Below are 57,671 nucleotides of genomic sequence, written 5' to 3'. Positions count from 1 at the left end.
GCATCAATGGCTGGTTGCAGCCACGGATATGAGGCAAGGTAGTATTGTTCGTCGAAGATATCGTAATTCATAGTTTGCTGTTTAAAATAAAGTGCGATCGTACTTTTTCATAGCACAATCGCCCACAACAAATTAAAAGTCATCAATCACCAGCATTAGCTGATGACCAATGACCAATGACCAATGACCAATGACTATCCAATCAAGAAAGTACCGTTACCGTTAGATTCTTGGAAACTCAAATTCAAACTTGCTCCTCCTTCAATCACGCCCAGCACATCTCCAAAACGTTGGATTGACAAATTGCTACCAATGGGAGTCAGGCTGTAGCCGTTTAAAGAAGTTCCTTGCAGTTGGATAAAATCGCTTTCTATGTCGAAGTTGCGAATGGTAGCTTGACCGTTACCCAAATACAGCGGTGTCGCGGAGGGATTCTGGGCTGCGGCAGGAACTCCGAGTACAAATGTATTGGTTCCCGGAGCACCAATCAAGACATCGAATTCATTGGTGCCAAAGCTTTCATACTGGCGGTTGCCTTGGGGATCTATACCTACTTCTACTCCCACAAGTTCGACATCGCCCACGCCAACACCAGTTAAAACATCATTGGTACGGGTACCGACAAAAGTCGCGTCGCGGGCAGGCTCAAATTGTCCAAAATTGAAGAAGTGTTCCCGGCCGGTTCTCAAGTTTCCAGAGTTAACAAACGGCACAATGTCGGGGTTTTCTTTTAAGTATTCCGGTTCAAAAAATGAAGTTCCAAACCGACCTTCTTTGGCCCCGAATTGAACGAAATGCTGGTAGCCTGATTTGAAAGTTCCGTTTTGAATAAACGGTTGGAGTTCAGAGTTGTTGGCTAAATAAAAGCTTTCGTTGTATTCGGGTGATACTTGGGTGCGGCGCTGTCCTTCATCGTAACCGAACTGGATAAAGTGATCGAGGCCGGTCGCAAAAGGCGCGTTTGGGTTGACTGTACGGACGAAGGGTGCGAGGTCTGGATTCCCAGCAAGGTAAGCATTTTCGTCAAAATAACGCGATACTTTAGTTAGACCGCCTTCTCGCCCAAATTTTTCAAAGTGTTCTCTTCCAGATGAGATGACTCCTGCGTCAATGGCTGGTTTGACCCAAGGATATGAGGCGAGGTAGAATTGTTCGTCGAAAATTGCGTAGTTAGCCATGTTTTCCCCTTAAGGTTTTGATGAGTTTGAGAGTTTATAGCAATTAGCTTTCCATGAACTCGATCGCCGATCAGGAATTTACACAAAATAGACTTTATTAAATTGTTTTAAGTTCCTGGTGAAATTTCAACTTTTTTTAACTCAGCAATTATCCGAAAGCTACATTCTGCCTTCAGAATTTGTGCGTTTTTTCCATTAGTTAATTTCTCATCGCAAGTTTAATCAATTCTACAAAACTTGGAACTTTTTTCAGGATTGATTTCTCAATAGTTGTTTAATTTTTAATTATTTTTATCCAATCAATTAATCAGATACATATTAAAATAAATTTGTCAAGTAAATTTTTGTAAATAAAATATGGAGTATTTGCTCAAGGAATTTATAAAAAAATGTAACGAAAAGTTGGCCTAAATTTGTCGAATTGTGTCATGTGCAGGCTCAAATCGCCTAATGGCAAGCGTTTTCTGGTAAAAATGCTTATGGGATAAAAAAATTCCCGATTCCCGAAAACAGCATCTTAAAGGAGCCTAACCGGATGTTCACTCACGTCAAGCCCACCATTCGCCACGTTGTGCCGGAAAACTTGCAGGGGCGATCGCTCATGAAGGTGGTCTATGTCGTACTGGAACCGCAGTATCAAAGCGCCCTGTCGGCAGCGGTTCGATCGATAAATCAGAAAAATCCGAATCTGGCAATAGAAATCAGCGGCTACCTGATCGAGGAACTCCGCAGCCCGGAAAATTACGAGGCCTTCAAGCGGGATGTGGCAGATGCCAATGTATTTATTGCTTCTCTAATTTTCATCGAAGATTTGGCAGAAAAAGTGGTAGCGGCGGTGGAACCGCTGCGCGACAGCTTGGATGTCGCCGTCGTCTTCCCGTCGATGCCAGGGGTGATGCGACTCAATAAAATGGGCAGTTTCTCGATGGCACAGTTGGGACAAAGCAAAAGTGCGATCGGCGAATTCATGAAAAAACGGAAGGAAAAATCCGGGAGTTCCTTCCAAGACGGAATGCTGAAACTGCTGCAAACTTTGCCGAAAGTGCTGAAATATTTGCCCATCGACAAAGCCCAAGATGCCCGCAACTTCATGCTGAGTTTCCAGTATTGGCTGGGCGGTTCCCAAGAAAACTTGGAAAACTTCTTGCTGATGCTGTCACATAAATATGTATTCAAAGGCCAGGAACAGCTAACTTTTCAAGAGCCCGTTGTCTACCCGGACATGGGGATTTGGCATCCTTTAGCACCATCGATGTTTGAGGATGTAAAAGGATATCTCACCTGGTACAATTCCCGCAAAGATATTTCTGCAGACCTCAAAGACCCCCTTGCACTTTGCATCGGTTTAGTGTTGCAGCGCACTCACTTAGTCACCGGAGATGACGCGCACTACGTAGCAATAGTGCAGGAATTGGAGGCAATGGGCGCGCGGGTTTTACCGATTTTTGCCGGTGGTTTGGACTTCTCGAAGCCTGTTGAAACTTTTTTCTTGGAAGTTGGGGCGAAAGGTGTGACGCCGCTGCCGATCGTTGATGCGGTGGTTTCTCTGACTGGTTTTGCTTTGGTGGGCGGCCCGGCGAAACAAGATCACCCGAAGGCGATCGAGACTTTGAAAAAGCTAAACTGCCCTTACATGGTGGCTTTGCCGCTGGTTTTCCAAACAACGGAAGAGTGGGAAAATAGCGATTTAGGCTTGCACCCGATTCAAGTTGCTTTGCAAATTGCCATTCCCGAGTTGGATGGCGCGATCGAACCGATTATTTTGTCGGGAAGAGATGGCGCAACTGGCAAGGCGATCGCCCTACAAGACCGGATCGAAGCAATTTCCCAGCGCGCCATGAAGTGGGCAATGCTGCGCCGCAAACCAAAATTAGATAAAAAAGTTGCCATCACAGTTTTCAGTTTCCCGCCGGACAAAGGCAACGTCGGAACTGCCGCTTATTTGGACGTTTTCGGCTCGATTTACCAAGTATTGAAAGCCTTAAAAGGCAACGGTTACGACTTGCCAGAATTGCCGGAGTCCGCCGAAAAACTGATGCAAGAAGTCATCCACGACGCAACAGCCCAATACCAAAGCCCGGAATTAAATGTTGCTTACCGGATGTCGGTAGCTGAATACGAAGAATTCACTCCTTACTCGGAACGCTTGCAAGAAAATTGGGGCCCGCCTCCGGGACATTTGAACAGCGACGGACAAAATTTGCTGATTTTCGGCAAACATTTCGGCAATGTGTTTATCGGAGTGCAACCTACTTTTGGATACGAAGGCGATCCGATGCGGTTGTTATTCTCTCGTTCCGCCAGCCCGCACCACGGTTTTGCTGCTTACTATACATATTTGGAGCGCATTTGGGGTGCGGATGCGGTGCTGCACTTTGGCACTCACGGTTCGCTAGAATTCATGCCCGGTAAGCAGATGGGAATGTCTGGGGAATGTTATCCCGACAGTTTGATCGGCAAAATTCCCAATATCTATTATTACGCCGCCAACAATCCCAGCGAGGCAACAATTGCTAAGCGCCGCAGTTATGCTGAAACAATCAGCTATCTGACTCCTCCGGCTGAAAATGCTGGTTTGTACAAAGGTTTGCAGGAACTCAGCGAGTTAATTGCTTCTTATCAAACTTTGAAAGAGACTGGGCGCGGTGTGCCGATTGTTGATGCGATCGTCGAAAAATGCCGTTTGGTGAATTTGGACAAGGATATCGCCCTACCTCCGGAACAAGAAAGAGGGGTTGCTGCGGGAATGACTGCGGAGGAACGCGACAATTTAGTTGGCTTGGTTTACCGCAAGTTGATGGAGATTGAGTCGCGGTTGTTACCTTGCGGTTTGCACGTTATCGGTAAGCCGCCGACTGCTGAAGAGGCGATCGCAACTTTGGTGAATATCGCCAATTTAGACCGCGAAGAAGATGGACTCATCAGCTTGCCGCGGATTATTGCTAACAGTCTCGGACGCGATATCGGCGAAATTTACACCAATAGCGACAAAGGCATTTTAACTGATGTCGAATTGCTGCAAAACATCACCTTGGCCTGTCGGGATGCCGTTGGCGCTTTGGTGAAGGAACAAACCGACGCTGAGGGCCGAGTTTCCCTTGTTTCTAAGTTGAATTTCTTCAACATGGGCAAGAAAACACCTTGGATTGAAGCCTTGCACGCCGCAGGTTACAAAAAAATCGATCCAGAACCGATTAAACCGCTGTTTGAGTATCTGGAATTCTGCTTGCAGCAAGTTTGTGCCGACAACGAATTAGGCGCTTTGTTGCGCGCGTTAGAAGGCGAGTATGTTCTGCCTGGCCCCGGTGGCGATCCGATTCGCAACCCGGATGTTTTGCCGACTGGCAAGAATATGCACGCTTTGGACCCGCAGTCAATCCCTACAACGGGGGCGGTTAAGTCTGCTAAGCTTGTAGTCGATCGGCTGTTAGAAAGACAGCGCGTTGATAACGGCGGAAATTACCCAGAAACGATCGCCGTTGTGTTGTGGGGAACCGACAACATCAAGACTTACGGCGAATCCCTCGCCCAAGTAATGTGGATGGTGGGAGTGAAGCCAGTTCCCGACGCATTGGGCCGGGTCAACAAACTCGAATTGCTTTCTTTAGAAGAGTTGGGACGCCCTCGGATCGACGTAGTAATTAACTGTTCTGGCGTATTCCGCGACTTGTTCATCAACCAAATGAACCTGTTAGATAAAGCCGTGAAAATGGCAGCGGAAGCCGACGAACCCTTAGAAATGAACTTCGTCCGCAAACACGCCCTGAAGCAAGCGGAAGAAATGGGAATCAACCTGCGACAAGCAGCAACCCGGGTATTTTCTAATGCCTCTGGTTCCTATTCATCTAACATCAACTTGGCGGTGGAAAACAGCACTTGGGAAAGCGAAGCCGAGTTGCAGGAAATGTACTTAACTCGCAAATCCTTCGCCTTTTCTTCCGACAATCCGGGAACAATGGAACAAGACCGGAAAATTTTTGAATCATCCTTGAAAACTGCGGAAGTCACCTTCCAGAACTTGGATTCTGCGGAGATTTCCCTAACTGACGTGTCGCACTATTTCGACTCCGATCCGACTAAATTGATCGGCAGTTTGCGCGCAGATGGGAAGAAACCAGCATCCTTTGTTGCTGATACAACCACAGCGAACGCGCAGGTGCGGACGCTATCAGAAACCGTGCGTTTAGATTCGCGCACAAAGCTGCTGAATCCGAAGTGGTACGAGGGGATGTTGTCGCACGGTTATGAAGGCGTGCGGGAGATTTCTAAGCGTCTGGTGAATACGACTGGATGGAGTGCGACGGCGGGCGCTGTGGATAATTGGGTGTATGAGGATGTCAACACTACGTTTATCCAAGATGAGGAGATGCAAAAGCGTTTGCTGAATCTGAATCCTCATTCTTTCCGCAAGATTGTCAGCACTTTGTTGGAAGTGAATGGCCGGGGTTATTGGGAGACTTCGGAGAACAATTTGGACAGGTTGCGTGAACTTTATCAGGAGGTGGAAGACCGGATTGAGGGGGTAGAATAGGATAGTTTGGGGCAGGCTTTTGGGCCTGCCCATCTTCCCAACTATAAAAGAGGCACTATGAAAGCGCTAATCTAACGAGCCTAAAAGCCTGATTAGGTAAAGCTTTTCGGTCTACTGCAGCACTTAAAGTACAGAACATGGGTTATAATATAGGTAGGCGTCTTGCCTAACTCGTAATTATCAATCAAAGCGGTAACTACATATGTCTAGAAAGAAATTATCTAAGGAGAGTAATAACCCTGACCAATTAGAGCTATTTGATTTATCTAAGTTTGATGTTAAAAATAATTCAACCTCGGTTGAAGTGGTACAATCTACCCCTCAAACAGATACCGAATCCTACATGAAAGCCGTAGATGAGTCTATAAATGATACTAATACATCAGTTTCCTCGAATGAGATAGATAAAAATAAAATTTCAGAATCTGGTAATACAACAGAAGCTGCTTTCAATAGATTGCCCGATGAAATTTTAGAATTAATTATACCGGAAACTTATGAGGAAACCCTACAACAAGAAGTTAATCAACAAAAAATATCTCAAAACTTAGCCCTTATGGCACAGTTTATTACGCCTGTTATCGAATTTGAAGAAAAGATTATTCAAGTAGTCAGTCAAATAAAACTATCGGGTTATCTATTATTTTTGTACGGTATTTCAGGAGTGGGAAAATCAACTTTCATAAGTTCCTTGGAATGGCGTTCACATATTCCTATTAAAAAAATCCACTCCATTAATGCTAGAAAATTACCTTCTGATAATTCTGATGTCAAACTTAAAGAATTATTAAAACGTATTAATGAAGTAACAGAAACTTTTTTTCAAGAAACTAATAATCGACCAGAACAAGAAAAGTTTTGCATAGTCATTGATTATTTAGAAAATTTACAAGACGAAGATGAAAAAAATGTTAGAGCTTTTTTTCGTGATTTAAATGGACTATTTCGTGAATATCCTATTCTAATTATTTGGCCAGTAACAGATAAGCAAGATTTAGAAACTATGCAAGATTTTGCCAAAAGTTTTTCTAGTACAATGTTTCATCAAAAAATACCTACTCTTGAGTTTACCGGACCACCCATAGAAGAATATCCAACTATTGCTAAGAACACAATTGCATTTTTTAACCAAGGAAGAACTTGTTACGATTTTCAATTAAATGATGAGGATTTTAATAACATTATTAAGAATAAATATGAAGAAAAACCAAAAGATAGACTTATTATCAGGGAATATTTAAGAGAAATAAGAGATCTTTCGCGAGATAGAACACAATATACACAACAGTTGATGCAGACTGTCCCTAAACCGACAGAAGTTTGGTTTATATTTTCTTACCCTGAAGCAGAAAGTGTTGTAGCTCAATTTGCTAAACAGTCTGATAACATTAACGAAATGTGGAACGCAAATTACAATGCGCTTTTCACTTATATTAAGGAAAATAATCAAAGAAAAGCTGATTGGAAACCTGGTCGTCTTACTCTCGCACTTAATGGCATATTAACAACAAAAATTATGTACTTGCCAACAAATGCTTTAGTGAGTTGCATCGCTGCCTATTCTAAAGAAGCAAAAATTCCTATTTCTAAAGAAGACTTTCTTCAAGAATATGGTGTTCTTAATCATTGGTTTGCCAAAAGAAATGCTAAAAATACATTATCTACTACTCCTTTATATTTGCAATTATTAAGTCGCCCTATCACCGCTGGAAAACGTAAAAGTGGTACTGTAGAAAAGGGATTAACAAATGCTACAATACCTTTTCAGAAAATCAATAAAGATATAGTCAATAACAAAATCAGCGATAGCCTGTTAAATAAAAGCCTATATTTAGCTCTACAAGATTTATATCAAGAATCAAATTTATCATTTAGCTGTGAGAAACCCCACCCAAATTTACCAAATATTAGACCTGATATATTAGTAAATGCTAAAAATGAGAAATATATTGCCCTAGAGTTTTGTTATACCGTTAATGATACTCCTGGCCATTTAGCAGGCTACGTTTTAAGCAAATTGAATACCTACATGAAGCAATTAGAACAAAGTTTTGGCTTTGAGAGTAATTTTCGATGAGTATTTCGACTACAGAGAAACGTGGCTTAGATAAGAGAGGACAGCGATCGCCCTTTTCTTCCCAAAGTACGATCGCCCTTATCTTCCCCAAAGTACGATCGCCCTTATTTTACCCAAGTACGATCGCCCTTATCTTCCCCAAAGTGCGATCGCCCTTATTTTCCTATCAGCCGATCGTACTCTGCGTGCGTGCGTACCAATCCAAAACCACAAAATACCTATTTCAATTTCTACACCCAACGCCAGATAAGTCTATCCAGCCCTTACATACCAATACTTACCAACCTTCTTAAAATGCAGAGAAGGATGAGACGGATCTGCCTTCAGCAACTCATAACACTGATCTGCTGTAGCTTGTACATTTGATGGCAAAGCATTGTAACAATCCCAAAATTTTCGAGTAGTGTAGTGCATTAAATCTCTCGATAGTTACCACTTTCAAAATCAGCGATCGCTTCTGCTGCTAAAGCATCCAGTTTACCCTCAGCAATATCTTTCTCTAGCTGGACATCCCATCGTTTGTAATCCAAATTTAGAAACCACTCTAACAACTCTCCTATCTGGTTCGGCGGAAGTTGGAGAATCGCATTTTCTATCTGTTCAATAGTCAACATAGGGTGTCTTAAGTTACACGAAATTTAGTTAATTTTTTTTGCTTGCTCTATATTATCTCTCAATTGGGAATTATGGGAAAAGCGATCGCCCTTTTCTTCGCACAGTACGATCGCCCTTTTCTGTCCAAAGTGCGATCGCTCCTCTTTCTTAAGCCTCAAATGGGTTAATTAGTGTGAGCTCAGCAATCCACCGAAAATCCCTTACATTTCTTGTCACCAAAGTTCTGTCATGTACCAAAGCTGTTGCCGCAATAATAGCATCCCCAAGTGTCATTCTCCTCATCTGTCGCAACAGCACTGCGCGATCGAGTATAGCGTTAGAAATTGGTAGAACCTCCACCACCGCAAAGAATTCCTCAAAGTACAATCTATACTCTTCAGTTAGCCGATGATCACCCAAGAGTTCAACGTAACTTATTGCCGATACAACTATGTCATTTTCGCCAAGAAAATGCCTAATCTGCGAGTTTTCTGGCTGGGAAGCGTAGATAATAATATCACTGTCTAGCAGCATTCATTATTCATCCCTACCTGGAAGTGGACGGTCTTGACGCAAATCTCGCTGCCATTCCACTGGATCGCTAATATCAGCAAAGACATTATTTGCTGCAAGTTTTTCCAATATTTCAACTATTCTCTGACGGCGAAACTCCCCACTTAAAGTCGATCGCTCTTCTTGTAAAGTAACGTAAACTCTGACAGGGCGATCGCCTTGTCTGGGAACCTCATTAGCCCATTCTAAAACGTTTCCCTTCAATATAGCCTCAAATATTCGCTGCATCGCTAATATCAAATATTCTTTATCTCTACTCTTCTAACCCTTTTGAGCATTAAAGCTACTTGTTGGATTATACCAGATAGTCTGAAATTTTGCTCCTGCGGCCCTGATTTTTCCTGCATGGCGATCGCCCTCAACTTCCCCTGCATGGAAATTTAGTTTTGAGGAAGGTTGGCAGTAACTTTAATGCTATCACCTACGCTTCAAGCTCAGCACACTGAGAAAAAAGCTCGACAAAACCATCTGCAAACCGACAGTCAGGCAAGTGAGCGAGGGAATAACCAAACGCAGAGTTTTAGAAGGGTCGAGAGAACCGAAAGCTGTTTTGCTCCAGATAGTTAATGATAAGAACGAGCCAACTATTCCGATTAAAATCAGCGTGACTCCGACAATCAATCCTGTCTCTAGGGTGACATAGCGAAATATTTTGTTGAGTTTGGGGTCTTCGGGCAGAAATTTCTCGCTGATGGCGAAAATTTTGGTGAAAAAAGCGAAAGTTACTGCTTGAAAACCGATGATAATTGCGATCGCAGCATACAGCAGCGTGTGTACATCAAAGCTAATACTACCAATCTTTTGAGTACCAGGTAATAGCCAGATGCCCACAATTAGACCCCAAATTATCAGCGCCACACCCGGATACAAAAACAGCCACCGAGGACTGTAAAGTAGCAAAAAGCGGAGGTGCCGCCAGCCATCTCGCCAAGTTCGCAAGTGCGGCGGCCGGCTGCGACCGTCGGGAGAAAGTACGGTGGGGACTTCAGCGATTCGCAGCTTGTACAGAGAAGCTTTGACGACCATTTCGCTAGCAAATTCCATCCCCGTTGTTTGCAAGTCTAGTTTCAAAATAGAGTCTCTCCTGAAACCCCGCAATCCGCAGTGAAAATCGCCGACTGGACTCGCGAAAAATAGCTGCCCAACCCATGTCAGCACCGGATTTCCTAAATATTTGTGCAGCGGCGGCATGGCCCCCGGTTTGATGCCCCCTTGAAAGCGGTTTCCCATTACTAAGTCGAAACCTTCTCGCAATTTGTTGACAAAAAAGCCGAGGTTGGAAAAATTGTAGCTGTCGTCAGCGTCGCCCATGATAATATAAACTCCGCGCGCTGCCATGATGCCTCCCATCAGGGCGCTGCCGTAGCCTTTGGCTGCCACTGGCACGACTCTCGCTCCCATTCTGGTCGCGATAGCTTGAGAACCGTCAGTGCTGCCGTTGTCTGCTATGATGACCTCGCCGGTAATATCAAGTTCGCGCAGGGACTTCTGGGCTTTCTGTATGCAGATTTCTAAAGTTTCTGCTTCGTTCAGACAAGGCATGAGTATCGATAGTTCTAGAGTATATTCTCCGCTTGGGTTAATCTGCTCTGCCATATATTTGTTCCACTCTCGATCGCGATCGACCATACTTGATTTTCCCGTATCTCTGCTTAAAATATTAGTGCTGAATAAAACCCAACAAAACTTAATTAAAGTTTTTTAGGTTTTTGGTAACGGCAATTTTTGATTGTACTATAGGTTACTAAACTTATGAATAGAAGCGTTTTTCTGTTATTGCTTGCTGCTATTTTGTGTGGCGTCGCAGGTCAATTCAGTCTGAAGGCAGGAGCTAAAATCTTAGGACCCATTGGCGCTGCTAATTTAATGGAAAAAATTCTAGCAATGGCTACCCAGCCGTTGATTGTCGGTGGTCTTTCTTTGTATGCAATTTCTTCCATCGGCTTTATTGTAGTTTTGTCGCGGGCAAACCTTAGCATAGTCTCGCCTTTACTGTCAATTAGTTACCTGTTTACTGTTTTAGGCGGCAAACTTATATTTCACGAGCCTTTGCCGCCGCTGCGGTTGGTAGGCGTGGCGCTAATTATGACGGGAGTAATTTTTGTACTCAGAGGTCAAGTAGGGGGAGTGACTGGGGGCAACTAGCGATCGCTTTTAATATTGACGCTTGAGTGCTGAATTGATAACTTAGGTCAAAGGCTGTATTAGAGCCTTCTGTTACGAAAGGATGTTGCTGTATGTCTAATATTCCTGAGTCTGTGAATCCCAATCAATTATTGAGCGCTCGCACCGCAGTTATTGGTACCATGCACCAAAAAGAACGGGTGATGGCTCCCGTTTTGGAACGAGAATTGGGTGTAAAAATTCTAGTACCTGCGGAGCTTGACACAGATACTTTCGGCACCTTCACCAGAGAAGTTAAACGCTTAGGAACACAAATAGAAGCTGCTCGCCATAAAGCACAAAAAGCCCTAGAAATTGCGGGCGAAACTCTTGCCTTTGCCAGCGAAGGTACTTTCGGCCCTCACCCAATGATGCCGTATCTGCCAGCTAACAGAGAAATAGTAATTTTATTAGATCGAGCCAACAATCTAGAACTCATCGGCGACTCTTTGTCTGTTGAAACTAACTACAGTCACGAGTTAGTTTCCAGTATAGAAGAAGCAGATGATTTTGCTAAAAAAGCTGGATTTCCCGAACACGCGCTGGTGGTTATAGTTGGCGACGCTGCACTCGGTAACGGCGAAATTGTCAAGGGCATTAGGACAGAAAAACAACTTTTTGACGCTGTGACAGCAGGCTTAAAAAAATCGTCAACCGGCCGAGTTCATATCGAAACAGATATGCGGGCGATGTACAATCCAACTCGGATGAAAAACATCGAAAATGCAACTCTCGATTTAGTTAAAAAATTTAAGCAATTCTGCCCGGAGTGCGGTTGGCCGGGATTCGATATTGCTGAGATGAAAATCGGATTGCCCTGCGAACTTTGCTATTTTCCGACTCAGCTAGCGCGATCGGCAATCTATAAATGCAAAAAGTGCGGTTATACTAAAGAAAAACTATTTCCCGACGGTCGAGAGACTGCCGCTCCTTCCCTGTGTCAATATTGCAACCCTTAGAAAAATAATTGCACAAAAATAGTAAAGTTTGTCACAATATTATTGATAGTTCCCTAATTAAATTCACTAATGATAGCCATAGAAACAGAACGAAACTGGAAACCCGTTATTAAAGAATTCGAGGCTGTAGTTGGCAAAAAAGGCGTCGTACAGCGCCGCGAAGAATTGATTGTCTACGAGTGCGACGGACTCGCCAGCTACCGCCAGCGCCCCGCCGTGGCGGTATTGCCTCGAACTACCGAGGAAGTGGCGCAATTGGTCAAAATATGCGATCGTAACTCAATTCCCTGGGTTGCTAGAGGCGCAGGAACCGGCCTTTCCGGCGGCGCTTTGCCTGTAGAAAACTGCGTGCTGATTGTTACTGCCTTGATGCGAAAAATCCTGAAAGTAGACTTAGAAAATCAGCAAGTAGTCGTGCAACCGGGAGTAATTAATAACTGGGTAACGCAAGCAGTTAGCGGCGCCGGTTTCTACTACGCGCCCGATCCTTCCAGCCAAATTGTTTGTTCGATTGGCGGCAACGTTGCCGAAAATTCTGGCGGGGTTCACTGCCTAAAATACGGAGTCACAACAAATCACGTTTTAGGATTAAAATTGGTACTTCCCGACGGTTCAATTGTCGATGTCGGTGGCGAAATTTGCGAAATGCCCGGTTACGATTTAACTGGTGTATTTGTTGGTTCTGAAGGCACTTTAGGAATCGCCACAGAAGTTACTCTCCGAATTCTCAAAGCGCCGGAATCGATTTGCGTGCTCCTAGCGGATTTTTCCAGTATAGAAGCAGCGGGCGAATCGGTTTCCGATATTATCAGCGCTGGCATTATTCCCGGCGGCATGGAAATTATGGACAACATCAGCATCAATGCTGTGGAAGATGTGGTGGCAACTGGATGTTATCCCCGCGATGCGGCGGCAATTCTCCTCGTAGAAATCGACGGTTTAGAAGTGGAAGTTGCCACAAACAAACAGCGGATTGCCGATATTTGCAAGCATAACGGAGCACGAAATATCACCACAGCAACCGACCCGGAAACGCGCCTAAAAATTTGGAAAGGGCGGAAAGCTGCTTTTGCGGCTGCGGGTCATCTCAGCCCGGATTATTACGTGCAAGACGGCGTAATTCCGCGAACGCAAATGGCTTATGTTTTGAAAGAAATTGAGGGTTTGAGCGAGAAATACGGTTATCGGATTGCTAATGTATTTCATGCGGGAGACGGGAATTTGCACCCGCTGATTCTGTACGATAACTCGGTAAAAGGTGCGCTGGAAAAGGTGGAAGAATTGGGCGGAGAAATTCTCAGGCTTTGCGTGAAAGTTGGGGGAAGTCTTTCGGGGGAACACGGCATCGGTGCTGACAAGAAGTGTTTTATGCCGGATATGTTTTCCGAGATAGATTTGGAGACGATGCAGTGGGTGCGTCAGGTGTTTAATCCGAAAGGTTTGGCGAATCCTGGGAAGATGTTTCCGACGCCGAAGACTTGCGGGGAAGCGGCGAGGGCTAAGGTTGAAACTTTTAAGAAGTTGGAGGGTGCAGAGGTTTTTTAATTAGTTATTTATGGGGGTAAGGTGAGCAGAAAAGCACCTGATAATTGTCTCTACAATGGTGAAGCACAGCCTCTAAGTATGCGTTCCCAGCCAGAGTCCGGTAACGAGAAAAAACAATTTTTCTCGTTTTTTAGGAGTGCGAGCGTCCCGCTCGCTTGTTTGCCTCTATATCAAGTTGGTAAGGTGCAGATTGCACATTCCGCGCTAAGGTGCGATCGGAATTCTGATAGTAAATTCCGTGCCTTTGCCCAATTCCGAAGTACAATATAATTCGCCTTTGTGCCTTTCTACAATAATTTGATAGCTAATTGACAAGCCCATTCCCGTGCCTTTGCCAATGGGCTTGGTAGTAAAAAATGTATCGAATATCTGCTGTTTGACTTGCTCAGTTATTCCCGGGCCGTTGTCGGCAATTTTAATTTCTACAAGATTGCCGACAACTTCAGTACCAATCCTAATTTGGCTGAGATTTTTTAGCATTTCTTGACAACTTTGCCTACTGTTAGCATCTTCTAAAGCATCGATCGCATTGCTGAGAATATTCATAAAAACTTGATTGATCGGCCCAGCAAAACACTCAACAGTCGGCAATTCTCCGTATTGTTTTACAATTTGAATTTGCGGCTTTTCTCCGTTCCCTTTCAAACGGTGATTTAAAATTAACAGCGTGCTGTCAATACCTTCGTGGAGGTTAACGGGTTTCATCTGTGAATCGTCATGCCGCGAAAAGTTCCGCAGCGACTGCACAATCTGGCAAATCCGCTCGACACCAACGCTCATTGAAGACAGTATTTTAGGTAAATCTTCAGCTAAAAAATCGAGTTCATTCTTTTCTCTTTGCTCTTGAATTTCGGCGACTGGATTAGGATAGTGCTGTTGATAAAGTTCCAGGTGATCAAACAAGTCTTGAGTATAATTTGTGAGATGAGCGAGATTGCCGTAAATGAAGCTGACTGGGTTGTTAATTTCGTGAGCGACGCCGGCAAGTAGCAATCCCAAACTAGACATTTTTTCGCTTTGAACTAATTGGGAATTAGTAGCTTTGAGTTGGTTAAGTGTCGCTGCTAGTTGAGCGGCCCGTTCTCTGCTTTGTGCTTCGGAGTTATGCAAGGCTTCTTCGGCTTGCTTGCGCTCAGTGATGTCTCTCTGTACGCCAATAAAATGAGTTAATTTCCCCATTCGATCGCGCACAGGAGATATTGAGAAACAATTCCAGAAAGCTGTTCCGTCTTTGCGGTAATTCTTTAATATTACCTTGCATTCACTTTCTGTTTGCAAGGCTTGGCGAATTATTTCTACTGCCGCCGGATCGGTATCGCTTCCGTGCAAAAATCGGCCGTTTTTTCCGATAATTTCCTGCCGCCGATAACCTGTCATGCTTTCAAATGCCGGATTGCAATAAATAATTGGATTTTCGGGGTCAGTGGCGTCAGAAATCGTAACTCCAGTGCTAGTAGCTGCTATAGCTCGATCGTACAACCAAAGCATTTCTTCTGCGCGCTTGCGATCGGTAATGTCCCGTAGCGTAGCTAAATAAGCCATTTCTCCATCCCATTCCGTTTCCACCACCCGCATTTCTACTACAGCATTTGCTTTTTGCTTGCGAATAGCTTCAACTTCTGTTTGCACGACGCGAGTTCCTGGTGCTTCTGTTTTCCCCACTTGGGGAATAATATCCGTCGCCATCTCAAGGTCGCAAGCTGAAACTTCTACTACTAAATTGCCAAAAAATGCTTGCCCTAAAAGTTCGTCTGCTTTGCAATTAAACAGTGCTTCTGCTGACGGGTTGGCAAAACAGACAAGTCCTCGCTTGTTAACAATTGCGATGCCGTCGGCATTTTTTTCGATCACATTCCGAAACCGAGATTCGCTAGCTTTCAAATCCTGCTTTAGCTGTTCCATTGCTCGCTCCATCTGCTGCAATTCGCACAGACTAAGACTATAAGCTTCGGAAATGTTAGCCTCTGTCGAATTCTCTGCTCTTTTTTTGGGAATCTGTTGGTAGTCTGTTCTCTGGGTCATATTGTGAGCAGTTTTTTTATGATTTCTGCTAATATTACTGAGCTTATTTTCTGGATCGGCTTCTTGAAAAAACATATTTCAACCCTACCAAATTATTTTCTAGATTAAGGTGTTGCGAGCGCCCAAATTTCCGGGAAATTTAGGGAGAGAGCAATTTACACCCGATGCTAGCACATGACTTTTAGAATTCATCATAAAACATCGTTAAAATTCAACAGCGATCGCTATAGATTTATCTATTAAGTTTTATTAAGTAACTTCAACAACATTGACACTTACGTAGCGACACGAACTGTGCAAGCTGGATATGGCTTCAATCCCCCTTGCACTCATAAAATAACCAGTTCCACGCGCAAGTTCTACATATTTAGAAGCCACTGGTCAGTATAAAATATTATATAAGTTTGATAAAAAATATGGTCGAAAATAAGCGAACTCATCTTTGTTTATTAAAAATAATCATAATTAGCCATTACCAAATCATCTTCCTGCAGGCAGATGTGATATAGAATATAACCTATCTATTTTTGCGATCGCAACTTCAAACCAATGGCACGTCTAGCACTTTTGAGCACATCCAATAAAACCGGACTAATCGACTTAGCGCGCAGTCTAGTAGAAGAATTTGAATTTGACATAATTAGTAGTGGCGGGACAGCAACTGCCCTCAAAGAAGCAGGCATCCCAGTGACCAAAGTTGCGGAATATACTGGTTCTCCCGAAATTTTGGGAGGGCGAGTCAAAACACTTCACCCACGAATCCACGGTGGCATTTTAGCACGCCGCGATATACCGGAAGACCTCGCAGATTTAACCGCAAATCAAATTCGGGCGATCGATCTAGTTGTAGTCAATTTGTATCCATTTGAAGAGACAATTTCTAAACCAGGAGTTACTCTGGCAGACGCAATTGAGCAGATAGATATCGGCGGGCCAGCCATGTTGAGAGCTTCTGCCAAAAACCACGCTCATTTGACAGTTTTGTGCGACCCAGACCAGTACAATACTTATTTAAAAGAACTGCGGGAAAATGGTGGCGAAGCATCCTTAGAGTTTCGGCAAAGATGCGCCCTAGAAACCTTTAAACATACAGCCAACTACGATCGCGCGATCGCAAATTATCTCAGCAGCCAATCCGCTGAAGAATCTTCGCTACCCGACCAGTTTAATTTATCAGGAAAAGAGTTGCAAACTCTGCGCTACGGGGAAAACCCACATCAAGCCGCCACCTGGTATCAAAGCGGAAGTACACCGACAGGCTGGACGACTAGCACCATCCTGCAAGGCAAAGAATTAAGCTACAATAATTTAGTAGATTTAGAAGCAGCAAGGCGGCTAATCGTAGAATTCCCGGACACACCCGCTGCCGCTATTCTGAAGCATACAAATCCTTGCGGTACAGCCTTGGGATCAACTATTTCTGAAGCTTATCAAAAAGCCTTCGACACCGATTCAGTCTCAGCTTTCGGCGGAATTGTCGCCCTCAATCGCCCGATTGATGCTGCTACCGCAACGGCGTTAACTCAAACATTTTTAGAATGTATCGTCGCGCCGGGGTGCGAACCAGAAGCAGAAGAAATTATCAAGAAAAAGGCGAAAGTTCGAGTATTAATTTTGCCAGATTTGACTCAAGGGCCGCCACAAACCGTTAAAATTATTGCAGGCGGTTTGCTGGTGCAAGACTCAGATAATATAGTAGAAGAAACTAGCAAATGGCGGGTTGTTACTGAGAAACAGCCGACGGCGGGAGAGTTGGAAGAATTGCTGTTTGCTTGGAAAGTAGCGAAACACGTCAAATCAAATGCGATCGTTGTGACGCGCGATCGCACTACAATCGGTGTCGGCGCCGGACAAATGAATCGCGTCGGCTCAGTTAAACTAGCATTAGAACAAGCAGGAGAGAAGAGCAAAGGAGCGATTTTGGCAAGCGATGGTTTCTTCCCCTTCGACGATTCAGTCAAAACTGCGGCTGAGGCGGGAATAATTGCGATCGTCCAACCCGGCGGAAGTATGCGCGATCAAGATTCCATTCAAGCCGCCAACCAACTCGGAATCACAATGGTTTTCACTGATATCCGCCACTTCTTGCATTAATTAAGTTCGTAGTGTAGTAATGACATCTTAGGTCTCTCTCACGGCCAAACAAGATGCCTGTTCCACAAAGAGTCAATTCTATTGTGGGATGGGCTTCTAGCCAGCCCTAAAGCAATGATTGAATTTTGGTTCTTCGTTCTTCCATCCATCCATCCGTTACATCCGTTACAGAATCCGTTGCCGAACTTTCTTCTTCTATAACTAACGGCTATGACTAGCACAATTCAACAGCAAATTAAACCCCAAGACGTAAAAGTCAAAATCCTGCTCACTGGCGGACATCAATGCACCGTCACGCTCAAATCTGATACACCATTATTGCACAGCCTGATCAAAACATTAGTCGATCGCACCCAACAAACACCCGGTTTTTCCACCTTATTTCAAATCCCTATAGACGGAGGTCGTTCCGCCCTTTCTTTTCCCGGCGAAAACCTAGTCGGATTAGTCACCGAACCCCCAATTTACTTGCAGGAACTGCAACCGCAGCAGCCTGCAACTCCCGTAGAAATTCCCGCCACAGAAATTCCCGCCCCTGCGCCGCCTGTAAATGACGATTTAATATCTCGCTACGCCCAAATAGACAACTTTTTAACCCCCGCCGAAAAGAACAAACTCATTAAATATGTCTTAGCAAAAGAATCAGAATTTGTGAGTACCAGCACCTCAACCAATGCCGAAGATTACCGCCGTTCGATGGTACTCCACTCGTTCCCAGAATTTTCGGAACTGATGGTTAATCGCATCAAAGCAATTCTCCCCGACGTGCTGAAAAGTTTAAATATTCCGTCATTTCCCCTGGGTGAGATAGAAGCTCAGCTAACCATGCACAATGACAACAACTTTTATAAACTTCACAACGACAGTGGATCGCCAGATACCGCCAGCCGATTTTTTACTTACGTTTACTATTTCTATCGAGAACCCAAGGGTTTTTCAGGTGGGGAGTTGCAGATTTATGACAGCAAAATCGAGAACAATTTTTATGTGGCGGACAAGACATTCAGAACCGTTGAGCCTCGCAATAACAGCATCGTATTTTTTCTAAGTCGCTATATGCACGAAGTTTTGCAAGTTAGCTGTCCCTCAAAAGCTTTTGCTGATAGCCGCTTTACTATTAACGGCTGGGTACGCCAAGCAAATTGAGGTTAATTCATAGTCCTGGACGCACTAATCACCTAATTTTGTCATTCTGAGTAAAGCGAAAAATCTCAAATTATTGCCACACCGTTACAATGCGTAAGTCGGGATATGTGAGCTTCTTTACTTCCCAAAGCCTACCCTCAGAATGACAGAATTACCTTACTCAAAACTATTTCATTCTTACTCCTGTGCTCCAGCACTTTTGAGCAATTTCACCACACTGGAAGAACCCTTAAACTCAGCCAGCATTAAAGCTGTATAATTTCCCGGATTTTTGTGGTTTAGTTCTGCACCAGCATCTATTAAAATCTTTACTGCATCAGCATAACCCCGATGTGCGGCCCACATTAAAGCAGTTGCGCCCGAATCATCTAGCAAGTTGACATCGGCACCTTTTTCGACTAATAATTGGACGATCGCAATATGACCGCGATCGCACGCCTTCATTAAAGCCGTTTTCCCCAAATCCGCCGGGACATTGGGATCGGCACCGCCGTCAAGCAAAGCCTTCACCGTCTCGGTATGTCCGTGAAACGCAGCCAGCGTCAAAGCCGTCTCCCCAAAGTTTTTAGCATTCAGAAAATCAGCCCGATTTGAGTTTACTTTTTGCAGTAAAGCCGATACGATCACACTATGACCGTGAACAGCAGCCACCAGTAAAGGCGTATCGCCCAACCGATTTCTCGAACCGACGCTAGCACCTCGGTTTAAGAGCAATTCCACCACATCTTCGCAGCCTTCAATCACGGCAAGATTCAAAGCAGTTTCATCATCTTTATCCTTAGCGTTGATATCCGCGCCAGCATCGAGTAAGATATGGGCGATCGCCGCATTTCCGCCAGCAGCAGCGGCCATCAAAGCCGTACCCCCATCTCCATTTTTCACATTCGCATTAGCACCCGCACCAAGCAAAGTTTGCACTACATCAGTATTGCCGGCATCCGCAGCCAAAGTTAAAGCAGTTTCTCCGTTTTTGTCGGGAATTTCGACATCAGCGCCAGCAGCCAACAGCGCCTCGACAACTGCTAAATTTCCCGCCGTCGCAGCCAGCATCAAAGCAGTTTTGCTCTCTAGATTTTTAACATTAGCATCCGCCCCACAATTGAGCAAAATTCGCACAATTTCAGCGCTACCTTGACGGACAGCTAAAAACAGCATAGAATTGTCAGCAACCGCACCCGCATCCACCAAAGCTTTGACAACAGCTTCGTGACCCGATAAAGCAGCTATTTTCAGAGCAGAATCTCCATCTTTATCTCGCACATTTACATCAGCATTAGCATCAAGTAACATCCCCACAACATTGATATCGCCCTTCAGAGAAGCCGCCATCAAAGCCGTACTTCCATCATCATTTTTAGCATTAACATCAGCACCCGCAGCCAGCAACAGCCGCACAGAGTCAGCCTGTTTGTGAGCCGCCGCCAGCATCAAAGCCGTTAGCCCAAAACGCTTGCTCACCTGGTTGACATTAGCGTCATTGTTTAGTAGAGTACGCACGATTTCTGTATAGCCCTTTTGGGCAGCAAACATCAAAGCCGTCGTCCCCTCAGAGTCTTTGGCGTTAGCGTTAACATTCTTAGCGAGTAAAGCTTGGACGTGAATAATGTTGCCAGTCTTGGCGGCTTGAATCAATACAGCGTCTTGTTTAGTGGCAGCCATAATAGTCTCTCATACCGTATATTTTTACCGTCGCACGAGACGGCCTGACTGGTATGCTAAGTTTTATGAAGTATGTTTGCTAATCCTCAGAACACTATGAATCTCGAAATTCCTCAGTCAGTGAAAGTTTGGAGCCAATTCATCCACCCAATTTTAATGTGGGTACTGCTGGCCATCTCATTTTATGCTTTGTATCTGGGCATTCAAATCCGACGTACCAGAAGTGCAGAAGGCGAACTCAAAAAAGAGTTAATTAAGGGCAAATTCAACGTCAAGCACCACCAGATGGGTTCTTTGCTGTTAGCCTTGATGGTTACGGTGGCGATCGTCGGGATGGGCGTCACCTACATCAACAACGGCAAGCTATTTGTCGGCCCGCACTTGCTAGCAGGGTTGGGAATGATGGCAATAATTGCGATCGCAGCCTCGCTGACTCCTTTGATGCAAAAAGGCAGTGATTTGGCGAGAAACACTCACATCTTTCTGAATATTGTGCTGTTGGGGCTGTTTGGCTGGCAAGCGGTATCAGGCGTGGAAATCCTGCAAAGAATTATCAGCAAAATGTGATAATTTGGGTAATATTGCTAGTTGCTAATTGCTTGAGGGCGATTAGTGATTAGCAATTAAATTGTCATATTTCTATTTAACGTAGAAAGACGAGGCATTTATTCTTCTACAGCCCAATGAAATTTTACTCATTCCTTATAAGATAGCGGTAAGGTAATCTGACAATTCTGTATAAAATATAATTTATTCAGATTAATTAAGTTATTAATTATAGATAAAATAAAACATCGCAGCCACAGAAAATCCATACATAAAACTCAGTATTTCAAATGTTGACTTTTTAGTAAAAATGGACTATATTTAATTAAGGAAGGTATGTAGAGTATTAAACTCTTGTTGCAAGATATGGCGCGTGGCGAAACCCTCAGAAAACTATTCAGAAGCTTCTCTCACAATGAAAGAGATGAGTTTTTGGCTGCCGCTAGGGAAATTATTGAAGAAGAAAGAAATAAAAATCATGTCTTACTTGCTAGAGATCTAGAAAAGCTGCTTCTAAACGGGACTGAATACACCAAACATCTAGCTGCTAATTTGGCACCTTGGAATAAGTTTCCTGAACCTCCTAAAGACAAGGACACTGGACTTTCCTTGCTTAATGTACAACGATTCGATCTTACTTGGGATCGCATCGTACTCAGTGAAAAAATTGTTGATATCCTTCAAGAAATCGTCCTTGAAAACCGCAAGCAAGACATCCTTGTAGCCTATAACCTGAAGCCCAAAAACAAATTGCTTTTCTGCGGCCCACCTGGTTGCGGTAAAACTCAAACCGCAAAAATCCTTTCCAGTGCGTTGGGGCTACCGCTTGTTTATGTGAACTTAACAGCGGTATTCTCTTCTTACTTAGGTCAAACTGCAACTAATCTTCAGAAAATTTTTACCTACATTGAAAACGGTGAGTGGGTTGTTTTGTTCGATGAGTTTGATGCTATCGCCCGCGATCGCGATAACTTAAATGAACACGGTGAGGTCAAACGCCTAGTGAATAGCTTACTACAGCTCATAGATAATGCGACTAATCAAAGTATCTTTGTCGCAGCTACTAATCATGAGAAACTGCTGGACAGTGCAGTTTGGCGACGCTTTGATGAAGTTATTTTCTTTGATAATCCAACAGTTGAACTGCGGACGGCTCTTTTGAGTCGCTATTTGTCTGCGATCCGTTATACTGCTATTGATCTATCTAGTTTTGCAGCTCGGCTTGAGAGTGCTACTGGAGCAGATATAGAAAGGATCTGCTCTGATGCGATTAAAGCTGTGGTTCTGCGAGGCGAACGTATCTTGACTGCTGATGATTTAGAATTTGCGATCGGGCGTTTTTTAGACAGACAAAGTATAATAGCCAACTCAAAATAATTATTTACGTCTAGCCCTAATGGTAAGTAAGTTTGAACATTTGAAATTACCTAGAATAAACATCGAATTACCTCGGCGATCGAAGCCTGGATTTGGCGGGAACAAACGCCCTAATATTAGTGATCATAGTAAGCATTTATTGGATCAAATTTCCATCTTGACTGAGCCTGTCAAGGAAAAAACGAATCCCTTTCGTTTCGATCCAAAGTTAATTTTCAAGCTAAAAATGGCTAAACAAGGTTATATTTCAGATGATTTGGTGACTTTAACAGGACTTAATTGTTTAGCGCGTGAACCCAACAAAGCTATTGTGGTTTTTTCATCTGATAATGAGCTAACAGAATTCAAAAAAAGGTTAGAAAATTACAGTCAAATAAAAGATGGGCCTAAATATGAATATTTAGGAGCAATTGATGACGTAGTTCCTCTAGAACGTGAGGATCGCATTGGTCGTCTATTGGAGCTAAAACCTGTAGAATCAGATGAACTTGCGCCCTTAGATTTGGAGCTGTGGCACACAGGTGATTGCCAAGAAATGCGAAAGTATTTAGATGGTATTACCGAAATACTAGAATATTTGTCCAGTGATACTGCTCCTATGAGAATGAGCGATCGCTACATAGGTGAATATCTCTGTATAGCTCGCATTAAAGTCACTCATGAAGTTTTAGAGCTTTTGCTAGAAGTGGAAATTGTTAAAGAAATCGATCGCCCTCCCCAACCTGCATTTGAAAGCACTGCTGATTATAATCTACCAATTGTTAGTTTTCCAGAAGTTGTTTCCCCACCTGAAGATAATTGTGGCATTCTTGTGATAGATTCTGGCGTACAGCGTAGTCATCCGTTGATTGCTCCAGTGTTGGGTGAAGCTGAAGTATTCCCAGATGCAAATCGGCAATTCATAAAAGGTGGCCCTGACGATGTAAATGGACATGGTACTAATGTCGCTGGAATTGCTATTTATGGAGATGTTGAGAATTGCATTAAACAGCGTTCGTTTGATCCAACAGCTTGGCTATTTTCTGCTCGTGTGACAAACGATGAGAACCAATATGATGAGGATCTTCTCGTAGAAACTCAACTCGATCAAGCCATTCGTGCTTTTGTTAAACAGTATCCCAATTGCAAAGTAATCAATATCTCACTGGGTAACGCTGACCAAATTTACAGAGATGGTCTGAAGCAGTTTCGATTAGCTGCAAAGATCGATGAAATTGCTTATCAATACCAAGATAAAAATATTGTTTTTGTAATTTCAGCAGGAAATGCTTTTTATGAAGAGGCCAAATCAAATGAGCAACTACGGACTGATTACCCAAATTATCTGCTGAAAAATAGCGCTCGAATCATCGATCCCGCGACTTCAGCAATTGGACTAACCGTTGGTTCTTTATCATTTGGTCGCGGTAGCATCACGGAACCTTCTGATGTCCGTCGTCAGGCAATCGCAAAACTACTAGGATACCCTTCTCCATTTACCAGAACTGGCTTTGGAGTGGATGGAATGATTAAGCCCGATGTTGTAGATTTTGGTGGAGATTTAGTATTAGACCTCAGTTATCGAGAAAGTCGAGAAAGTCTGGGTCTACCTAAAACCCCTAAAACCAATATACTTTCAGATAATGTAGCTGGTGTCTCTGTTCGGACTTTATCCAAAGATTACTACAGTTCTTTGTTTCAGCTATGCAGTGGTACAAGCTTTGCGGCTCCTCGTGTTGCTAACCTTGCTGCTCAACTATTCACAAAATACCCGGACGCTAGTTCTAATTTGATTCGGGCACTGATTGTCAATTCTGCGGTTCTTCCTAAAGAAATTCCGCCCGAATTTCAATGTAAAAGTGGGCAGCCTCAGGGTGAAAAGACAAAAACAATTAAGAACCAGCTAGCAATCTATGGTTATGGGCAGCCTGAACTGCAACGTGCAATGTATTCCGCCGAGAACTATGTTGTTCTATCAGAGGATAATATTTCGATAAAAGTAGGAAGTTTTCATATTTACGAAATTCCCCAGTTGCCATCTGATTTCCTGAAGAAAAAAGGCACTCGTATATTGTCCATTACCCTCGCATTTGACCCGCCAACTCGTCCGACTCGTGGAGACTCATATCTAGGAGTCACGATGGAATTCGACCTTTTTAAAGGCATCGATCGCGAAATTGTTAGAAATGCTTATGAAACGGCTACCAATACAAGTTTGCCTGATGAGTCCCCAGACAACACAAAAACAAAGTTAAAGGAAAAACATGGCGCTGGTATTGAAGTCACATTGTCTCCTAGTTCCACTGTGCGGAAAAAAGGAACAATACAAAGGGGGCAAGTAGAAATTTTTGCTCAATCCACAAAATACGATCAAGGAAACATGACCCTAATTGTAAGTTGTAACCGTAAATGGGCAAAACCCGATGAAATTGAAATACAACGTTATGCCTTAGTTGCTTGCATTAGTCATTCCGATCCTACAGTTGATTTATATAATCGTATGAAAATCCAGATAGAACAGAGAGAGAGAATTCGAGGAAGAGTTTAACAGGTGATGGAGTAGTGAGAGTAACCATGAAAAAATAGCATAAGAGACAAGAACAGTCTGGGGCACACTATCAACATAAAAAAGCGGGTTTCTCGTTCTCATCCTTAACCTAAAATTACGCAATCAGGTTAAGAAACCGGCTTTTTCCCTCAGTCTTAAAGAATTAAATTTCGCCACAACCCTCGAAAGGTTTGCCGATCGCCCCACATCTAACAAAAATTAAAAAAGGCGGCACCCAGATTTGAACTGGGGGTGGAGGTTTTGCAGACCTCTGCCTTACCACTTGGCTATGCCGCCGTTACGTCTGAAATTTGACGTTTTCTTATAGTACACCAAATCTCGAAATTTTTAACATACCTGTCAAAAATTTCGTAAAGCGCAGCTATCCCCAACGCGCGTGGGTTCCCCAAGGGTAGGGAATCGCCCTTTCCATATCCCCAAAACCCTTGTGGGAAGGTACTCTAGAACTATAGCAACGACCCGCAACACCAGCCATGACACCAGTTTCTCCCCTACTCGTCGCCCAAATCACCGACACTCACTTGTTTGCAGAGATCGATCGAGAATGGAAAGGCCTCTCAACAACCCGCACCCTCCAAGCAGTTCTCGATCGCCTGCAACAGATACAGCCACCGCCCGACTTACTCCTACTCACAGGCGACTTATCCCAAGACGAAACACCAGAATCCTACCAGCGCCTCGTCTCCCTCATCGCCCCCCTCGGAATACCCGCCTACTGGATACCTGGGAACCACGACAACATCCCAGTCATGTCAGAAATCTTAAATCAGTCGCCTCTTTCCCCACAACAATCATGGATGCTAGGAAACTGGCAATTTCTATTACTTTCGAGTGTGGAAGCGGGATGCGACGGCGGGCGGCTTTCCCCAGAAAGCTTGCATTGGCTGGACTCTCAACTGCAACAAACCGGCGATCGACCTGTTATCATTGCCTTGCACCATCATCCGCTGCCGATCGACTCTGAAATAATGGATGGAATGATGCTGCACAATGCCGATGAATTTTTGGCAATTGTCGATCGATATCCTCAAATCAAAATCGTCCTCTGCGGCCACATTCACCAAGAATTCCACCAACAGCGGGGTTCAGTTACCTACTTGGGGACACCCAGCACCTGCATCCAACTTTTACCCAAAAGCCATCCGATTATCCTTGACGAAATCCCGCCGGGATTTAGATTGCTGGAATTGGCCATCGACGGTACTTGGAACACCAGAGTTGAGCGAGTTACTGCAAAGTCGCCACCAAATTAATATTTTTTAGTCTACCTAAAATTACTATCAAATTTACATTCTGTTGTCAATACATCAACAGATAGATTTTTTTTAGCAGCCCCATCTTTTATGATATTTATTAACCATAGATTGCAGACATACGTAAACTAGCGAGCTACGAACATAAATGTCGATCGCAATTTAAAAAAACAGGAAAAACTAAATATATGTCTCAACTCAATGGCGTGATGATGCAGTATTTCCACTGGTACAGCCCAGACGACGGCAGCCTGTGGAATCAGCTAGCGAAATCTGCAAAAGATTTAGCCAAAATAGGCGTTACATCCCTGTGGTTGCCACCCGCCTATAAAGGGACAGGTGGCGGCATGGATGTGGGTTACGGCGTCTACGATTTATTCGATTTAGGCGAGTTCGACCAAAAAGGGTCGGTACGCACGAAATACGGCACAAAAGATGAGTATTTGGCCGCGATTAAAGCTGCCCAAGATGCAGGAATTCGGATTTATTCCGATGTTGTCTTCAACCACAAATTAGGTGCCGATGCAGAAGAAGAAGCCGAAGCCACACCCTTCAATCCCGACAACCGGAATGACACCGTAGGCGAATATCAAAAAATCAAAGCTTGGACGCATTTTATCTTCCCCGGACGCGACCAAAAATATTCTAGTATGGAGTGGCATTGGTGGCATTTTGACGCCATTGATTACAACGTTTACAACACAGAAACCCATGCCGTTTACCTGCTAAAAGGCAAAGAATTCGATCGAGGAGTAGACTTAGAAAAAGGTAATTTTGACTACCTCATGGGTTGCGATTTAGATATGGACAACCCAGAAGTCAGCGGGGAGTTAAAATACTGGGGTGAGTGGTATGTCGATACAACAAACGTTGACGGCTTTCGCTTCGATGCCGTCAAACACGTTAAAGCAGAATTTTTCCAAGAATGGTTGGAACACGTTCGCCACTATGCCCAACGCGACCTATTTGCCGTCGGTGAATATTGGTCTTACGAAGTGGAAGCTTTGCACTACTTCATCCAAGCAACGGATGGTAAAGTCTCCTTATTTGACGCACCCCTCCATTACAACTTCCACGCTGCTAGCAAAGCCGGCAATAGCTACGACTTGCGAACAATTTTTGATAACACCCTCGTCCAACAGCAACCAACCCTCGCCGTTACCTTGGTGGACAACCATGATTCTCAACCATTACAATCCCTAGAATCTGTTGTCGAGGCTTGGTTTAAACCTCTTGCCTACGCTTTAATCTTGCTGCGAAGCGAAGGCTATCCGTGCATTTTTTACCCGGACTATTATGGCGCCAACTATAAGGATACAGCAAACGATGGCAACGAATACGAGATTTGGTTAGACAAACATCAGTTTATTCTCGATAAATTCTTGTTCGCGCGCCAAACTTATTCCTACGGCAATCAGTACGATTACTTCGACCACGCCAATACCATTGGCTGGACGCGACTCGGAGATGAAGAACATCCGGGTGGCATGGCTGTGGTACTCAGTAACGGAGGCGATGGCACTAAGTTTATGGAAGTAGGACAACCGAATCGAACTTATATTGACATCACCGAACACATCAAAGAACCAATCACAACTAATGACGATGGTTGGGCTGATTTTCGGTGTAACGCCGGTTCTGTTTCAGTCTGGGTTCCGCAGGCGTAAGGACTGCGTTAAAATTGACGTACTCCTCTACCTAAAGTAGGGTGCGCTAGGCGCACCTTACCGCTATAATTATTATGTTAAACCACTTTTTACTTTCATAATTTAGATGACTGAAACTTATTTTTAGTGAGGACTTTAGTCCTCTCAATCTACTCCTATTTTTATCCTATGCGATCGCGCAAAAAAATATTTACATAAAAAAATATGAAACTTTCAGAAAAAGTTGCAGTTATTACCGGCGGTGGGTCGGGAATTGGTCATGCAGCAGCAATTTTAATGTCCAAGGAAGGCGCAAAAGTTGCTATTATCGATCACATTTTGGAAACGGGGCAAGAAACCGTCCGCCAGTTGGTCAATGAAGGAGGCTGCGGGCTGGCTATTGCCGCAGATGTTGGCGATTCTCACCAAATGCAAAAAGCATTTCAAACAATTTTTGACGAATATCAAAGAATTGATATTTTGTTTGCAAATGCGGGTATTAACGGTGTATGGTCGCCGATAGAAGAGATAGAATCCGATGAGTGGGATCGGACAATTAACACCAACCTCAGAGGAACATTTTTGGCTGTTAAGTATGCTGTTCCTCATCTGAAAAAACAAGGAGGTTCAATTGTAATTACATCATCGATTAATGGCACCAGAAGTTTCAGGAAAGTTGGTGCCACGGCCTACGCTTGTTCAAAAGCTGCCCAAGTAGCCTTTGCAAAAATGCTGGCGCTAGAGCTCGCAGCCTGCCAAATCAGAGTCAATGTGATCTGTCCGGGCGGGGTGCTAACTGCTATTGAAGAAAGCACCGTTAAGCGCCATCTCGATCGCATTCCAGTCGCGCCTGATTATATTCAAGACATGATTCCTTTGACGGATAATACGGCAGGTTCTAGCGAAGAAGTCGCCCAATTAGTGTTATTTCTGGTATCACATTCCTCCAGCTTCATTACAGGTACTGAAGTCTGGATTGATGGTGGCGGTTCTTTGATTTAAAATCTCAATAGTTTATTTTTATTACTCGGCGGTTGAAACCGCTTCTTGTCAAAAAAAGTCCGCCTGCGCGGACTAAGAAATAAGAATTTCTAATTACTAACTCTGAATTGTTTGACAGCAGTTTGCAATGTCTGGGGCAGCCACTTATCGTACTGAGGATAAACAGGCAAACGCTGCACAAGTTGCCATTCCGATGCTACTAAAATTTCTGTTAAAGTTTGGTGTTGCAGGTGAGGATAATCGGGATTAACTTCATCCCGCGGCCCAATTCCTCCTAAATCTCTAGCACCTGCTTCTAAACAAGCAAGTAATATGTCGGGCTGTGCAACTAAATTCGGCGGAATTTGCAGCCTGATTTCAGATGGTAAAATGCTGCGGGCGATCGCAATTACTTCCGGCATTTTTGTAGGCTCAAAAACTTCACTGTCCCAACTTTGCTGATTTCCCGGACTGTGTGGCTGGAGGATAACTTCTTGAATGTGATTGTAACGCGAATGAATGCGGGCGATCGCCTCTAATGTCTGCACCCAATCGGTCTGACTTTCCCCAATTCCCAGCAGCAAACCAGTTGTAAACGGAATCTTCAATTCCCCAGCCCATTCTAACTGTTGCAGCCGCAGCGCCGGAACTTTACTCGGTGCGTGCCGGTGAACACTTTGTAACAAATGTGGGGCAAGTTGTTCTAGCATCAGCCCCATCGATACATTTACCTTTTTTAACTGTGCCATCTCCTCAAAGCTGAGCGGCCCCACATTAGTATGTGGCAAAAATCCCAGGGCTAGTGCCAGTTCGCACAAATCGTAAATCCGCTGCAACCAGGCTTTTCGCCGTTGACTGTGAGGATGTACCTCGCCGCTGAGGATGAGAATTTCAATTACACCTTGAGTTTGCAGCAAGTTGAGCTGTTTTTCGGCTTCTGGTAGTGTCAGCCAAGGACTTTGCAGGGGTTCTGCCCGAAAATTGCAATAGGTGCAGCGGTTAAAACACTCGTAAGTAGGAACCAGAGTATAAGCAGGGCTGTATGTGACGGTGCGGGACATTCGTTGGGACTTTTATCGAGCGGACTTGTGCAAGAACATATATCTGTGCAGTGCGAGTTTTGCGGTTGGCGATCGCCACCCTTCATCTATCTTAACACTGACGCAAGCCCGGAATCTCGTTGCCCAGGTAGATTATGAGTATTCTTCATTTGTGGGCGATCGTCCACAAAGTCCACCTTCTGCTTTTAAAAACCCCACAAAGCAAGCTTTCCAGGCTTACATAAGCTCTGATTATACTATTTATAAAAAAAACTGTGCTTAGAAGCCCTTTACAAACTGAAATAAATGCTTTATGTTTATTTACATGGCGGAACACAAAACCGTCACGAACATTGAAAACCAAATAAAGCAATCATAAACAAATGACAACGACCTTACAGCAGCGCGAAAGCGCCAACGTCTGGGAACGCTTTTGTGAGTGGGTCACAAGCACCGACAACCGCATTTATGTAGGTTGGTTCGGCGTCTTGATGATTCCCACCCTCCTGAGCGCCACCATCTGCTACATCATCGCCTTCATCGCTGCCCCTCCAGTGGACATCGACGGCATCCGCGAACCAGTAGCAGGTTCCTTAATGTACGGAAACAACATCATCACAGGTGCAGTTGTTCCTTCATCCAACGCCATCGGCTTACACTTCTACCCAATCTGGGAAGCAGCTTCCCTCGATGAGTGGTTGTACAACGGCGGCCCTTACCAATTGGTAATTTTCCACTTCCTGATCGGTGTATTTTGCTACATGGGTCGCGAATGGGAATTGTCCTACCGCTTAGGTATGCGTCCTTGGATCTGCGTCGCTTACTCTGCACCAGTTGCAGCAGCCACCGCAGTATTCTTGATCTACCCAATTGGTCAAGGTTCGTTCTCTGACGGTATGCCTTTGGGTATCTCCGGCACATTCAACTTCATGATCGTGTTCCAAGCTGAGCACAACATCCTGATGCACCCGTTCCACATGTTGGGAGTTGCTGGTGTCTTCGGTGGTAGCTTGTTCTCCGCCATGCACGGTTCTTTGGTAACATCTTCCTTGGTTCGTGAAACAACCGAAACCGAATCGCAAAACTACGGTTACAAATTCGGTCAAGAAGAAGAAACCTACAACTTCGTCGCAGTCCACGGCTACTTCGGTCGTTTGATTTTCCAATACGCTTCCTTCAACAACAGCCGTTCCTTGCACTTCTTGTTAGGTGCATGGCCAGTAGTCGGCATCTGGTTTACCGCTTTGGGTATCTCCACGATGGCTTTCAACTTGAACGGTTTCAACTTCAACCAATCGATTATCGACTCTCAAGGTCGTGTCATCAATACTTGGGCTGATGTGATCAACCGCGCTAACTTGGGTATGGAAGTAATGCACGAGCGCAATGCTCACAACTTCCCGCTTGACTTGGCTGCTGGTGAAGTCACTCCTGTAGCAATGGTTGCTCCTTCTATCAATGGCTAAGTTTTAGTCTGAGATAAACAAAAAGCGCTCCTAGAAATAGGGGCGCTTTTTGTGTGGGGAAAAATATTTTATTAGACATCCTTCTTCCTTCTATCCGTTAAATCCGTTACCCCCCTTACATTCTATCGGCGACCTTCCTTCTTCCTTTTTTCTTTTTCTTTCTTCCTTTATTCTTTAATTTTTTATGATTACTATAGAATATAGCCACTAGGCCGATCGAGATACTGTGACATACTCCACGGGCGAAATCTTATATTATGGTCTAGGATTCCAATAGTCGGATTCAGAATATGTTGGGCTTGCTATAAAGTGTTCGCTAGCAGCAATGCAATTGTTTCAATTCCAGAATCTAACCATAGACAAATGTAGCTGATCGGGAGTCGCTCCTCACCGTCCCAAGCGCTCTATCTGTAAGGAGAATTTGTATTATGAAAGATGGACAAGAAGTACGCCGCGTCTCCACACCCGTCATTGCTGGTGTTTGCGGGTTGGCTTTACTGGCAGGAGGGGGCATTGCCTGGTGGACCGCGAACCGTTCGCCAACCCCCGCAGGTACGCAGTCTTCTGCTCAAACTACCGCTCCGCCGCTCTCCCCAAGCCCTGCGGAATCTCCTGCTGTAGTTATCCCCGTACCCCCTCCAAATCCTGTACAAGTGCCACAGGTTCAGACGCCGCAGGTTCAGACGCCGCAGGTTCAGACGCCGCAGGTTCAGACGCCGCAGGCTCTAGTCCCAAAGTCGCCACAGCCAAAGCCTTTGCCGCAGACGGATGTCCAGACAGTGCAAGTCTACTGGGTTAAAGATGCCAGCGGTAAATTTGAGGGAGTTCCTACGAAAGTAGCTGTCAAACAAGCTGACAAGCCTGATGCAGCTTTACAAGCTGCTTTTAATAGTTTGTTGGCGGGGCCGAAGGATGGAACTGTTTCTAGCGAAATTCCTAAGGGGACAAAACTCAGGGGTTTAAGTGTTAAGAATGACGGAGTTTATGTCGATTTGTCAGCCGAATTTACTTCGGGGGGAGGGAGCAATTCGATGACTGGTCGGTTAGGGCAAGTTATCTATACCGCTACGAGTTTACAACCGAATACCAAGGTTTGGATTTCGGTGGAAGGGAAGCCTTTAGAACTTTTAGGCGGCGAAGGTTTGGAGGTGGCTCAGCCGAGTACCCGCCAAAGTTTTGACAAAAATTTTCCCCTTTAGTAATTATGAGTCATTAGTTACAAGCCATTAGTCATCGGTCTGAAGGCCGATCGTAGGAATTGATAACTGATGACTCATGACTGAGGACTGAGAACTGGCCACTAATTTTCAGTGCTTCGTAGTTAGGCTAAATGCCCGAAAGTGTAGGGCTTGCTGTTCGATCCTGCTGGCAAGCCGATCGCAGACCATATTACACAGCTCAAAAATTAACTCGTCCTGCACCTTATAATAAGCTGAAGTCCCTTCACTCCGGCGAGTGAGGATACCAGCTTGGAGCATGAGTTTTAGGTGCTTAGAAACATTGGCTTGACTCGTTTGAGTAGCTTCCACCAATTCTTGCACGCATTTTTCGCCGTCGCGAAGCAAGTTCAAAATTCGTAAACGCATGGGTTCGCTCAAAATACTGAAATACTCAGCAACTTGTTGCACAACCTCTTGCGGGACAGGCTGGGATGACTTCATCAAACTCACCGGAGAGAAGTGATCGGGAAATATTAGCATTTATTCTGTCCATAACAATAAAGTAATCCTTCAATCCGGATTAATTCGCATCAACACTTGACCGTATTCGACAGGTTCGCCATTTTGAACTAAAATTTCCATCACTTGACCGGAGACTTCATCAGCATCGATCTCGTTCATCAGCTTCATCGCTTCGATAATACAGACTGTCTGATTGACCTTGATGCGATCGCCCACATTGACAAAAGGCGGCTCGTCGGGAGCAGCAGCGCGATAAAAGGTTCCTACCATGGGCGAGATAATTGGCACCCATTTCGTATCGACAGAAGCAGGTACGGCAGCAGGTACAGCGACAGGGGCGGTGACCGGGGTCTCAGCAGACTCGGCTCCTAAATTTTGGTTGACAGCAGGAGGTGACGCTAAGGTGGGGCTAGCAACAGCACCCAACGCGATGGGAGCGACTGTAGGCACGGCAGCAGGGAGCGCAGCAGCGGTTGCTGGTGAACTTGTCAGAATGCCTTTGCGTACTGTCAGTTCAATCTCTCCACTTTTTAAGGTCAGTTCCGAAATGCCAGTTTTGTCTAATACAGTTAGCAGTTCGCAAAGCTGGTTTAAGTCTAGTTGCACAGCAGATTCAAGGGTAATTAAGAATTGAAAATTGAAGATTCGGGTTGAGGCGAAGCTAGGATAATTCAGCGAGTTTGGAGGCAAAAGGCTAGTTTTTAAGCTGTGAGCGATGAGTGTTGAATTTTGACTTCTTTAACTCATAACTCAGAACTAAAAACTCCCTTTTCCTCCCTCGTTTCTACTCTCGGCCGAGGTACTTGTCTTCACGAGTATCAATCCGAATCCGTTCTCCAATGGAAATAAATAGAGGCACCATAATCTGAGCGCCAGTGGAGAGGATGGCGGGTTTGCTGCCACCAGTGGCAGTATCTCCTTTGACTCCAGGATCGGTTTGTGTCACTTCCAAGACGACAGAGTTGGGCAGTTCCACTTCCAGGATTTGGTCGTTCCAGCGAAGGATATTGACTTCCATACCTTCATTGAGGTACTTGACACGATCGCCTATTTGCTTAGCATTGAGGCGGCTTTCCTCGTAAGTTTCCATATCCATAAAGACAAACTCGTCGCCTTCTTTATAGGTATGTTGCATCACGCTCTTTTCCAGGTTGGCTTGAGGCATAGTCTCGCCCGCCCGGAAGGTTTGTTCTACTACGTTTCCGGTTTGGACGTTTTTTAATTTTGTCCGCACAAAAGCCGAGCCTTTTCCTGGCTTGACGTGGAGGAATTCGATAACCCGCCACACGCCGTTATTCCATTCAATTGAAACACCTGGTCGAAAGTCGTTACTGGAGATCATATAAATTTTTGCGGGCAATCCCGTCGCCTTGGGGCACGGGGGAACTACAGTCAGTCGATTTTAGATTTTAGATTTTAGATTTTAGATTTACTCCACAGATGAATTTGGGAGATTGAACCTTGATCTAAAATTTTGATCTCTCCACGACAGGAGTCTGGGGATTGTATCCGTTTTTGAGCGGGTCAGGTTAAAGCTGCTGTTTAGCTGACGGCATCAAAAAAGCAATTGGCATTTTATTTTACCGTTCAAAGGGAGCAAGTGCTGTACTCAAAGCTAAAAAGCTCTCAAGGGAAGGAAGTTCTGCCGCAAGTAGTGTACGGCATTAAGGGATAGAAGGCCGACAGCGCTGTGGGAAGATAATAGAGGCAATAAAAGTTAAAGTTATGTTGCATTGGCCTAATTTCTCGATCGATACGTGCAAGCGCTGGGGAAAAACCGTCGCTTTAGCGCTCTTGCTGTTCACTCTCTCCCTGAGTTTCAGTTCAGTTTCCCATGCCAAACGCCCCAGCAGCAGTATGCCTGCGGGGAATGCGATTACGGACGGCCGGGCGCTGCTGCGCTACGCTTTACCTATTGACAATCAGACTGTGCGAGAGTTGCAAATCAGTCTCGAAGACATTGGCAACCACATACGGTCTAAACGTTGGGGGCCCATTAGCAGTGATGTCAGCAAGGCTTCCAGGATTCTCAACCTTCGGGAATCTGACCTTTTAGAGAGTATTCCTGATGCCAAAAAGCCGGAAGCTGAGGCGCTAGTTGCAGGAGTCAAGGAGAAAGTTGCTCAACTGGAAAAGGCTGTTGAGGCTAAAGACAGGGACAAAGTGATTGACTTGAAAGCCACAATCTTAGGTTCGGTAGGCGAAATCGAAGAATTGATGGTGACAAAGTTTCCGTTTGAAGTGCCTGCCAAGTATGCTAATCTGCCTCAACTGAAAGGGCGCGCTACTGTGGCTGTACAAACTGAAAAAGGGGAAATTAATGTTGTGGTTGACGGCTACAGCGCCCCGGTTACGGCTGGTAATTTTGTGGATTTGGTCGATCGAGGTTTTTATGACGGTTTGCCGTTTATTCGATCGGAAGAATCCTACGTTTTGCAAACGGGAGACCCCGAAGGCAAGGAAGTCGGTTTTATTGACCCAGATACTGGCAAATACCGGAATGTGCCGCTAGAAGTGCTCGTCAGGGACGAAAAAGAACCTATTTACGGGATTACTCTAGAAGATGCAGGACGTTATCGCGACGAGCCTGTTTTGCCTTTTTCTGCTTTCGGTACTGTGGCCATGGCCCGTACAGAAACTGACCCTGATAGCGCTTCTTCTCAGTTTTTCTTTTTCTTGTTTGAACCTGAACTCACGCCCGCAGGTCTGAATTTATTGGACGGCCGCTATGCTGTTTTTGGTTACATGATTGAAGGAAAAGAAGTTTTGGAGCAACTGAAGCAGGGAGACAAGATTGTATCTGCTAAGGTAGTTAAAGGAATCGAAAATTTGGTGCGACCTCAAGTTTAATTAATGACGGCGATTGAAATCGCTGCTTGTCAAAAGTGACGGCGATTGAAATCGCTTTTACACCAATAAAGCCCGCCTGTGCGGGCTAAAAAATCAAGAGTGACTGCGATTTAAATCGTTTCTAGATGGTGGTGAAAGAGATTGAAATCGCTTCTGCACAGATAAAGCCCGCCTCAGCGGGATCGAAAAAGAGATAATTTTTATAGTTTCGTTATTGAAATTAGGAATGAAGTCTAGAATATGGCTATTTTACAATTTTTATTGGTAATAGGTTTGGGCGGATTCACAGGATTGTTGATTGTCAAAAGTGTGAATGAAAGCAAGCAAAAACAGCGGTTGGATGAGGCTTTTTATGAGTTGTTGGAAACTCAAAACAGTCAAATTTCGTTGATCCAACTGGCAGCTAATGCTAGGGTTGAGGCAGAAGTTGCTCAGCAGTATTTAACTCGGCAAGTGAAGATTTTTTCGGCGGTTTTAGAGGTAGATGATGAAGGAGATACTTTTTATAGGTTTCCTAGGTTGCGCTTGCCGCCGAGTTCCGGTAAGGAATGGTGAAGTGAGAAAGTGCGATCGACTAATTCAAATTTATGCAAGTTAAAGATATCGGTGAACGAGGCCTTTTAAGAATATTGCAAAAATTCTGCCCCGCAGAGATAGTGGGTGATGATTGCGCTGTCATGGCTACAACTCCCAACCAATCTCTCGCTATCACTACAGATATGTTGGTGGAGGGAGTGCATTTCAGCGATCGCACTACGGGGCCTTATTACGCAGGATGGCGCGCCGCAGCGGCAAATTTGTCGGATCTGGCCGCTATGGGAGCAAAGCCTCTGGCTGTGACTGTAGCCCTCGCTGTGGCGGCGGATACGGCTCTGGAGTGGGTTGAAGAGTTTTATCGGGGGATGACGGCTTGCTTGCAAGAATATCATACGCCGATCGTCGGTGGCGATGTTGTGAGATCGCCCGTGGTGACGGTGGCGATTACTGCTTTTGGGGAGGTTGAGTGCGATCGTACCATTCGTCGGTCAAATGCGCGATCGAATTGGGCGATTGTGGCTACTGGGTTTCACGGAGCCTCCCGCGCGGGATTAGAATTGCTGTTAAATCCAGAATTCGGGCAAAATCTTGCAGAAGTCGATCGGGCTTTTTTAATTCTCGCTCACCAGCGCCCTAAACCGAGGCTCGATGTTTTGCCGGTTGTTTGGGAAATTTTAGATTCTGCGGGTGAGTTTTCCATCGCAGGAATGGACAGCAGCGACGGTTTAGCTGATGCAATTATTCAAATTTGTCGGGCTAGCGGTGTTGGCGCAAAGGTCGATCGCACAAAAATACCAATTCCCAATATTTTCAGCGAAATCGTATCAACCGAAAAAGCTTTAGATTGGGCCTTATACGGCGGGGAAGACTTCGAGTTAGTGCTGTTTTTGCCACTAACAAGCGCTCAGTTATTGGTAGAAAAAATAGGAAGCCGAGCCGCAATTGTGGGAACCACTACTGAGAGCACCGATATCTGGTTGACTGATAGCAGCGGCATTTATCCTGATTCTAGATTAAAGCTCGATCGAGGATTTCAACACTTCTAAATTCTCTCTTATCTCTTAGTCGGCGTCCGGCGGACATCGTTCTAATAATTGGAGTGAATTTATTTTAGCATAATTAGGGCAAAAGCTGCTAGGGAGCCATCGACCGTTTTGCAATTCTCCAAATGGCGAGAAACCGGGTTTTGGCGAGATTTTTTGGTGAGAGGCGAAGATATCGGAAAAAACCCGGTTTCTGAGATGGTGCGCGGTGGCGAGAAACCGGGTTTTTGCGAAGATATTTAATCGGAGGCGAAGATATCGGAAAAAACCCGGTTTCTGAGATTGCTCAAGCTGCCTCACTTTAGGCATTAGCCAGCTTCTTTTGAATCATTGCCCAATATTCAGGGAAATCCTCACGGGTATATACTGTTAATGCTGCTTCATAAAAGGATCTCGCTTTTTCGAGATTTTCATCCCGCGAACCGTTGATTCTGTCATTATAGGCATTACCTAGGTTATATTGAATCATTGCCCAATCTTCAGGAAACTGTTCGCGGGTACGAACAGTTAAAGCAGCGTCAAAAAATGCGATCGCGCGATCGATATTTTCCGCCCGCGAACCGTTGATTCTGTTGGCGTAAGCAGCAGCTAGGTTATTTTGAGCCATAGCCCAATCTTCCGGGAAAGCCTCAAGGGTATAGACTGTTAAAGCAGCGCCATAAAGGGCGATCGCCATTTCCACATTTTCGGCCCGCGAACCCTTTATTCTGGTAATGTAGGCAGCAGCTAAGTTGTTTTGAGTTTGAGCAAACTTTTCGCTTCCCGGTTGCCGATTATTTAAAACAACTTGATAAGCAGCAAGGGCAATTTCAATATTATCCGCTCTATTCCCACCGGAAAAATTACTAATATTAATGCTCAAGTCTTCAACGAGACTGACAATTGAATCAATAGTTTTTGCATTTTCCCCATCAACTAACCTCTGGACTACTTGCTCTAAAATGTCAAAAAAACGAGGATTGAGGAGATGTTTTCGTTCAGCTAGCAGGGAGTGAATTACTGCTGTCTTGCTAGTGCTACCATCTTCTGCTTGCAATAATTCTAGAATAAAGTTTGCATACTCTTGGGGATTTTCACCGTCGGAGTTATCGCCATCGTTGATATCGATTAATTGTGCTAGCTGAGCGATCAGATTCCGCAGGAAATTAGCGCCATTCTCACCTCCTTGCTGTGCCATTTTTTCTGCTACCAACTCGCAAGTTTCCAGAAAGTGGACATCCAACAATTCTGAGTTATCTTGTAAGATCTGCGGTTCTTCGCCGTTGGGGCAATTCAGCAGGGTGTGAATTAGTTCTAGGTAGGCTTGGGCGCGGCTTTCTTCCATTATGGGGAGTTGTGAATAATATCGGGTTTATTGTAGCATGGTTGTGGGTTTTGGGGCTTGTTGTACGAGATGCAGACGGCGGTTGAAACCGCGTCTACACAAACGATGTCCATGCCAAGCGGACTGAAGACAAGACGGCGTTTTCCAAACGCCCAATCTTCAACCGCCCTGTTTTTTAATTCCTACACAATGCTACCTTGGGCATTAATCTATCTAAGATTTGCTCGATCGCAATTACTGTCCAATCAATATCAGCTTCTGTGGTTTCTCGTCCTAGAGTCAAGCGAATTCCACCAACTGCGCCGATTTCGTCATATCCCATTGCTAATAATATGGGACTGGGAGTTAGTTTGCCGCTGCTACAAGCGGCACCGGAACTAATGCCAATTCCGGCTAAATTTAACTGTCTCACCATAGTTTTGCCTGTGATTTGCTCTGTGTCTCTCTTTTGGTAAGGGCGACAGGATGGGGACACGATGCAAAAACTGACGTGGTGCGGGAGTCGGAAATATCGATCGCCAGTTGGTACTAAACTGGGTACGTGGGATAATCGGTCAAAAAGTCGATCGCGCAATGCAATTAACCTCGGCGTTTCCACATCTATTTCCTGCAATGCTAACTCCGCCGCCACCCCAAAACCGACAATTGCCGGCAGCGCTTGTGTCCCGGAACGCATTTTCAATTCTTGGCCGCCACCGCCTAACATTGGCACTAATTCTACTCCCGGACGCACGTAAAGCGCCCCCGCACCTTGCGGCCCGTAAAGTTTGTGACTGGAAAGGGAAAGCAAATCTAGGGGCAGTTTCTGCACGTCTATTGGCAGCTTGCCGGCAACTTGAACTGCATCGGTATGAAACATGATATTGCGATCGCGCGCAATTTGTCCCAAGGCTTCTATTGGTTGCAGCGTCCCAACTTCGCTTTGTCCGTAAATGATTGAAATTAACACTGTATTCGATCGCAGCGACTCTTGCAAATCCAAAGGATGAATGCGCCCAAATTTATCCACTGGTAGGCGCGTCACTTCCCATCCCAACTGTTCGAGTTGTCGGGCCGGTTCTGCTACTGCGGAGTGCTCTACGCTGGAGATAATAATATGCTGCGGCTTTGTATAAAGACGCGCAATTCCCATAATTGCCAAATTGTCCGCTTCAGTGCCGCCACTGGTAAAAATTATCGATTCCGGTAGCGCGTTAATCAAGCTAGCCACCTGCATTCTTGCTAATTCTAAAGCTGTCGCCGCCCTTTGTCCCCACTCGTGCAAGCTGGAAGGATTTCCCCACTGCTGAGTGAGAGCTTTTTGCATGGCTTGAATTGCTTCTGGGCGTGCGGGTGTGGTGGCACTATAGTCGAGGTAAATTTGCATAATAACTAATTAATGAATGTTGACTGTTGACTGTTGTGAGTGGCTACCAATAACCAATAACCAATAATTGATGACTAACTTCCTGGTTTGCAGACGTTGTAATCTTCGTGCGACAAAACTTTTTGGGGAATTAAGAAAGTGCCGCAATCTTCACAAAGCATTCTGTAGTTGCGAGTTACAGGAATACTGATTATCAAACGGTTGTGACGCAGGCGTTTGCCGCCGAAATCTCTGTAATTCTTATTTTCGCTTAAAGCTGCTATAATTGCGCGGGCTTTAGTAACTACGTGGTCTGGCAGACCTCTGAGATCGATGATATCTCTAGCAAATGATGCTTCCCTCTCTTGTTTTTTGGTTTGTTTTTGTGTCAGGACTTCAACGTAATGCTGCTGCGCCACCAACTCTTGCGTGCAGCGATGACACGCTTTACCATATCCTTTGTGACCGCACGGAAAAATTCTTTTTCTTTTAGCCATAAAGCAGCGGTATAGGGTTTGACCCACGCCCCTGAATGCTGCTACCCTACCAGTGATGCTTCCGGCATCGAGGCAGTTCTACAAGACGCAAAATCTATTCCCTTGCATAAATTTAAAAGGTTGTAACTTTACTTGATCCAATAGATTTGAACTGTGGGAAGGCTAATAACCTCTATATTTTTTAAAATTTTGTGACTGTATTGTATTATCATTTACTCGGTTTCTGTTGTGCTGGGCTGGTGGCGCTCAATCTGGCGGGCTGCGGACAAACAAAGCAAGACGTGCAGAATTTACCTCTCAGTCTGGCTCCATTGCCTCAAGACCCCTTGTTGCAAGTATACTTCAATCAGTCGATCGGTTCGAGTTATACAGAGCCTTACCGCCAGCAAACTAGACCTGGGGATGATTTAGAAAACTCGATCGCTGTTGCGATCGCCAGTGCTGGATCGACGGTAGATTTAGCAGTTCAGGAGTTTCGCTTGCCCAGTATTGCGAGGGTTTTGGCCCATCGACAGCGATCGGGAATTAAAGTGAGATTAATTGTCGAACATATCTATAGTCGCCCTTGGAGCGATTTTACAGCTCAGGAGTTAGCGAAATTACCGGAAAGAGAGCGCGATCGTTATAGCGAATTTGTGCAACTTGCCGATCGCAATAAAGACGGTAAATTGAGTGCCGAGGAAATCAAGCAAAATGATGCTTTGGTGATTGTCAAGGATGCGGGTATTCCTGTAATTGATGATACTGCTGATGGCAGTAAAGGCAGCGGTTTGATGCACCACAAATTTGTGGTAATTGATGGCAAAACCGTAATCGTCACTTCTGCTAATTTTACCACAAGCGATATACACGGCGATTTTAAGACAGCAGCAAGTCGCGGCAATGCGAACAATTTGCTGAAAATTGAAAATGCTCAAGTAGCGCAACTATTTACTCAAGAATTTAACATCATGTGGGGCGACGGGCCCAAAGGCAAACCGGACAGCAAGTTTGGCATCAAAAAGCCGTTTCGTCAAGTGCAAAAAGTAAGAGTAGGGAATTCGACAGTTGGGGTGCAATTTTCGCCGACGGCTGCGACTTTGCCTTGGGAAAAAAGCGCCAACGGTTTGATAAATAGAACTTTGGGTAGTGCGAAAAAGTCGGTTGATTTGGCCCTGTTTGTATTTTCGGCTCAGCGGTTGTCAAATACTTTGGAAATTGAAGCTAGCCGGGGAGTTGCGGTGCGAGCTTTAATTGACTCTAACTTTATTTATCGCTCTTACAGTGAAGGGTTGGATATGATGGGGGCGACTTTGATGCAAGATTGCGGGTTAGAAACTGACAATCGCCCTTGGAGAAAGCCGCTGACTGCGGTGGGAGTGCCGCTGTTACCAATGGGCGATCGCCTGCACCACAAATTCGGCGTTGTGGACGGCAAAACGGTGCTTACAGGTTCTCACAACTGGAGTGAGGCTGCAAATCACGGGAATGACGAGACGCTGCTGGCGATCGAGAGTCCCACAGTTGCGGCCCATTTTGAGCGGGAGTTCGATCGGCTTTACAAAGGCGCAATCTTGGGAATTCCCGCCCGAATTAAACAGAAAATTGATGCTAAGAAAAAAGAGTGCGATTCACTACAAGCAGCATCAAAATCTGCGAGTGCTAAACCTCAAATTGCTGCGGGTAAAAAGTTAGTTAATTTAAATGCAGCGACTCAGGAAGAATTAGAAACCTTGCCTGGGGTTGGTCCGAAGTTAGCCGAGAGAATTATTGCAGCGCGGCAACAGCAACCTTTCACTTCTTTGGAGGATGTGGCACGGGTACAGGGAGTGGGGGACAAGATTTTAGAGAGATGGCGCGATCGAGTAACTTGGTAGTTAATTTAGTCGTCAGGACTCCCTTGCTGACTTTATAAAGTTCGCACTCATGACTGCCGTCCTTCTTTATTTGCACAACTCAGCATCCAAGACTCAAGCCCTCACTAGAAACCTATTCGATCTACTTTGACAACACCTCAGCTCTCAAGTTAAAATAACTCCTAAACAAAATGCGATCTATTCACATTAGAGGTAGAGAGATATGGAACAAGCCAAATTTGTTACTGGGAGGCCACAAATCAAATTTCTAGCTATTTTTATGGGGGCATTTTTTTTGGCACTAGCAGCTTTCACAGTAAGCGCTCAGCAGACTGGCGAAGCACAATTTAGGGTCAAAAACGAAAACACTTTTAATATTAATTTGATTCAATTTAAACGCATTGAATATGTAGGTCCATGTGCAGGTACTGTCTTCTCTCCTGATTCGCAAAGCGCTCGATTTGTTTCCAGCAAGACTCCCCCCGGCCCTAACAGGAGGGTGATAATTAAAAATGTGACTGAGGGAATGGAAACTAACCCATATCCTTACACAGACAGAGGTTACGATAAAGGTGAGTTTTCCGAAGATTTTGGATTTAAGTTGGGTAACAGTCACAAAACAAGAACTTTTTCGGTTTTAGAGGGAGAAAATAAGTTTCTCTATGAAATTAAAGAAAATGACCAAGTTATAGAACAGGGTGCCCTTACCGCTGAAGTTTCTATACAAAGCTTAGGTACTTTTCCTCGTCAGCAAATTTGTGAAGATAAGGTAGAATGTCGGGATACTTCTGATTGTCGCGACCGTAAAGGCAGAAAAAGAAGTTGCAGACGAGAGTGTTTTCCTGTTCAACAGTGTCGCTGTCCGTAACTACTTTCTGTCATAAAATTATTTGCTTTAATTAAGGGCTGAAGAGACAGAGCAATAACAAATAAGAACAAAGAGAAGTTATTTTCCGGTGAAAAGGGGCAACCACAGGAGAGTGCCCCTCCAACAAAATTATTGGTTTAAGTAATCGGGTGAAAGTAAAATGCGGCTCCTAAGACGGTGTATGTTGCTAAAAGCAGCACTCCTTCGAGCCAATTCGAGCGGCCGTCGAGACTAATTAGATTAGCAATTGTCACGGCAATGGCAACTGCAACTACTTCAAATGGATTGAAGTTTAAATCCATCGGCTGATGAATCACCAATCCGATAATCACCAACACCGGCGCTACCAGCAAAGCAACTAGCAAACTCGAACCCATCGCGACAGAAACTGACAAATCCATATTGTTTTTCATCGCAACTCCTACCGCAGTTACATATTCGGCCGCGCCGCCAACAATCGGCAACAGAATTACCCCTGTAAACAGCGGCGTCAATCCCAATCCTTTGGTAGTTTCTTCAACAACACCAACAAAAATTTCTGATTCAAAAGCAACGGCAACAGTTGAGGCAACTAGCACTCCTATCCACAGCCACAAATTCGGTTTGTGCGTAGTAGATTCCTCTTTGGTATTTTGAGGATTTTCTGACTCTAGTTCTAGTAACCCAACGTCGTAAAGATAGCTGTGAGTTTTTAATGAAAATAGGAGAGTTAGAGCGTAAACTGCAATTAGGACGATCGCAGTTATTAAGGAAAGATTCTGAATGGCTGCAGGCTCGACTCCATTGGAGGTATAAATTACCATTGTCGGCAGCAGGATTGCAATCACTGCTAGAGTCATTGTGGAACCGTTGACCCGCGCGATTATTGGCTTAAATTCCTGTTCTTTGTAGCGGATTCCTCCTAACAGCATGGAAAATCCCATGACTAAGAGCAAGTTGCTAATAATTGTACCTGTTATGCTGGCTTTCACAATGTCAATTAAGCCAGCTTTCAGAGCAACTATGGCAATAATTAATTCCGTAGCATTGCCGAAGACTGCATTTAATAAGCCGCCTATGGAGGGGCCTGTAACGATCGCCACTTCTTCTGTTGCGGTGCTCAACCAAATAGCCAGAGGTATAATGCCTAAAGCGGATGTGATGAAAACTGCCAGGGAACCCCAGTGCAAATACTCAGCGGCGATGGAAATGGGGATAAAAATTAACAGCGCTATGGAAAGAATCTTTTTGATTGACATAGGAACTCGGATGGTATATGGAAGGGTGGGGTCGAGTTGTCGGAGCGATCGTCAAGTTGATTTTACATTATTTAACTGTACTCTGACACCCAAATACGGATACAATCCCCGGACTTGAGTTGTGGAGATCAATCATGGTTTAGACAACAGTTCTAGCCGCCAGCGAATGGCTGTGGAGTCCATCTAAAATCTAAAGTCTAAAATCTTAACTCCACTGAATGTTGTCTATCTGAGAAAAATTGCGCCGTCATTCCGAATCCTTAAAGATGTTTTATCCAAACCTAAATCATTTGTCTCGTCTAATCTTACCTCTACTGTTCCTTCGCCACCAGGTTTCAAACTGGGTTTCAATAATGCACCATCTAGTCGCCTAAATACAATGGAGGCGGGTAATGTCAATGCTGGCAGCGCGACTGTTGAATTTTCCGCTAAACTCTGGCGGTTAGTCTGTCCAACCACCTGAAAAAATAGTCTATCGTTGGTTTTATTGGTTAATCTAACATTGACTTTGCCATTAACGGGAACTATCTTGCCGTCAGAGGCTCTTTCTGGTTCGTTAGTTTGAGATATTTCGCCAGCAAAACTCGCATCGTGGGTAAAAAGCAAAAAGCTGTTGCTTGCTATGGCTAAGCTGACCGCCAGTAGACTTACCACCCAGGTTTTATCGATCGCTAATTTGCACATTTATTTTGTTGACTTTTGATCTAAAACTTCTCACAAGCGATTTTACCTGATCCTGCTATTTTCTGACAAGTTGTCTAGGAAGTAAATCCGAGCTTTTTATAGCTGATAGATTTACGGTGAACAGGAAAGTGAATATAATATGAAGTTATAGAGATATGGCAAATGTATGTCTTAGTCTGTAGTTCCAGTTTTTGAATAAAAGTAAGTGGATAAGTCGCCAAAATTAACTTTTTAATCTACCTATTCTCTCAAAGCAATTTTTATCAAAAATACAAAGTATATATATATAAAGCTCTATTAATCACCTGCCCACAGCAACAGTTTTATATAAAAATTGCGCTTATTTAGTTGACAAATGGCAGCTTTATCCAGCATACAATCTTGACTTATTAGTTTTCCCATCTGACATGATCGGTAGATGAAATGCTGTCTGTGCCATTAGTTGAAGAGTTGATGAAAGAAGAAAAAGCTCGGCTTCAGGACAGGAATAGGAATCAGGAAGAAGGAAGTTCGACAACTTCGAGCCGTGTAGGAGATTTAACGGCTCGAAGTTGAGGGAAGAAAGAACATTTTCTCAACTTCCCCACTCTCCCCCTCCCGCAGCAACTATTCAACCCAACGCACCCGAACAAAATGAGCTTCGCGTCCCCAGAAGTCGTGACTTACAGTAATATCAACTACACTCAAATTAAACGGAATAGCTGTTGTGACGTAACGCTGAGCCAGAGATCCCACGTCAGGAGCTAACTGAGCCGCAGCAGCCGCCGCTGCACCCAAACCTAAAAGTTGCAGAATGGGCCCCCGGGGCAGGGCTAAATTGATGCCAACAGCAAGTCCAGCCGTTAGCAGCATTGCCACCGACAAATTCGTGCCACAGCGGGGATGTACAGCTAAATCCCACTCTCCGCTGCCAATCCGATGCAAAGCCTCGCGTACTGCCTGACGCAACTGTGCAATATTAACGCGACCGTAAAGATAAAATCCTTGGTCTGTGGACATCCCGCCCAACAACTCATTATCGGTTCTTGCTGTGGCCTCGCCACCAGATTGGCCCAGTACCCAAACAGTAGCGTGTTCCAAAGCATGAACTTGCCGCAAAGCCAATATTTCCTTCAAGCCGGGCACAAAACCGAGTTGTCGCAACAAATCAGCATCTTGAGTCCGCTGCGGGGCAAAGTCGAAGGGAAACTGGCCGGTGCGGCCGGAAGCAGAAGCAGTAGTTGTCATATCAAAACGCCTCCATTAACTCCATTAAGTGGATATTTAACATTAGCAATTCCGTTGAGAAAAAGCCGGCCATAAATTATCAATAGTTTTGACTTTAAAACCTAGCAATGGCAGGTTTTGTGCAAAAAATATTAGCCGTCAACCTGCCCTTACTAACAGATCGCACTTATTCCCAGTTTATTGCTCTACCCGCTGGCCGTCCCGGAACACCCCCGGAAGTCGGCGGCCTCTGGTATCGATAATTGTGCCTTTGCCGTGAGGCAATCCCTTGCGTAACTCTCCCTGATAGCGGATACCGTTGGAGAACGAACAGTTACCCCTGCCATCAAGTTCTTGAGTATAGAACTGTCCCGAACACCGACTGCCGTCAGCCCGGGTGAACGCTCCCGTACCTAAAGGCTTGCCCCCTAAAAATTGACCCACAAAGCGATCGCCATTAGCAAAAATGAATTGCCCTTGTCCCGTGGGCACTCCTACTTTTTGATTGAGAGAAAACGACCCTATATAGCGATCGCCATTAGTAAAAATAGCGGTCCCAGAACTTACTTTGCCATCTCGGAATATGCCCTCCACGCGGGCGTCGTCCTTAAATATAAATTGTCCTCGACCATTTGGTTTGCCCAGACGGAACTGCCCCTCATAGCGATCGCCGTTGGAATATACGTATACCCCACTGCCACTGGGCAAACCGTTAACGAACTGTCCGATGTAGCTATCACCGCTGTCATAATCGCATCTAACTCTACCTGTAGCGATAGCTGGCACGCAGCGACCGGTTCTAGCTTCTGTTCCTTGCGCCATTGAGGGAAAGGGATAAGTCGCGTAACTACCAATTAACACTGATACAACTAATAGAGGGATTCCACTGGTTTTTAAACGGGAAATCATTAACTAAGTCTCTCCTATGCGCTTCTGGATATTATTTTCCTTCGTCATTTGTCTTTTGTCCGATTTCTGGTCAAAAGTTGCCTGAAAACCTCAATTTATCCTTTAGGAAACTCCGGGTTTGCCGTTGCGAAATACCCCCGGAAAGCGCCTACCGCTAGCATCGATCATCGTCCCGACACCGTGAGGTACTCCCTTTCGCAATTCTCCTTCATAGCGCGTACCGTTGGGGAAAGTGCAGGTGACACTAGCGTCAAGTTCTTGATTAAAAAATCTGCCGGAACAGCGAGTGCCGTCTACCCGAACCAATACTCCAGGGCCAAAGGGTGAGCCTGCAAAGAATTGTCCTTCATAGCGATCGCCATTGGTATAAAAAAATTGACCCCGCCCTGAGGGTTGGCTGCTAATGGCATCAGTCTGAACGTTCCTGACGACTGCGAAGTTTCCGACATAGCGCTCGCCGTTGGCAAAAACGACCGTCCCCGATCTCATTGTGCCGTCTTGAAACACGCCTGTGTAGCGGGCATCATCTTTAAAAATGAATGTCCCTCTACCATTTGGCACTCCATTGCGAAATTGTCCTTCGTAGCGATCGCCATTAGCATAGACGTAGACGCCACTGCCATCCGGTAGGCCGTTGACAAAATTTCCTTCGTAATTATCGCCTCCCTCGTAATTGCATTTTACTCTTCCCGTAGGAGGGTTTCCTTGGCAGAAGGGAGAGCGTTTTCCTTCTTCGGGTTTTGGATCGGGTGTTGCTTGAGCCATTGATGGCTGGGGATTCAAGAGATTATTAGCGCTGCCGATACAAGAAGCAACTAATATCACTATCCCTAATTTTTGAATTGAACCGAGCATGATCAATCTCCTTTAACTTTAATTACTAATAGGGATTTTCTAGAAGCTAATACTCGCTGAAAAGTCGTCTATTTTTTAATCCCTGTACTAATTTTACCTTCAGGTTTGAGATCTGCCCTAAATGCAAAAAGGCAAAAATTAGAGTTTTTGCCTTTAGCATTTTTCCTGCTTTACTGTCAATTTTTAGCGTCGCGTTGAGCTATTCGGATTTGGGAGACGGCTAATAACTGCATTGGCGGGTTGTGGTTGGCGACTGGCGGGTTTTTCGCCAACACCTTTGGCTACCTCAACGCCGTTTTCCTCCAGAATCACGATCGGATCGGCTCCTTGCTTGAGATCGACCCGCTTCACCAACACTTGCCCGTTAGACAGACGCTGCCCGACTTTGACATATCGGCTGGTTGGTTCATTCGGTACTTTGACAATCACTTGCGTCTCGTTCCCGACTTTTACCACCCCGCTGACTTCAGTACCCGTAGCGAGGTCAGTAGAAGGCGGTGGCGGAACTACTGGGATGACGGGAGGTGGCGGCGGATTTGGGTCTACCCACTGAGGCGGGCGTTTGTCCACTGGCAGTTCCGGCAGATCCGGTACTCCTATAGGTCTAGCTGCTATTGGCTGGGGCGGGCGCGGGGGTGCTGGACGGCGAGTCTGAGGATTCCGCGCATCTTGGGGTCTACTTGCTATTGGCCCAGTAGTTCCAGGAGGGCGGGTGCCAGTACCTCTTCTGACCCTGGCATTAGGGTCTCTCCATTGGGGGGGGCGCTTGTCTACTGGCAGTTCCGGCAGATCCGGGACTCCTAGGGGTCTAGCTGCAATAGGTTCAAGTCCAGGCGGGGATGTACGAGTACGACCTAACTGAGGAGGAGTGAGCCCCGGAACTTGGGGCGGCAAGCCAATTTGTCCCCCGGTGCCTCCGGGTAAGGAACCATTGCTGCCACCGCCACCTAAGCGAGGAGCAGTTAGCCCTGGAACCTGGGGCGGCAAACCAATCTGCCCCCCATCACCTCCGGGAAGTAAAGGACCCCCCGATCGACCTCGTAGTTGCTGAGTGCCTCCTCGACCGCCCGTGGATGACCTGGGGATAGTCAGCGTCTGATTAGGCCTGTTAAGTGGGGGGGGAGCCAATAACTCGGGAAGCTCGGGTAGCACGGCAACTTGTCGCTGTGGCAGTTTGGGGATTTCTGAGGTCATCCCACCCGCCCCGTTGGCTCCTGGAGGGATTTGTAATACGATCGGCGGCAGCGGCCCAAAGGGGTCTAACTGAGAAGGATTCGCGGTCACAGGGCCTTGGGGCACTGGCTGAAGCGGAAGCGTTGGATTCCTGTCCTTTTTGTTGCCGATTCCTGTTTGAGCCTGTCTTGCTCGTTCGTCTGGGTTGGTCGATCGAATTAACCCTGGAGGCTGGGCCGCTACTATTGGAGACTGGAAAGTCTGAGTTCCTGGGGTGGGGCTGGCAGAGGCTGCCGGAGACGGAGAGGCTGCACTGGGACTGGGGCTGGGGCTGGCTGTGTTGCTGCCCTCGCCACCGCAGCCTGCGATCGAGAAAGCTAGTAGTCCTACAGTCGCAAAATATAAAAGTTTGTGCATTGCCGATCGCCCCTAAATGCTTAATTTCAAGATCTCCAACAAGGCTCTGCAATTACAGCCTGTTGCCGTTTATCAGTTTATCTGTGTTCGATGTTATGCGATCGCTGAAAAATTGCCAAGTTTTCCTGACGATCCGATCTGGGGATTGAGCCATCGGTTTTTGGGAGCGGGTTAGGATATCAGTGGCGGTTGTTGTTCGACATATTGAATCAATTAAGGTATTTAGATAATGACAAAAGTGATTCTCAAGCGAATTTGGCGATCGACCTTGGTTTGTGCGAGCGTTTTGGTTGGTCTGGGATCGGTGGGGGGCAGCCAGGTACATTCTCATTCACATCAGCCAGAAACCCAGGTGATGAAATTGGTGCCCGATGTGAGTTCCCAGCCGCTCGTGAAGCGGAGCTATCCCGAAGGGAATCGCACTATAACGGGTTCGGGATTGACAACTGGAGAATTGTACTCTCAGTTTTGGAACCCGTCAAATTCGGGTGCCAAACCGCGAGCAAATCAACCGACGAAGCCACCGGGGAATCCCCAGGTATTTCAAGCTAAAATCAAGCGTCGCGCTGGCGGGACGCCGGTGATTGAGGTGGTATTTAACGGCAACAAGACTTTTGAGATGATTCTCGATACCGGGGCAAGTGGCACTTTGATTTCTCAACGGATGGCTACTGCACTGGGAGTGAGGCCGGTGCGTACCGTGAGAGCGGGGATCGCTGACGGTAGCGTTGTCGAGTTCCCGATCGGCGTAGTGCGATCGATTCGGGTTGGGGGTGCTGTGATCCAAAATGTCGAAGTGGCGATCGCCAAACAAATGCCAATAGGTCTGCTCGGTCACGATTTCTTTGGCAATTACGATGTCACAATTAAAAAAGATGTTGTAGAATTTTACATCCGCTGAAAGTGAGCGGAGTAGGCAAGGGATTTTTGCTGAACTCGTGTCCTATAAAGTTATTCGCAGCCCGGTCAAGGCTTTTAAAATTATTGGTTGAGGCGGTAGCAAAATGCAACCAAGTGTGGTATCGTTCTTAGTGTTTCAAGAGCCACCGACGGTTAAACTATCCGTGAAATCCGGCCACAAAAGCACGGCTGCTGTTGGTGAGATCGGTAACAGTCTCCGACAACCATTCACAGTACAAGCCAAGGCAATCAATTAAACAATTCGCCAAGCAGGTCGAAGTTAGTTCCCAAAATGCTGTGGCTGAGGGAATTTTGGTTGGCATTGTTCAGCCGGAGCCTACAAAATATGTAAACTGATTAGCGGCAGATGTTCCGCAAAATCGGAAATACATGACCATCGAGAAATTAATTATTGTAAATAAGGTATTCGCATGGCACAAGCGTCTGTATCTCCTGTAGTGCTGATTATTCTAGACGGCTGGGGTTATCGTGAAGAAAAAGACGGAAATGCGATCGCCGCGGCAAAAACACCCGTGATGGACAGTCTCTGGGCCGCTTATCCCAGAACTCTGATTCACACATCGGGTCGGGCGGTAGGGCTGCCAGACGGGCAAATGGGTAACTCAGAGGTCGGTCACTTGAATCTGGGCGCGGGCCGCGTCGTTCCTCAAGAGTTGGTGCGGATCTCGGATGCAGTGGAAGATGGTTCTTTGCTCAACAATAAAGCGCTGGTTGGGCTTTGCGAGAAAGTCCGCGCCACGGGCGGCAAGTTGCACCTGACTGGTCTTTGTTCTGAAGGCGGGGTTCATTCCCATCTCAGTCATATTAAGGGTTTGCTGCAATTAGCAAAAGCACAGGGAATTTCGGAGGTTTGTATTCACGCGATTACTGACGGTCGTGATACTACTCCGAAAGAGGGTGTCGAAGCTCTAGGCAAGATAGAAAGTTATATCGCAGAGGTAGGGGTCGGTCGGATTGCGACCATTAGCGGCCGCTACTACGCGATGGACAGGGACAAGCGCTGGGATCGGGTGCAGCGCGCTTACGAGGTGATGACGACTGAGGGTGCTCCAGACGGTCGATCGGCTGTGGATGTGTTGCAGGCCTCCTATGCTGAAGGAGTGACCGACGAGTTTGCTGTTCCGACTCGGATTTCTCCGGGGGCGGTGGCATCAGGGGATGGGGTAATTTTCTTTAATTTTCGCCCGGACAGGGCGAGAGAATTGACTCAGGCTTTTGTGGCACCGGATTTTAAGGGGTTTGAACGGCCGTTAATTGAGTCCTTGGCGTTTGCGACTTTTACTCAGTACGACCCGAAACTCTCGGTAATGGTGGCTTTTGAACCGCAGAATTTGAACAATATTCTGGGCGAGGTGATTTCTAAGCACGGTTTGCAGCAGTTGCGGACGGCGGAAACTGAAAAGTACGCTCATGTGACTTATTTTTTTAATGGGGGTCTGGAAGAGCCTTTTCTCGGAGAACACCGGGAGTTGGTGCAGAGCCCGATGGTGGCGACTTACGATGAGGCGCCCCAGATGTCGGCAGACTTGGTGACGGATGGGGTGGTGACGGCTTTGGAAAAAGGCATCTATTCGTTTATGGTGATTAACTACGCTAACCCGGATATGGTTGGTCATACGGGGATGATGGATGCGACGATAATTGCGATCGAAACTGTGGATAAATGTTTGGGGCGGCTGTTGAGCGCCATTAGTAAAGCTGGGGGAACGGCAATTATTATTGCTGACCACGGAAATGCTGAGCAGATGTTTGACGAGGACGGGAATCCCTGGACGGCTCACACTACTAACCCGGTGCCGTTTATTCTGGTAGAAGGTGAAGGTCGGAAGATTCCGGGTCACGGAACCGATGTTCCTCTGAGGACGGATGGTTGTTTGGCGGATATTGCGCCGACGATTCTGGAGCTGTTGAGGTTGCCTCAGCCCCCGGAGATGACGGGACGCTCTATGATTCGATCGGCTGAGTTTGAAGTTCGTGCCAATCGCACTCCGGTGCGAGTCCGATTGTAGTAGGGACGCAGCAGTAGGGACAAAGGCTTTCGCCCTTCTTCGTGTCAATTTAACGTCAAACCCAGTCACAGAATGCTGTTTGACTATTAAGCCTAGATCCCCCCTAGCCCCCTTAACAAGGGGGGAACCGGAAATGGATCAAAGTCCCCCTTTTTAAGGGGGATTTAGGGGGATCGGGACTCAGGTAAAAACGAGGTTTATCAAGGCTTTCAGGCTTAAGTTGACGCCAATGGGCTCTGGGAGTGTCTCTGCATAAATTGTGTGCGATCGACCGAATTTGATATGATAATAAATTACTGATTACTAATTACCAATTACTCCAGATTATGAATATTGTTTCTGTGTTACAAGTTATCTGGTCTTTGTCTGCTTTAGGACTTGTGATTTTTGTGTTGCTCCACAGTCCTAAAGGCGATGGTATTGGAGGGATTGGCGGACAAGCTCAATTGTTTACCAGCGCCAAGAGTGCAGAAACAAGTCTAAACCGGATTACTTGGGGTCTGTCTATTGTTTTTATGGGTTTGACTGTGATTTTGAGTGCTGGTTGGTTGGCGCCTAAGTTATAAGATTCGGATTTTTAACCGCAGATGAACGCAGATAATATTAAGTTCATCTGCGTTTATTTTCGTCTATCTACGGTTGCAAAAATGCGGTTGTGGAAAGTTACGGTAAAACCTCGATTGCTGGCTGGTTTGGGATTGGCTTTATGTTGTTTTAGCCTGATAATTTTTAGTCAGGTTAATACTCCGGCGGCGACTCTTTCCTCTCTCCCGAATAGTTTGCCGCCTCCACAGGTTCATCCTTTGCCGCCAACGCTAGCAAATTGGCAAGATTCCACGGATAGCGGCGATTATTTTGACCAGGTTAAGCCACCGAATTTCGGCCATTTGTTGTGGTCTAAGTTTCCGATTCAGGTTTATGTTGAGCGTCCAGTTGATGCTAATAAGTCTGAAGAATGGATAGCGGCTGTGTTGGATGTTGTCCGGGAATGGGGGGTTTATTTGCCTTTGGAAGTGGTGGATAGTTCGGAGGTGGCTGATATTAGGATTTTACGTCGGGCTCCGCCTTTGCGTCAAGGGGTTTTGCGATCGCGCTCTGGAGAGGCTACCTATGAGTTATACGCCCGTCGGGATGGGGATAAAACTGTGTTATCTCATCGGTTTTCGGTTTATTTGAATCCGAATCAAGTGGGTAAGTATATTCCGGCGACGGCGCGGCACGAGTTGGGTCACGCTTTGGGAATTTGGGGTCACAGTTTGATGGAAACTGATGTGCTTTATTTTTCTCAGGTGAGAAATCCTCCGCCTATTTCAGCGAGGGATGTTAATACTTTGAAGCGGGTTTACGAACAGCAGACTCGGTTAGGTTGGGAATTGTAGTTATGCGGGAATGGAATTGGCTTCTACAGAAACCAACTCCGCCTTTGCGGACTCTAACAACACGATAGTTAATAAATAGGAAAGAGAAGAAAGATGAAAGATGAAGCTTTTGGGATTGTGCCAGTTTTTGCGACTGAAACTGATAGTTTATTTTTGTTGATTCAACATCAAGCCGGACATTGGGCGTTTCCAAAAGGTCACGCGAATCCGGGGGAATCGGCGCTAGAAACGGCGAAGCGGGAGTTTGAGGAGGAAACTGGCATCCGCGATTGTGAAGTGCTTGAGGAGCCTAGTTTTGTGGAACGTTATTCCTTTGTTAAGGAGGGGAAGCCTAGTTCGGTGCAACATTATTCCTCGGCGAAGGAAGGAGAATCAATTGAAAAGACTGTTACTTACTTTTTGGCTTTTGTAAATTCAATGGAAGTTCAGTTGCAAGTAGAGGAAGTTCAAAATTCTGCTTGGACTTCCTTTGAGGATGCAGTTAAGCTGATTACTTTTGATGGGAATCGGCAAGTTTTAAGGGAAGTCAAAGCATTTTTGGACGCGAGAAATGAGTGTTAATCAGTCTTGGACGCACACACTTGTTTATGTAGAGGGCGCCACACCTTACGCTATAAGTAGTGTGTCAAAGCACTTTTTGCGTCCACGATTGTTAAGATATAGTCCGGTTATACGATCGCGCTTAAGTTTGTACTAAAGACTTTAGTGCTTCGTGAATACAAGCTTTAAGAGACGGCTCCAGTCCTTACTACAAACAAATTGTTTTGTTAAATACCCGACATCTTCAAGAAGTCGGGTATCTAGGTATTCTGTGAGATTATTTGTTGATTTTCTGAGCTTCGGCGTGGTGTTGCAAGCGAGAGAAAACGTTGTAGGCGTCGGGGCCGGGAGTATCGTGTTCGAGAGCGCCGTCGATGGGGCCGTCAATGGCTTTCCAAGCAGGAATTCCGCCTTTTAGTTCGGCTACTTTTCTAAAGCCTGCTGCGCGGAGAAGATTGGCAGCTTCGGCGGTTTGTTGGTCATTTTCGCCGTAGACGTAGATGTCGCGGATGGGTTCTAAACTCGATTGTGCTCTAGCGACTAATTCGTCCATTGGCATCATTACGGCGCCGGTAATGTGGCTTTTGGTGAAGCTTTCAAAGTCACGGGCGTCGATGATTGTGAGTCCGGGTTCGCCCCAATCTAAACGGGCTTTGAGGTCGTGGCTAGATGCTTGAGCTTTTAAACCGGGAGGGGTCGGAGTAACGTCGGGAAGTTTTTCTTTGATGTCGGAAATTTGATCGGGAATAGTTTTCATGGGTAAAATGTTGTTCAATGTTTTGATTGCCATTGCAATGTAACAAGAGGTTTAGGTTCAATTCGTCTTTCTAAAGGCTGAATCTGGCATTGAACTAAAGTCGCAGTTAAGCGGATTTGCTGGTTGTTAGCTGCGGTTGGGATCGCTACATTTGTTGAGGTTGCTAGAGTGTAGCGGGCTGTGCTAAAAATTGTTTCGATCGCATTTACTGCAGATAATTTGAACTGCGATCGCTCGTTTGATTCGCTATTTTATCAAAAGAACACATTTTAGTCAATTCCCATTATTTTTAAATGAAATTTGCATAAGTTGTGGGTAGCCTCCGGCGGAATTTTGCGGAAAAGTTTAAAGGTTTCCCAGCAAGGTTTCTGGTAAGATTTGATAGTAAGAACAAGTATTTAAAGGTATAGATATGTCTGAGAAAGATGAAATTGCGGTGCCTAAACCTTTGACACCGGAAGAGCAAGCGGTGTGGGATGCGAAGGCAAAAGTTCGGGTACTGCTGAATTTGTGGGATTTGAGCGGCGGGAAGATGAAGGTGAAAAAGGGGGAGTTGACTAAGCGGATTGTGCGGACTAATGAGACGAGTCAGAGATATGTGGAAGTGCTCGGCGAGTTGCAGGCGACTGGGGCGATCGAGTATTCGCTGGTAAATCGGGTGACGCTGGTGGAATTGACGGCGAAAGGGAAAGAAGTTTTAGCGCAGGGGCTCAAAAGTAAGGATTCTTTGTTTGAGTTTGATGGTTCTCAAATTGGTACTCGGCTGGGAAATTCTTTGTTGAAGTGGATTCGGCATCAGGATGGTGCGGCAAGTGTTGCTGTTGATAAGGGGAAGGCGGATGTAGGGACGATCGCATCCTATGAGGATTTTAAGGCTGTGGCGCTTGATGTGTATGACAGCTTGAACCGGGATTATAACTTAGACGATTTAGTGCCGATTTATCGGATGCGTCGGGCGATCGGGGAAAGGGTAGCGCGATCTCAGTTCAATGAGTGGCTGTTGGAAATGCAGGCTACTGATATTTTTCAGCTAATGGCAGGGGAAACCCCAGACATCACCCCAGATAAACGTGAAGACTCAATCATCATTCCTGGTGGTACATTGCGTTACTACGCCAAGCGCTTAAATCCATAAAATTGTTCTCAATCTTTTTGTAGTTCGTTACCTCACACCCGATAACCATGAACAATATACCAGTTTCCCCGATAGAAGCCCTGAATGCTGCAATTCAAAATCACAATCCATTTAGCAAAGCTGGCATTGTCAAAGAGCAAGATATTTGGGGGAAAGGGTTCCCCGATCTTCCTACTCTAAATGCTCATGCTTCCGATGCAATTTTTCAGGCAGTTGAAAAAGTAAAGACAAGTCAACCTAGTCAAGAAAAGGTGACTTCACTGGTATTAACTGCTTCAATGGGAGTGGGTAAAAGCCACATTTTGAATCGTACTCGCCACAGGCTAGAAAGCAATGGTAATGCTTTATTCGTTTATGCGAGTGTTAATAATTACACAGACTTGAACTTTATCAAATACCAATTTCAGCAAACTTTAGTTAACAGTTTAAGTCGAATAAGTAGCCAAGGTGTCATGCAATGCCAGGAAATAGCAGCAGCAATGGCTAACGAATGTTTCAAAGCTATTAATCCTGCTACACCCAATCTTTCTCCTCAAAAACTACTCGATCAATTTGATAAAGTATGTGAGAGTTGGGCCAGGAAAAATAAAAATTACATGAAAGCCCTAACTAAGCAATTTCTTAAGACAAGATCAAATGTAGACCCTTATATTGTTCGAGCGGTTTTGTGGACATTATCAGACACTGAAACACCTTTTGCTATCAAATGGTTGTCTGGGGAAGAGTTAGATAAATCTAAAGCTGAGGAACTAGGATTGCCGACTAATTCCGGCAAGACTAATCAGGAGAGAGAAGTAGAATCTCTTAACAATGTCCAGAAAATTTTAAATTTGGTGAGTTACTACCGTCCTATCATCATTTGTTTTGATGAAATAGATGTAAAGCCAGATGGTTGTAGCAGTGATGGATTGACAACAGCGCAGGTAATTGCCGAGCTTGTTAAGCGTTTGTACGATACTCTCGAACAATCAGAACTCAGTCAAGGTTTAGTTATTATCACAGTAATGGCCCCCGATACTTGGCAAACAGTTAATCTGATGCCTGGTAGTACACCCGATCGAATTTCAAC

The 57,671-nt window shown here is 45.3% G+C and carries 52 protein-coding genes and 1 tRNA gene (2 of these 53 running past the window's edge); 29 read left to right on the top strand and 24 right to left on the bottom strand.

All coding sequences use genetic code 11. The features are described 5' to 3' along the window. Together QUA27_RS09950 and QUA27_RS09945 are read right to left on the bottom strand one after the other, a co-directional pair. Positions 1-71, bottom strand: partial view of a calcium-binding protein gene (locus tag QUA27_RS09950; RefSeq protein ID WP_333067716.1) — the start only. 979 nt of this gene lie to the left of the window's left edge; only the first 71 of its 1,050 coding nucleotides appear in the window; the start codon lies at positions 69-71; its stop codon lies off the left edge, out of view. Positions 72-194: 123 nt separating this feature from the next. After that, a complete protein-coding gene (locus QUA27_RS09945) occupies positions 195-1,178 on the bottom strand; it encodes a calcium-binding protein (protein WP_333067715.1) in 984 nt (327 codons plus the stop codon). A 535-nt stretch (positions 1,179-1,713) separates the two neighbouring features. Between QUA27_RS09945 and QUA27_RS09940 the strand changes: the two genes are divergently transcribed. From QUA27_RS09940 to QUA27_RS09930, 3 genes are all read left to right on the top strand, one after another. Continuing rightward, a complete protein-coding gene (locus QUA27_RS09940; RefSeq protein ID WP_333067714.1) occupies positions 1,714-5,709 on the top strand; it encodes a magnesium chelatase subunit H in 3,996 nt (1,331 codons plus the stop codon). A 202-nt stretch (positions 5,710-5,911) separates the two neighbouring features. Continuing rightward, a complete protein-coding gene (locus QUA27_RS09935) occupies positions 5,912-7,786 on the top strand; it encodes an ATP-binding protein (protein ID WP_333067713.1) in 1,875 nt (624 codons plus the stop codon). Next, positions 7,783-8,079, top strand: a complete 297-nt coding sequence (locus QUA27_RS09930) for a hypothetical protein (protein WP_333067712.1) — start codon at positions 7,783-7,785, stop codon at positions 8,077-8,079. The genes QUA27_RS09935 and QUA27_RS09930 overlap by 4 nt, the downstream gene beginning before the upstream one ends. A gap of 120 nt (positions 8,080-8,199) precedes the next feature. Here QUA27_RS09930 and QUA27_RS09925 read toward each other — a convergent pair whose 3' ends face one another. The 4 genes from QUA27_RS09925 to QUA27_RS09910 all read right to left on the bottom strand — a co-directional run bounded on the left by QUA27_RS09925 (position 8,200) and on the right by QUA27_RS09910 (position 10,582). Further along, on the bottom strand, positions 8,200-8,400 hold the full coding sequence (locus tag QUA27_RS09925; protein WP_333067711.1) for a hypothetical protein: 201 nt from the start codon (positions 8,398-8,400) through the stop codon (positions 8,200-8,202). 148 nt (positions 8,401-8,548) lie between these two features. Beyond that, on the bottom strand, positions 8,549-8,914 hold the full coding sequence (locus QUA27_RS09920; RefSeq protein ID WP_333067709.1) for a type II toxin-antitoxin system VapC family toxin: 366 nt from the start codon (positions 8,912-8,914) through the stop codon (positions 8,549-8,551). A gap of 3 nt (positions 8,915-8,917) precedes the next feature. Next, positions 8,918-9,181, bottom strand: a complete 264-nt coding sequence (locus QUA27_RS09915; protein ID WP_333067708.1) for a hypothetical protein — start codon at positions 9,179-9,181, stop codon at positions 8,918-8,920. A gap of 189 nt (positions 9,182-9,370) precedes the next feature. Further along, positions 9,371-10,582, bottom strand: coding sequence for a glycosyltransferase family 2 protein (locus QUA27_RS09910; RefSeq protein WP_333067707.1), 1,212 nt, complete (start codon positions 10,580-10,582; stop codon positions 9,371-9,373). A gap of 123 nt (positions 10,583-10,705) precedes the next feature. Between QUA27_RS09910 and QUA27_RS09905 the strand changes: the two genes are divergently transcribed. From QUA27_RS09905 to glcD, 3 genes are all read left to right on the top strand, one after another. Continuing rightward, entirely contained in the window at positions 10,706-11,098 is a 393-nt protein-coding gene (locus QUA27_RS09905) for a DMT family transporter (RefSeq protein ID WP_190662000.1), read from the top strand. A 92-nt stretch (positions 11,099-11,190) separates the two neighbouring features. Continuing rightward, a complete protein-coding gene (locus QUA27_RS09900) occupies positions 11,191-12,075 on the top strand; it encodes a DUF6671 family protein (protein WP_333067706.1) in 885 nt (294 codons plus the stop codon). A 69-nt stretch (positions 12,076-12,144) separates the two neighbouring features. Continuing rightward, positions 12,145-13,620 (top strand): glycolate oxidase subunit GlcD, encoded by a 1,476-nt coding sequence (gene glcD, locus QUA27_RS09895; protein WP_333067704.1) that lies wholly within the window; start codon positions 12,145-12,147, stop codon positions 13,618-13,620. Positions 13,621-13,824: 204 nt separating this feature from the next. Here the strand turns inward: glcD and QUA27_RS09890 are convergent, their stop codons facing one another. Then, complete coding sequence (locus QUA27_RS09890; RefSeq protein WP_333067702.1) at positions 13,825-15,717, bottom strand: PAS domain-containing sensor histidine kinase; 1,893 nt, start codon at positions 15,715-15,717, stop codon at positions 13,825-13,827. Between the two features lie 474 nt (positions 15,718-16,191). On the opposite strand from QUA27_RS09890, the gene purH reads away from it, so the two are divergent. Both purH and QUA27_RS09880 read left to right on the top strand, forming a co-directional pair. After that, positions 16,192-17,736 (top strand): bifunctional phosphoribosylaminoimidazolecarboxamide formyltransferase/IMP cyclohydrolase, encoded by a 1,545-nt coding sequence (purH, locus tag QUA27_RS09885; RefSeq protein WP_333067701.1) that lies wholly within the window; start codon positions 16,192-16,194, stop codon positions 17,734-17,736. 210 nt (positions 17,737-17,946) lie between these two features. After that, positions 17,947-18,882, top strand: a complete 936-nt coding sequence (locus QUA27_RS09880) for a 2OG-Fe(II) oxygenase (protein ID WP_333067700.1) — start codon at positions 17,947-17,949, stop codon at positions 18,880-18,882. 177 nt (positions 18,883-19,059) lie between these two features. Here QUA27_RS09880 and QUA27_RS09875 read toward each other — a convergent pair whose 3' ends face one another. Beyond that, positions 19,060-20,541: an ankyrin repeat domain-containing protein gene (locus tag QUA27_RS09875; RefSeq protein WP_333067699.1), complete on the bottom strand. Its 1,482-nt coding sequence runs from the start codon at positions 20,539-20,541 to the stop codon at positions 19,060-19,062. Positions 20,542-20,637: 96 nt separating this feature from the next. On the opposite strand from QUA27_RS09875, the gene QUA27_RS09870 reads away from it, so the two are divergent. The 3 genes from QUA27_RS09870 to QUA27_RS09860 all read left to right on the top strand — a co-directional run bounded on the left by QUA27_RS09870 (position 20,638) and on the right by QUA27_RS09860 (position 24,991). Next, a complete protein-coding gene (locus tag QUA27_RS09870) occupies positions 20,638-21,108 on the top strand; it encodes a DUF4079 domain-containing protein (protein ID WP_333067698.1) in 471 nt (156 codons plus the stop codon). Positions 21,109-21,441: 333 nt separating this feature from the next. Beyond that, on the top strand, positions 21,442-22,464 hold the full coding sequence (locus tag QUA27_RS09865) for an AAA family ATPase (RefSeq protein WP_333067697.1): 1,023 nt from the start codon (positions 21,442-21,444) through the stop codon (positions 22,462-22,464). Between the two features lie 19 nt (positions 22,465-22,483). Further along, positions 22,484-24,991, top strand: a complete 2,508-nt coding sequence (locus QUA27_RS09860; protein WP_333067696.1) for a S8 family peptidase — start codon at positions 22,484-22,486, stop codon at positions 24,989-24,991. Between the two features lie 226 nt (positions 24,992-25,217). On the opposite strand, the gene QUA27_RS09855 is transcribed toward QUA27_RS09860, so the two are convergent. Then, positions 25,218-25,288 (bottom strand) — tRNA-Cys (locus QUA27_RS09855). A 197-nt stretch (positions 25,289-25,485) separates the two neighbouring features. On the opposite strand from QUA27_RS09855, the gene cpdA reads away from it, so the two are divergent. From cpdA to QUA27_RS09840, 3 genes are all read left to right on the top strand, one after another. After that, on the top strand, positions 25,486-26,265 hold the full coding sequence (gene cpdA / locus QUA27_RS09850) for a 3',5'-cyclic-AMP phosphodiesterase (RefSeq protein WP_333067695.1): 780 nt from the start codon (positions 25,486-25,488) through the stop codon (positions 26,263-26,265). Positions 26,266-26,453: 188 nt separating this feature from the next. Continuing rightward, positions 26,454-27,932, top strand: a complete 1,479-nt coding sequence (locus QUA27_RS09845) for an alpha-amylase (protein WP_333067694.1) — start codon at positions 26,454-26,456, stop codon at positions 27,930-27,932. A gap of 204 nt (positions 27,933-28,136) precedes the next feature. Further along, positions 28,137-28,913: an SDR family oxidoreductase gene (locus QUA27_RS09840; protein ID WP_333067692.1), complete on the top strand. Its 777-nt coding sequence runs from the start codon at positions 28,137-28,139 to the stop codon at positions 28,911-28,913. Between the two features lie 89 nt (positions 28,914-29,002). Here the strand turns inward: QUA27_RS09840 and cofG are convergent, their stop codons facing one another. Continuing rightward, entirely contained in the window at positions 29,003-29,953 is a 951-nt protein-coding gene (gene cofG / locus QUA27_RS09835; RefSeq protein WP_333067691.1) for a 7,8-didemethyl-8-hydroxy-5-deazariboflavin synthase subunit CofG, read from the bottom strand. Between the two features lie 362 nt (positions 29,954-30,315). On the opposite strand from cofG, the gene psbA reads away from it, so the two are divergent. Further along, a complete protein-coding gene (gene psbA, locus QUA27_RS09830) occupies positions 30,316-31,398 on the top strand; it encodes a photosystem II reaction center subunit D1 (RefSeq protein ID WP_333067690.1) in 1,083 nt (360 codons plus the stop codon). A 428-nt stretch (positions 31,399-31,826) separates the two neighbouring features. Beyond that, on the top strand, positions 31,827-32,597 hold the full coding sequence (locus QUA27_RS09825; protein WP_333067689.1) for a GerMN domain-containing protein: 771 nt from the start codon (positions 31,827-31,829) through the stop codon (positions 32,595-32,597). Between the two features lie 108 nt (positions 32,598-32,705). On the opposite strand, the gene QUA27_RS09820 is transcribed toward QUA27_RS09825, so the two are convergent. From QUA27_RS09820 to efp, 3 genes are all read right to left on the bottom strand, one after another. After that, on the bottom strand, positions 32,706-33,098 hold the full coding sequence (locus QUA27_RS09820) for an ArsR/SmtB family transcription factor (RefSeq protein WP_006631662.1): 393 nt from the start codon (positions 33,096-33,098) through the stop codon (positions 32,706-32,708). A gap of 30 nt (positions 33,099-33,128) precedes the next feature. Beyond that, complete coding sequence (accB, locus tag QUA27_RS09815; RefSeq protein WP_333067688.1) at positions 33,129-33,686, bottom strand: acetyl-CoA carboxylase biotin carboxyl carrier protein; 558 nt, start codon at positions 33,684-33,686, stop codon at positions 33,129-33,131. Between the two features lie 178 nt (positions 33,687-33,864). Next, complete coding sequence (gene efp, locus QUA27_RS09810; protein ID WP_333067687.1) at positions 33,865-34,422, bottom strand: elongation factor P; 558 nt, start codon at positions 34,420-34,422, stop codon at positions 33,865-33,867. A 383-nt stretch (positions 34,423-34,805) separates the two neighbouring features. Between efp and QUA27_RS09805 the strand changes: the two genes are divergently transcribed. The 4 genes from QUA27_RS09805 to QUA27_RS09790 all read left to right on the top strand — a co-directional run bounded on the left by QUA27_RS09805 (position 34,806) and on the right by QUA27_RS09790 (position 37,753). Then, complete coding sequence (locus tag QUA27_RS09805; RefSeq protein ID WP_333067686.1) at positions 34,806-35,930, top strand: peptidylprolyl isomerase; 1,125 nt, start codon at positions 34,806-34,808, stop codon at positions 35,928-35,930. 240 nt (positions 35,931-36,170) lie between these two features. After that, on the top strand, positions 36,171-36,485 hold the full coding sequence (locus QUA27_RS09800) for a hypothetical protein (RefSeq protein WP_333067685.1): 315 nt from the start codon (positions 36,171-36,173) through the stop codon (positions 36,483-36,485). Positions 36,486-36,517: 32 nt separating this feature from the next. Then, on the top strand, positions 36,518-37,513 hold the full coding sequence (gene thiL, locus QUA27_RS09795) for a thiamine-phosphate kinase (protein WP_333067684.1): 996 nt from the start codon (positions 36,518-36,520) through the stop codon (positions 37,511-37,513). Positions 37,514-37,621: 108 nt separating this feature from the next. Continuing rightward, positions 37,622-37,753, top strand: coding sequence for a hypothetical protein (locus tag QUA27_RS09790; protein WP_333067682.1), 132 nt, complete (start codon positions 37,622-37,624; stop codon positions 37,751-37,753). 58 nt (positions 37,754-37,811) lie between these two features. Here the strand turns inward: QUA27_RS09790 and QUA27_RS09785 are convergent, their stop codons facing one another. The 3 genes from QUA27_RS09785 to QUA27_RS09775 all read right to left on the bottom strand — a co-directional run bounded on the left by QUA27_RS09785 (position 37,812) and on the right by QUA27_RS09775 (position 40,676). Further along, complete coding sequence (locus QUA27_RS09785) at positions 37,812-38,834, bottom strand: tetratricopeptide repeat protein (RefSeq protein WP_333067681.1); 1,023 nt, start codon at positions 38,832-38,834, stop codon at positions 37,812-37,814. A 175-nt stretch (positions 38,835-39,009) separates the two neighbouring features. Then, positions 39,010-40,200, bottom strand: coding sequence for a cysteine desulfurase family protein (locus QUA27_RS09780; protein ID WP_333067680.1), 1,191 nt, complete (start codon positions 40,198-40,200; stop codon positions 39,010-39,012). A 74-nt stretch (positions 40,201-40,274) separates the two neighbouring features. Further along, positions 40,275-40,676 carry a DUF7682 family zinc-binding protein gene (locus QUA27_RS09775; protein ID WP_333067678.1) on the bottom strand — a complete coding sequence of 134 codons (402 nt, stop codon included), beginning with the start codon at positions 40,674-40,676 and terminating at the stop codon, positions 40,275-40,277. 191 nt (positions 40,677-40,867) lie between these two features. Here QUA27_RS09775 and QUA27_RS09770 point away from each other — a divergent pair, with 191 nt between their 5' ends. Both QUA27_RS09770 and QUA27_RS09765 read left to right on the top strand, forming a co-directional pair. Beyond that, on the top strand, positions 40,868-42,532 hold the full coding sequence (locus QUA27_RS09770; RefSeq protein WP_333067677.1) for a DUF655 domain-containing protein: 1,665 nt from the start codon (positions 40,868-40,870) through the stop codon (positions 42,530-42,532). Positions 42,533-42,734: 202 nt separating this feature from the next. Then, the gene (locus QUA27_RS09765; protein ID WP_333067676.1) at positions 42,735-43,379 is read left to right on the top strand and encodes a hypothetical protein; all 645 of its coding nucleotides are present in this window, start codon (positions 42,735-42,737) and stop codon (positions 43,377-43,379) included. Positions 43,380-43,516: 137 nt separating this feature from the next. Here QUA27_RS09765 and cax read toward each other — a convergent pair whose 3' ends face one another. From cax to QUA27_RS09735, 6 genes are all read right to left on the bottom strand, one after another. After that, the gene (cax, locus tag QUA27_RS09760; protein WP_333067675.1) at positions 43,517-44,617 is read right to left on the bottom strand and encodes a calcium/proton exchanger; all 1,101 of its coding nucleotides are present in this window, start codon (positions 44,615-44,617) and stop codon (positions 43,517-43,519) included. 225 nt (positions 44,618-44,842) lie between these two features. Then, complete coding sequence (locus QUA27_RS09755; protein WP_333067674.1) at positions 44,843-45,301, bottom strand: hypothetical protein; 459 nt, start codon at positions 45,299-45,301, stop codon at positions 44,843-44,845. A 606-nt stretch (positions 45,302-45,907) separates the two neighbouring features. Then, the gene (locus QUA27_RS09750; protein WP_333067672.1) at positions 45,908-46,528 is read right to left on the bottom strand and encodes a DUF6391 domain-containing protein; all 621 of its coding nucleotides are present in this window, start codon (positions 46,526-46,528) and stop codon (positions 45,908-45,910) included. Between the two features lie 177 nt (positions 46,529-46,705). Continuing rightward, positions 46,706-47,416: an MORN repeat-containing protein gene (locus QUA27_RS09745; protein WP_333067670.1), complete on the bottom strand. Its 711-nt coding sequence runs from the start codon at positions 47,414-47,416 to the stop codon at positions 46,706-46,708. 102 nt (positions 47,417-47,518) lie between these two features. Then, positions 47,519-48,271 (bottom strand): MORN repeat-containing protein, encoded by a 753-nt coding sequence (locus QUA27_RS09740; protein WP_333067669.1) that lies wholly within the window; start codon positions 48,269-48,271, stop codon positions 47,519-47,521. 183 nt (positions 48,272-48,454) lie between these two features. Beyond that, positions 48,455-49,861: a hypothetical protein gene (locus QUA27_RS09735; RefSeq protein WP_333067668.1), complete on the bottom strand. Its 1,407-nt coding sequence runs from the start codon at positions 49,859-49,861 to the stop codon at positions 48,455-48,457. A 229-nt stretch (positions 49,862-50,090) separates the two neighbouring features. Here QUA27_RS09735 and QUA27_RS09730 point away from each other — a divergent pair, with 229 nt between their 5' ends. Beyond that, positions 50,091-50,762 (top strand): retropepsin-like aspartic protease family protein, encoded by a 672-nt coding sequence (locus QUA27_RS09730; RefSeq protein WP_333067667.1) that lies wholly within the window; start codon positions 50,091-50,093, stop codon positions 50,760-50,762. A 157-nt stretch (positions 50,763-50,919) separates the two neighbouring features. On the opposite strand, the gene QUA27_RS09725 is transcribed toward QUA27_RS09730, so the two are convergent. After that, entirely contained in the window at positions 50,920-51,084 is a 165-nt protein-coding gene (locus QUA27_RS09725; protein ID WP_333067666.1) for a hypothetical protein, read from the bottom strand. Positions 51,085-51,192: 108 nt separating this feature from the next. On the opposite strand from QUA27_RS09725, the gene gpmI reads away from it, so the two are divergent. From gpmI to QUA27_RS09705, 4 genes are all read left to right on the top strand, one after another. Then, a complete protein-coding gene (gpmI, locus tag QUA27_RS09720) occupies positions 51,193-52,791 on the top strand; it encodes a 2,3-bisphosphoglycerate-independent phosphoglycerate mutase (RefSeq protein ID WP_333067664.1) in 1,599 nt (532 codons plus the stop codon). A 326-nt stretch (positions 52,792-53,117) separates the two neighbouring features. Then, complete coding sequence (gene secG, locus QUA27_RS09715) at positions 53,118-53,357, top strand: preprotein translocase subunit SecG (RefSeq protein WP_190659521.1); 240 nt, start codon at positions 53,118-53,120, stop codon at positions 53,355-53,357. Positions 53,358-53,438: 81 nt separating this feature from the next. Next, complete coding sequence (locus QUA27_RS09710; RefSeq protein WP_333067719.1) at positions 53,439-54,170, top strand: peptidase; 732 nt, start codon at positions 53,439-53,441, stop codon at positions 54,168-54,170. 93 nt (positions 54,171-54,263) lie between these two features. Then, a complete protein-coding gene (locus QUA27_RS09705; RefSeq protein ID WP_333067663.1) occupies positions 54,264-54,731 on the top strand; it encodes a bis(5'-nucleosyl)-tetraphosphatase in 468 nt (155 codons plus the stop codon). 256 nt (positions 54,732-54,987) lie between these two features. Here the strand turns inward: QUA27_RS09705 and QUA27_RS09700 are convergent, their stop codons facing one another. After that, positions 54,988-55,500 carry a rhodanese-like domain-containing protein gene (locus QUA27_RS09700; RefSeq protein ID WP_333067662.1) on the bottom strand — a complete coding sequence of 171 codons (513 nt, stop codon included), beginning with the start codon at positions 55,498-55,500 and terminating at the stop codon, positions 54,988-54,990. A 379-nt stretch (positions 55,501-55,879) separates the two neighbouring features. Between QUA27_RS09700 and QUA27_RS09695 the strand changes: the two genes are divergently transcribed. Both QUA27_RS09695 and QUA27_RS09690 read left to right on the top strand, forming a co-directional pair. Continuing rightward, positions 55,880-56,602, top strand: coding sequence for a hypothetical protein (locus tag QUA27_RS09695; RefSeq protein ID WP_333067661.1), 723 nt, complete (start codon positions 55,880-55,882; stop codon positions 56,600-56,602). A 47-nt stretch (positions 56,603-56,649) separates the two neighbouring features. Further along, positions 56,650-57,671, top strand: the 5' portion of a protein-coding gene (locus tag QUA27_RS09690; RefSeq protein WP_333067660.1) for a P-loop NTPase fold protein. 958 nt of this gene lie beyond the right edge of the window; 1,022 of the gene's 1,980 nt are visible here — the first part of the coding sequence; the start codon lies at positions 56,650-56,652; its stop codon lies beyond the right edge, outside the window.

The sequence above is a fragment of the Microcoleus harperi Pol14_C6 genome (assembly GCF_036701295.1).
Taxonomy (GTDB): Bacteria; Cyanobacteriota; Cyanobacteriia; order Cyanobacteriales; family Microcoleaceae; genus Microcoleus.
This window is presented reverse-complemented; position numbering and strand designations above follow the sequence as displayed.

Excerpts from the sequence above, each read along its gene's own strand:
- QUA27_RS09945 (WP_333067715.1), bottom strand. The coding sequence starts at position 1,178 with ATGGCTAACTACGCAATTTTCGACGAACAATTCTACCTCGCCTCATAT.
- QUA27_RS09820 (WP_006631662.1), bottom strand. The coding sequence starts at position 33,098 with ATGCTAATATTTCCCGATCACTTCTCTCCGGTGAGTTTGATGAAGTCA.
- QUA27_RS09900 (WP_333067706.1), top strand. The coding sequence starts at position 11,191 with ATGTCTAATATTCCTGAGTCTGTGAATCCCAATCAATTATTGAGCGCT.
- QUA27_RS09740 (WP_333067669.1), bottom strand. The coding sequence starts at position 48,271 with ATGCTCGGTTCAATTCAAAAATTAGGGATAGTGATATTAGTTGCTTCT.
- secG (WP_190659521.1), top strand. The coding sequence starts at position 53,118 with ATGAATATTGTTTCTGTGTTACAAGTTATCTGGTCTTTGTCTGCTTTA.
- QUA27_RS09825 (WP_333067689.1), top strand. The coding sequence starts at position 31,827 with ATGAAAGATGGACAAGAAGTACGCCGCGTCTCCACACCCGTCATTGCT.
- QUA27_RS09840 (WP_333067692.1), top strand. The coding sequence starts at position 28,137 with ATGAAACTTTCAGAAAAAGTTGCAGTTATTACCGGCGGTGGGTCGGGA.
- QUA27_RS09700 (WP_333067662.1), bottom strand. The coding sequence starts at position 55,500 with ATGGCAATCAAAACATTGAACAACATTTTACCCATGAAAACTATTCCC.
- QUA27_RS09755 (WP_333067674.1), bottom strand. The coding sequence starts at position 45,301 with ATGTGCAAATTAGCGATCGATAAAACCTGGGTGGTAAGTCTACTGGCG.
- QUA27_RS09875 (WP_333067699.1), bottom strand. The coding sequence starts at position 20,541 with ATGGCTGCCACTAAACAAGACGCTGTATTGATTCAAGCCGCCAAGACT.
- QUA27_RS09785 (WP_333067681.1), bottom strand. The coding sequence starts at position 38,834 with ATGGAAGAAAGCCGCGCCCAAGCCTACCTAGAACTAATTCACACCCTG.
- cax (WP_333067675.1), bottom strand. The coding sequence starts at position 44,617 with ATGTCAATCAAAAAGATTCTTTCCATAGCGCTGTTAATTTTTATCCCC.
- QUA27_RS09845 (WP_333067694.1), top strand. The coding sequence starts at position 26,454 with ATGTCTCAACTCAATGGCGTGATGATGCAGTATTTCCACTGGTACAGC.
- QUA27_RS09920 (WP_333067709.1), bottom strand. The coding sequence starts at position 8,914 with ATGCTGCTAGACAGTGATATTATTATCTACGCTTCCCAGCCAGAAAAC.
- QUA27_RS09800 (WP_333067685.1), top strand. The coding sequence starts at position 36,171 with ATGGCTATTTTACAATTTTTATTGGTAATAGGTTTGGGCGGATTCACA.
- QUA27_RS09905 (WP_190662000.1), top strand. The coding sequence starts at position 10,706 with ATGAATAGAAGCGTTTTTCTGTTATTGCTTGCTGCTATTTTGTGTGGC.
- QUA27_RS09890 (WP_333067702.1), bottom strand. The coding sequence starts at position 15,717 with ATGTTTTTTCAAGAAGCCGATCCAGAAAATAAGCTCAGTAATATTAGC.
- QUA27_RS09765 (WP_333067676.1), top strand. The coding sequence starts at position 42,735 with ATGGAACAAGCCAAATTTGTTACTGGGAGGCCACAAATCAAATTTCTA.
- QUA27_RS09725 (WP_333067666.1), bottom strand. The coding sequence starts at position 51,084 with ATGCCAACCAAAATTCCCTCAGCCACAGCATTTTGGGAACTAACTTCG.
- QUA27_RS09745 (WP_333067670.1), bottom strand. The coding sequence starts at position 47,416 with ATGATTTCCCGTTTAAAAACCAGTGGAATCCCTCTATTAGTTGTATCA.
- QUA27_RS09880 (WP_333067700.1), top strand. The coding sequence starts at position 17,947 with ATGACTAGCACAATTCAACAGCAAATTAAACCCCAAGACGTAAAAGTC.
- QUA27_RS09710 (WP_333067719.1), top strand. The coding sequence starts at position 53,439 with ATGCGGTTGTGGAAAGTTACGGTAAAACCTCGATTGCTGGCTGGTTTG.
- glcD (WP_333067704.1), top strand. The coding sequence starts at position 12,145 with ATGATAGCCATAGAAACAGAACGAAACTGGAAACCCGTTATTAAAGAA.
- cofG (WP_333067691.1), bottom strand. The coding sequence starts at position 29,953 with ATGTCCCGCACCGTCACATACAGCCCTGCTTATACTCTGGTTCCTACT.
- QUA27_RS09940 (WP_333067714.1), top strand. The coding sequence starts at position 1,714 with ATGTTCACTCACGTCAAGCCCACCATTCGCCACGTTGTGCCGGAAAAC.
- QUA27_RS09915 (WP_333067708.1), bottom strand. The coding sequence starts at position 9,181 with ATGCAGCGAATATTTGAGGCTATATTGAAGGGAAACGTTTTAGAATGG.
- QUA27_RS09870 (WP_333067698.1), top strand. The coding sequence starts at position 20,638 with ATGAATCTCGAAATTCCTCAGTCAGTGAAAGTTTGGAGCCAATTCATC.
- QUA27_RS09705 (WP_333067663.1), top strand. The coding sequence starts at position 54,264 with ATGAAAGATGAAGCTTTTGGGATTGTGCCAGTTTTTGCGACTGAAACT.
- psbA (WP_333067690.1), top strand. The coding sequence starts at position 30,316 with ATGACAACGACCTTACAGCAGCGCGAAAGCGCCAACGTCTGGGAACGC.
- QUA27_RS09780 (WP_333067680.1), bottom strand. The coding sequence starts at position 40,200 with ATGCAAATTTACCTCGACTATAGTGCCACCACACCCGCACGCCCAGAA.
- QUA27_RS09735 (WP_333067668.1), bottom strand. The coding sequence starts at position 49,861 with ATGCACAAACTTTTATATTTTGCGACTGTAGGACTACTAGCTTTCTCG.
- QUA27_RS09925 (WP_333067711.1), bottom strand. The coding sequence starts at position 8,400 with ATGTTGACTATTGAACAGATAGAAAATGCGATTCTCCAACTTCCGCCG.
- cpdA (WP_333067695.1), top strand. The coding sequence starts at position 25,486 with ATGACACCAGTTTCTCCCCTACTCGTCGCCCAAATCACCGACACTCAC.
- QUA27_RS09930 (WP_333067712.1), top strand. The coding sequence starts at position 7,783 with ATGAGTATTTCGACTACAGAGAAACGTGGCTTAGATAAGAGAGGACAG.
- QUA27_RS09935 (WP_333067713.1), top strand. The coding sequence starts at position 5,912 with ATGTCTAGAAAGAAATTATCTAAGGAGAGTAATAACCCTGACCAATTA.
- QUA27_RS09860 (WP_333067696.1), top strand. The coding sequence starts at position 22,484 with ATGGTAAGTAAGTTTGAACATTTGAAATTACCTAGAATAAACATCGAA.
- thiL (WP_333067684.1), top strand. The coding sequence starts at position 36,518 with ATGCAAGTTAAAGATATCGGTGAACGAGGCCTTTTAAGAATATTGCAA.
- purH (WP_333067701.1), top strand. The coding sequence starts at position 16,192 with ATGGCACGTCTAGCACTTTTGAGCACATCCAATAAAACCGGACTAATC.
- QUA27_RS09730 (WP_333067667.1), top strand. The coding sequence starts at position 50,091 with ATGACAAAAGTGATTCTCAAGCGAATTTGGCGATCGACCTTGGTTTGT.
- QUA27_RS09695 (WP_333067661.1), top strand. The coding sequence starts at position 55,880 with ATGTCTGAGAAAGATGAAATTGCGGTGCCTAAACCTTTGACACCGGAA.
- QUA27_RS09805 (WP_333067686.1), top strand. The coding sequence starts at position 34,806 with ATGTTGCATTGGCCTAATTTCTCGATCGATACGTGCAAGCGCTGGGGA.
- gpmI (WP_333067664.1), top strand. The coding sequence starts at position 51,193 with ATGGCACAAGCGTCTGTATCTCCTGTAGTGCTGATTATTCTAGACGGC.
- QUA27_RS09775 (WP_333067678.1), bottom strand. The coding sequence starts at position 40,676 with ATGGCTAAAAGAAAAAGAATTTTTCCGTGCGGTCACAAAGGATATGGT.
- QUA27_RS09910 (WP_333067707.1), bottom strand. The coding sequence starts at position 10,582 with ATGGTCGATCGCGATCGAGAGTGGAACAAATATATGGCAGAGCAGATT.
- QUA27_RS09750 (WP_333067672.1), bottom strand. The coding sequence starts at position 46,528 with ATGACAACTACTGCTTCTGCTTCCGGCCGCACCGGCCAGTTTCCCTTC.
- efp (WP_333067687.1), bottom strand. The coding sequence starts at position 34,422 with ATGATCTCCAGTAACGACTTTCGACCAGGTGTTTCAATTGAATGGAAT.